Here is a 57,671-nt window from a genome sequence, read left to right on the forward strand (position 1 = left end):
GTCAGCGCCGTATTGCTTGATAACCGTTTGCGGGTCAATACCATTGTTCTTCGACTTAGACATTTTGCTCATGCCAGCAGAGAATACCGGCTCGCCGTCTTCTTTATGCCACGCTTTAGTGATGCGGCCTTTGTCGTCAGTCTCAGTTAATACGTCAGTTGGTGCGATCCAAATATCGCCGCCTTTCTCGTCTTTACGGTAGTAAGTATCCGCAAGTACCATGCCTTGACACAGTAGACGCTCAAATGGCTCATCAGAGTTCACTAAACCGAAATCACGTAGCAACTTGTGGAAGAAACGTGAGTACAACAAGTGCAAGATAGCGTGCTCAATACCACCAATATATTGGTTTACTGGTAGCCAGTAGTTTGCTGCACCTGGTTCAAGCATACCTTCATCATAGCGTGGGCTACAGTAACGTGCATAGTACCAAGATGATTCCATAAAGGTGTCGAATGTATCGGTTTCGTGGAATACCGCCTCACCATTTATTGTTGCTTTTGCCCATTCTGGATCTGCTTTAATCGGTGAAGTTACTCCATTCATGACTACGTCTTCAGGTAGACGAACAGGAAGCATGTCCTCAGGTGCCGCAAGCTCAGAACCATCTTCTTTGTTTAACATTGGGATTGGCGAACCCCAGTAACGCTGGCGGCTCACACCCCAATCGCGAAGACGGAAGTTTACTTTACGTTTACCTACGCCAAGTGATTCTAGTTTAGTTGCGATGGCGTTAAATGCGCCTTCAAAGTCTAGGCCATCGAACTCGCCAGAGTTGATAAGCGTGCCTTTTTCGGTAAACGCTGCTTCAGCCAGATTAGCTTCTACTTCTGCGCCGGCTAGGGGCTGAATAACTTGTTTGATCTCAAGGCCATAAGCGGTTGCAAACTCATAGTCACGTTGGTCGTGACCTGGTACTGCCATCACGGCACCTGAGCCGTAATCCATCAGTACAAAGTTAGCTACCCAAATTGGCACCTCTTGTCCTGTGAGTGGGTGGATAGCCGTAAAGCCTGTCGCGATGCCTTTTTTCTCCATCGTTGCCATATCCGCTTCGGCAACTTTGGTGTTCTTGCACTCTTCAACAAAGCGAGAGATTGCTTCACTGTTTTTTGCCGCTTCTTGAGCTATTGGGTGACCGGCCGCAACTGCCACATAAGTCACGCCCATAAAGGTATCAGGGCGGGTGGTGTATACGGTGAAGCTTTCGTCGTTGTCGGCACGTTTAAAGTCGATTTCAACGCCTTCTGAGCGACCAATCCAGTTACGCTGCATGGTTTTGACTTGCTCAGGCCAGTGCTCAAGCTTGTCTAAGTCATCCAATAACTCTTGTGCATAATCGGTGATCTTAATGAACCATTGTGGAATTTCTTTTTGCTCTACAATGGCACCTGAACGCCAACCACGGCCGTCAATTACCTGTTCATTTGCCAGTACCGTTTGGTCAACTGGATCCCAGTTTACCGTTGACATTTTTTTGTATACTAAGCCTTTTTCGTAAAGCTTAGTGAAGAACCACTGTTCCCACTTATAATATTCTGGGTGACAAGTTGCGATTTCACGATCCCAGTCGTAACCAAAACCAAGTAACTTAAGCTGGTTGCGCATGTAGTCGATATTTTCGTAGGTCCATTTAGCCGGTGCGGTATTATTTTTAATTGCCGCGTTTTCAGCTGGAAGACCAAACGCATCCCAACCCATAGGTTGCATAACGTTTTTGCCTTGTAGGCGTTGGAAACGAGAAACCACATCACCAATGGTGTAGTTACGTACGTGACCCATGTGGAGGCGACCACTTGGATATGGGAACATTGAGAGACAGTAATACTTCTCTTTACTTTCGTCTTCGACAACTTTGAAGGTATTGTTTTCTTCCCAGTACGACTGTACTTTGGCTTCGATATCTTGCGGGTTATATTGCTCTTGCATCTAGGTTTCCAAACATCTGGCAAAATTAATAGAAAATTGCTCGATAGCATACCCGAAATTGGCCAGCAATCACAGCACCTAAAGTGGAATTATTTTAGTCGATTGCCGCGGACTAAAGGTGGTGTCGAAGTGAAGATAAACGACGCGAAGACCTGCAGCGGTAAAAGGGTAAATTTTGTGCTGTTGCAAGTAAGAGTTATTATCACTTACTATTGCTAAATATCGAAAGAAGTTTGAGAATTCCCTTGATAAAATTGTGGTTACGCCGTGCTCACCTCGTAATGGCGCTGGTATCTGGTGCGTTTATTATCTGCTTAAGCTTAACAGGGGCGCTGCTTATATATGCTAAAGATATTCAATATCTTGCTCAGCCTAAGTTGTGGCGAGTTGAGCCGCAGTCTGAACCTCTTGGGGTAGAGCAAATAGTCAACTCGGTTGAATCAACGACCGCTGAAAAAGTTTCACTATTCATGCCTGAGCAGCAGCCGGATTTGGCGTGGCAACTGAAGTTGTCTAGCGGTGATTATGTTAGCGTTAACCCCTACAGTGGCGAGGTCCTTTATCGCTACGAGTATTACTCTACGCTTTACGGCTTTACGATGGCACTACACCGTTGGTTGTTGTTTGAAGATGCTGACAACAAAAAGCCGCTTAGAGACTGGGTATCTATTTGTGCACTGGTACTCATTATTGAGTTAGTGCTGGGTTTTTATCTTTGGGTAAAGCCTAAAAATCGCTTGAAACGGCTAGTGATAAAACCAAAAGCGAAGCTAAGGGTCCTGCTTTATCAGTTACACACTGTATTGGGTGTATATTTGCTCTTACCAATACTGCTCATTGCCTTCAGTGGCATGGCGTTTAACTGGCAGCCGCAAACTAAGGCTGTGGTTGAGTGGTTGAGCTTTGATGAGGTCGAAGCAAGGCCAAAACCACCTACTATTGCGGTTAACTTTCACGGCTTGCCCTATGATTTAAATAGCGCTACAACACGCGCGAAATCAACTTTCCCAAACAGTCAGCTGTTCCGTATTTATATGCCTGACAAAGCATCCGACAGTGTCGCTTTTAGAGTTCAAAATCCGGGCGAAAGTCATGCCTATAGCTGGGTTTGGGTAAATCCTTATAGCAGTGAGGTGGTAGCGCAATATGATGCGTCAAAAGCGGGAGTCGCTACGCAAATTTGGAACTTTAAGTACAAGTTTCACATTGGTGATTTTGCTGGCCCCATCGTGCAATTTGTCTGGTTAGTGCTTGCTTTAGCTCCGACCTTGTTTACGGTATCCGGCCTGTATTTTTGGTTACAACGTCATCGCAGGAGGAGGTAATTAACTTCACTCTAAGTTGCTGTTATGTAGATATAATTGCAAAAAACGGTGCAGAGTAGAATAACCCTTAAGTAAAGGGTAATGCAAACCATTCACATTTACCTTGTTTTCACTGGGGTTTGGCAATATTATATTGCCGCTTTTTACATCATTATTATTCCAAATCCAGCAAGGATAACTATGTTAAAAACTACTCTCAGTACGGTAGCGTTGGCTGTTAGCGCAGCAGCCATTGCAGACGATACCAATGTTAAAGATCTTCAAGCTGAAAATATGGAGCATATTGTGGTCTCGGGCAGTCGTGTGTTTGAAAGCATCGATGAAGTGCCTGCCTCCATTACGATTATTAATCAAAAACAAATTGAAGATCATTTAAAAGTAAATCCAGAATTACAAAGCTTGTTATCTCAAATTGTTCCTGGTCTTGCTCCGGATACGGGTAGTTCAAGTAATACAGGGCAATCGTTGCGTGGACGTGCGCCTCTGGTGATGATTGACGGTGTACCTCAGTCTACGCCACTGCGAAATGGTTCTTTGGGTGTAAAAACACTCGATCCAAGTGCCATCGCGCGCATAGAAGTGATCAAAGGGGCAACCTCAATTTATGGTAATGGTGCTTCAGGCGGGATCATTAACTACATCACCAAGCAGGCCAAAAGCGATGGCAAACCAGAAGGTGAAATTAGTCTATCTAGCCGCTTTAGTGCAGTAAAGCTTGCAGAGAGCGCTGGTGCTCGAATTGCGGGCGCAATTAATGGCCGTGTTGACCAATTTAGTTATTTAGTCACAGCAAGCTATGAAGAAAATGGCGTTCAGCGTGATGCTGAAGGTGATATTCTGGGTTTACAGTATGGTCTGTCGGATACTGTGACAGAAAACTACTTTACTAAGCTTGGCTATGACTTTGACGAAGACAAGCAACTGCAATTTAGCTATAACTTCTACAGTTCACAGCAAAAAACTGACCTAGGTGATGTGTTTGGCAACATCAATTTAGGTGAAAAATCTTACGCTATTCACGTGCCACCAGCTCAGCAGAAACAAGGTAAGCCACAAGGGCCTGAAGGCAACGAGAATATTACAGTCAAGTACATCGATTTTGAGATCTTTGCTAATACACAAATGACGCTTGATGCGTATATGCAAGACATTGAGAACGTGTTCTTCTTCTCGCCAAGTTTAGCAAACCCTGATGAAGGGTACACTGGCGGTCAATCTATCATCCGCTCTGAAAAAAAGGGCGCGCGTGCGACATTTAATACTTTGGTTGATTTTGACAGTGTCCAAGCTACCTTCATTTATGGTGTCGATGCGCTGAATGATGTGACTTCACAGCCACTTGTTGATGGTCGTATTTGGGTGCCAGAAATGGACATGGAAAGCATCGCAGGTTACCTACAGACCAAGTGGATTGTTGCCGATGACCTAGTGTTAAAAGCGGGAGTGAGACAAGAAAGTATTGATCTTGCGGTAGCTGATTACCAAACACTAAAACTTTGTCGTTCAGCGGATCAGTGCTCTGTACCACTTAACGTGAAAGGTGACACCATTGACTATGACGCCACAACGTACAATGTGGGTATTAAATATAACGCAAATGAAAAGTTCAGCCCATTCGCTAGTTACTCGCAGGGCTCTGATATCTCGGATATTGGCCGTCTGCTGCGCAGTGCAACAGTAGAAGACATTGGCCAAATTCAAACAGAAGCATCGATTGTTGATAACTACGAAATCGGTTTTAACTCTCAATTTGAGACGTTACGATTTGAATTTGCGGCATATAGAAGTACATCTGAATTTGGCACAACAAATAAATTCAATGAAGTAACCGGAGTTTATGAGCCTGTTCGAGCACCACAAAAAATATGGGGCTATGAGGCACTTGTCGATTACAAGATCAACGACACGCTAAAACTCATTGCGACATATAGCTATGTAGAGGGTAAAGATACTAAAGCGGATACGTACCTTGGCTCAAGACAAATTAGTCCACCAAAACTTACGGCAAACCTAAACTGGCAGCCAGTTGATGCGTTATCTATGACGTTAAGCTGGTTACATGTCGGCGACCGTAAACGTTTTGAACGGGACGATGAAGGTAATTATGTTGGAGATCAAGGTCCAATAGATAGCTATAACGTGGTTAACTTTAGTGGTCAATATCAATTCGGGCAAAGCTGGCAAGTGTTTGTTGGTATTGAGAACTTATTTAACTCTGACTACTACCCAGCTCGTGCACAAGCCTACACGTACGGCGGCTACAATGTTAAAGGCCTTGGTACGACGGCAACTGTTGGTGTGAAGTATCGTTTCTAAGCTAATAGCAATGACTTTTGGCTTCGTAACCAGAAGCCAAATGGGTTTGCTGAGCCCCAAGTTCAGCTAACCCTAATACAATGAATGGTATATCTGGTCTACACTTAACCTATTGGCGAAACAGGAGTGTAGCAATGGCGGATTATCAAAAATGGCTAGATCAATTTTCCGATTGGCTTAAAGACGTCAAAGAACATGAAATTGACGATTTATCTAAGCGGTTCTGGGAAGCGCAGAGCGCACTGAAAGACTACACCAAACAAACCTATGATGATTATAGTTACTATCTAAAACGTGACTTGGAACATCTTCTCGAAAACAAAACCTTCTATGATGAAGCGGCTTGGAGTGAACTCAAAGCCAACATCTTATTCGAAATATCCCAATTAGAAGATAGAACTCAACTTGAGTGGTCCGCACTTTTAAAGGATTTTGAACACCAAGGCATTTATAAAGAAGGTGAATGGATAGCTTTGGGACAATTAGTGTGTAAGAATTGTGGCTATAAATTAGATGTTTATTATGCCATCAAGATCCCAGCTTGCAGCGAGTGCGGGCATGGGGAATATACTAGAAAAGCATTAGCGCCCTAAAGTGTGGGCGCTCAGCTTGGAAGCACCAAGCTGAGTAGACTAACGTATGCGAATAATACAAAGAAGTTAGAATGACCAAATCTAAATTGTCGTCTGAAAAAGCACTGCCTGCGAGCCAGCTCGCGCCATCAGTTTCGTTGACTCACATAGAAAATTGTATTCAAAACCCTTACCCAGAAGCGCTACCGTTTATTGGCCAGCAGCGTGCTCAAACCGCGCTAGACTTTGCCTTGGGAATGGAGCTACCCGGTTATAATGTCTATGTCATGGGAGAAGCGGCGCTGGGTCGTTTTACCATGGTAAAAGACAAGCTCGAGGCGCACAGTAAAACTAAGCCAACGCCCAAAGAATGGCTGTACGTCAACAACTATGACGACCATCGTGAGCCTATCGCACTGTTTATGCAAGCGGGTGAAAGTAAGCAGCTTGAGGCAGATATTGACGCCTTTATCGATGAGATCTTAGATACTTTTCCTGCAGCTTTTGATAACCCGGGTTATCAACGCAAGAAAAAGTCGCTAGATAAAGAGTTCGAACAAAAATACGACGCTGCGATCACCGCTGTTGAGCAGCAAGCTATGAATATGAGCGTTGCACTGATAGAAGATACGGGAACGGTTGGTTTCGCTCCTGTGGTTGACGGTAAGCAACTTAGTGATACGGAGTTTTCAGCACTAGACGAGCATGTTCAGGCACACTTTTTAACGGCAATTGAAACATTAGAAGATGCCCTCATTGAGTCGCTTATTGAGCTGCCAAGATGGAAGCGCGAATCCTCTGAGCGCTTGCGTAATCTTAAAAAAACCACCATCGAAATGGCGACCAAACCGCTATTAAAAGCACTTGAGCATAAGTATGCCGCACACATTGGCGTACTGCGTTATCTTAAAGATCTCAAGGTTGAAATTGTCGATGCGGTATTAGATTGGCTAGACGACGATAGTAGCAGCGACGAAAACAAAGACGACTTTGATTCAAAGGGAATGCTCACTGACTTTTTTGCGCCCAATATTCTGGTTGAGTTTAAAGAAGACGATCCTGCGCCTGTGGTGTACGAGCCAAATCCGACCTTTGGTAATATCTTTGGTAAGGTGGAATATGCAACCTCCCAAGGTAATTTGATCACTAGCTATCGCTCTATTCAAGCCGGTGCATTGCACCGCGCCAATGGCGGCTATCTGATCATGGATGCAGAAAAAGTTATGGCTAACGCGCAAGTGTGGGATGGCCTTAAACTGTCGCTGAAAACCCACCAAATTAAAAATGACCTACCGTATCAAGACAATTCGGTGGGCAGCAGCTTTACCTTAAAGCCGCAGCTAATTCCGTTGGATGTCAAAATTATTCTATTGGGGTCGCGAGACCTGTATTACACCATAGGTGAGTACGATGAAGAGTTTGCAGAGCTATTTAGAGTGCTCGCTGATTTTGATTACTACTTACCAAGCTCGGACAAAATGCAGTATCAATTTATCACTAAGGTGATGGAATACTGCAATGATACCTTGAAGATTGAGCTTAGCTCAGCGGCGCTGGCGCGGATGCTTAAATTTAGCTATCGCCAAGCGGAGCACCACAGTAAGCTTTCGGCGCGCTTTGCTGATGTTTTGGAGCTGGTGGCAGAAGCCAGTTTTTATGCCAAGCAAGATGGCGTAAACCAAATTGCCGCTAATCACATCGATGAGGCGATAGCCGGAAAAGAATATCGAACAGGACAGTTAAGTGAAAACATGCTCAGCGATATTCAAGAAGGGCATACCTTGATTGCAACCGAAGGCACCGCAATTGGTAAGGTAAATGGCCTGACGGTACTGCATATTGGTGACACCGCATTTGGTACGCCTGCGCGTATTACCTCTACGGTATACGCGGGTGCTGACGGGGTGATTGACGTTGAACGTGAGGTAGACTTAGGTAAGTCAATTCACTCAAAAGGCGTGATGCTGCTTACGGGTTACCTAGGTAACAAGTATGCGCAAGACTTTAGCCTGACACTTAGCGCAAATATTGCCATTGAACAAAATTATGGTTTTATTGACGGTGATAGCGCATCACTTGCAGAGCTTTGTGCGCTGCTATCGGCTGTGACGCAACTGCCCGTGGATCAATCGTTAGCGCTCACCGGTTCAATTAACCAACACGGTGAAGTACAAGCCATTGGTGGTGTAAACGAAAAAATCGAAGGCTTCTTTAAACTCTGCAAAATGCGAGGTCTCACAGGTAAGCAAGGGGTGATCGTCCCTGAATCTAACAAGGTCAACTTAGTGTTAGATGATGAAGTGATTGCAGCTGTTGAAAAAGGCTTATTCCATGTCTATGCCGTTGCTACAGTAGATGAAGCGCTTAGCTTGTTAATGGATAGACCAGCAGGAGAGCTTAGCGATGAAGGCTATCCTGAAAACAGTATCAATGCAGTTGCAATGGCGAAACTTGAGCGTATTGCAAAAGTAGTAAACGGCGATGACGACAAAGGAGAAGAAAACCATGACGACAACTAATATTATCCTCGTTATTGTTGCACTGGTGATTGCGGTGGTGTTTTTTCGTGGTGGTCAGAAACAAAAGCAGCTTGCGCAGTTTAATCGAATTCAAGCAGCTGACTTTTTGAAAGAAAACGAAAAGCGCACAGAGGTACATAAAACTGACTCAGGTCTCCAGTACGAAATAATAACTCAAACTGACGGTGGCAAACAGCCAAATGCAACGAGCAAAGTTAAAGTGCATTATCATGGTACTTTACTTGACGGCTCCGTATTCGACAGCTCAGTACTGCGTGACCAACCTATCAGCTTTGGGCTTAATCAAGTGATCCCTGGTTGGACCGAAGGCGTGCAGTTGATGAGCGAAGGGGATAAATACCGCTTTTGGATTGGTCCAGACTTAGGCTATGGTGACCGTGCTGCAGGTAAAATCGAACCGGGTTCGTTATTAGTGTTTGAAGTTGAGCTGCTTGCGGTAGAGTGATCGGTGTTATAGTTGTGCAAGGCGCTACATCATGTAGGTTGAATAAGGGTAGCGCCATAGGTTGTTTATAGAACAACAACCTAGATAAATCTACAATAAATACAGCCAACTACTTCTTTTTATTTTCTGTATAGCGACTAAGTAGCATATTGGCGACTTGTTGCTTTACAGCCCGTTTGTCGTTAGGGTCAACGCTAAAACGTTCTGCTAATAGTACGATTTCATCATCGGTTAGATTGAAGGATAAGCGTTGCCGAGTTTTCTTCGATTTAACTTCTAAATCAAGGATCTTTCTGATCATATCGGATGGTGTTAGCTCTTCGTCTATTGCCTGTTTTTTAATGCTTTTTTGTACTTCAGTGGTTAAATCGAAGGCCATTTGTGTGGCCCTCAATGCGACTTCTTGACGTTTCCACTTGTCTTCTCTTGTGGTCACGAGTTCGCTCCAGGGAATAGGTCGACAATATCGCTCAGTGGTCGGCACATGGTTAGTGACACGTCAGTTTCTCCCCCATCCCAGATTTCGATATTGATAGCGAATTTTTCGTCAGGACTAAGTAACTCAATAACTTCACATACTTCGCCACTTTCATCTTGATAGCGTGGCAAGGTGCGACCGCGATAATCGCTATCGTAAAAATAGCAAACGTAGGGCGCTTCACTTTGTTGATAGCTTTTACCTAAAAATCGCTCGAAAGCCTCTGGAGTGGCCTGCGTGTCGATGTGGGTCAGTGCTTCTTCATCGAAAATACGCGCAAATTCATCAAGTGTAAAAATAGCATCGACGTCTTCTCTTTGGATTTTGATAGAGAAGTTAGCGTATTCCTCACCGTCACTTTGTTCAATTTGCAAAAAAGTAATGTTACCTGAATCACTTTCGAGAACAAATTCATATGCAGCGCTGCGTTCAAATTGGTAAGTTTGTACGCCAACCACTTTGAGGGTTTGTCCCTTGAGCCAGCTAGGATAAGCGAACGAATCAATGATGGTGAGCATATCCCCAACCTTCAGATCTTTTGCATGAGTAAGCTGTCGCTCAGGAGTTTTTTTTGATTTAAAAAAGCCAAACATAATGCACCTACATAATCAAAAAGGGAAAAAAGGAGGCGAGGCCTCCTTTTTCTAATCAGTAAATAATTAGTTGCTTTGTTTAGCTCTAATACGTTCAAGAATATCATTACTTTTTTGCGTAGATCCAATTCCCGCCTCTGCCATTTTGGCTTTTAGGTCTGCACCCGTTGCAGCCGCTTCAAGCTCTTTTGCCGCAGCCAGTTGATCTTGCCTATCTTGCTGGCGTTGCTTGATACGCTCAAGCGACTGGCGAGCATTTACCATAGATGACGCATTGGTATTTAGCGTGCTGTTTACTGCCATGGTTGCTTTTTGAACGCTGTCTGTGGTTTTTACCATTGTCAGCTGGCGTTGGTTTTCTTTAATCGTTTTTTCAGCTTCTTTGATCTGCTGTTTTAACAGGATCACATGTTTACTAAAGCCGTCTAGCACTTGCTGATGCTCTGCGCGCTCAACTTCAAATTCACCGATTTTCTCTGCGATTTCTACCGCTAAAGCTTCGTTACCTTTTTCGAGCGCTTGTCCTGCATAGTTTTCATGCTCGATAATGCTTTCGTCAAGTGCAGCTAATTTGCGTTTTGTCTGCATCTCTTTCGCCATTACTTCTGTTAAGCTCTTTTTGGCTTTAGCTAATGCGTTTTGTGCGTCAGCAATTTCTTGCTCAAAAATACGAATGCCATTTGCATCAACAATTGACTCACCAACTTCTCTAGCGCCACCACGAACAGCAGTAAATAATTTCTTTAAAATACTCATTTCACAACTCCAATATTACTCATTCAAATACACAGTCACGGCTTCCAATGCTTCGATTGCATTGTCCGCGAGGGTGACCAGTTCGTGCGTGATCTCATCAATTGAGGAGGAAACGGCTAGAGCACCAAATATCGCATACTGCTCATCAATTTTAGCAAACGCACTCAGCGGGATCGGCACATTCAGTTTTAATAGTGCTTCATTTAACTCGTTTAGCAACTCAGGCTTTACCTCATTCTCTTTAAATAGGTAACTAATGCATACAAGTTGTTCTTCAGTCTGAGTCACAAAAATTGGTAATTCGTCATTTCCGTCAACAATCACTTGCAATACATCTTGCTCGCCTTCATTGGCGATTAAGAATGATTCGAAGTTAGCACCTTCTGTTTCAAATGATGCTAATTTGATTGATAGTTCATTTAATTCCATCTTCATTTACCTTTTTTGTTTTGACATATTATGTCTGAGTTAAGAGTTGCACGTAAGACATAATATGTCAATGGCCGTGCGCTAATTTTTATACAACTCATCTTCTGTTTGCCATGCTTGGCGATAATAATCGTATAGTCTTCCCGTTCCTAACTGGTTGACTTCAATATCTTTTGCTCCATCAAAAAAGCGATTTGGGAAAGCGAAAGTAGCAAGTAAATACTCTTTATTTATCCAGTTACTTGGGACAGGTAAAGTCTCGATCGACCTGATCCTAGCACTTGCCGGTTGTCCAGCTCTCGTAGCGATTGTCCAACCCCATTGGCCAAATGAGGGAATATTCTGCTGATATTGCTCAACATGCGTAAACCCGGCATGCTTTACCGTTTTAGCTATGCTAATAAACGCTTTTTTGGCGTGATAGGGAGACGTTGATTGAATAGCGAGTGCGCCATCGGGTGCCAGTAATTGACGTACATGATTATAAAAGTAGTCGCTATATAGCTTATTCAAATCAGGGTGATTTGGGTCGGGTAAATCAATAATGATAGTGTCAAATTGTCTACCTTGGTCGAGCATTTTCTCTACTTCTAAAAATGCATCTGCAACGATAACGGTTGCTCTTGGGTCATTTAACGCATCGCCATTTAATTGAGTTAATTGACTAGTGATGTTCGGTCTAGCGGGGTAGGGCTGCCCTTGTAGTCCAAATAGTGAGAGCAGTTGCCCATCCAAATCGATTAAGGTTGCATTTTCAACAGGCCATTCAAGTACATCTCGAAGTGCCAAACCATCTCCGCCGCCAATGATTAATACCTTTTCGCGACGGTTGGATGCCAGCATTGCAGGATACACGAGCATAGTGTGATAGATCTGTTCATCAACAGATGAAAACTGTAATCGACCATTTAAGAATAAGTCGTTAATTGGCATCGGTTGTGCGCGGCTTAATCGCTCGGTGATGACTACATGTTGGTACTTCGTTGATTCTGAATAGATCACTTTGTCTTTGTAAAGCACATTGCTGAGGTCTTTCATCCAATTGGAGCCGTGGCTCAGAATAACGAAAAAAACTCCCAATAGGACAAAGTGACACGCGAATAATAACTTAGCGAAACGGACGTGAACATGATAACGCCATAGGAAGATAAGTCCTGCAATGATATTAAATAGTGCAGTCCACGCTGCTGCTTGCATTATTGGTAGCGCAAGCATTATCGTGACCCAAATGGCAGCACCAACACCTGCACCGATATAATCTGCACCGTAGATGGTGCCTGCGTTATTTTCAAGGAAACGACCGTACACTTGTTGGCGGATCCTAGCGATCAGCGGAATTTCCATGCCGATTAAAATACCTAGGACGAGGCCGAAAACATAAGGTAGAAATCGGGCAAATACTTGTAATTGCTCAAATGGCATACCATCTAAGACACTATCAGGAGGCAGGCTATAAAGGCTGGAAAGTGTATGGGGCAGTGTATAAGTAAGGGCAATAACACTGGCGATCACCAAAATACTGCTCATGCCGAGCAGTGCTATTAGGCTTTCAAGCCATGCAAAAGCGGTAAAAGGATCTTTAAACCAACGCGCTAAAAATGCGCCAATGCCCATCGCCACGATCATCGTGCCTATCATGGCATAAATCGCGCTCTCTACTGAGCCTAAAACGCGGCCCGCATAGTGGGAAAGCAAATATTCGTAGATTAGGCCGCAACCGGCCAAAATGGCCATAACGCCAATAAGTAGGGTATCGTGACCGAACAACGACCAGTTGCCGGTCACTCTTGCAGAAGTTTGTGGTGCTGATACGCTCAAGGGTTATGCACCTAACAAACTTGCCATAGTCGTACCAATGGCAAAAGAAAGCGCGGCTGAGATGGCAGCAACACCAATATTCTTTTGTCTGTTCACTTCATCGGAAATATCTTTACCCGCCAGAATAATTTTTATCATGGCTAGGTGTAAGACGATGAATAGCACAATACTACCCAGTGCAGCAATACTCCAATACAGTAGACTTGAGTTAATGTTGTCTGCCACATAAGGCGCTAAACCGGACGCTGCAGTCAGTGCAAGTGCTGAGCCGATTAAAAAGCCCGCGTAGCGGATCCCGACCGCAACATTGTTGTCTTTGATTGCTTGCTGTAAACAGTCGCCACTTTTGTTGGTGCGCTTAAATAGTTGTACTCGGTATTGGCTCACAAGCAGCATACAAATATTACCAATAATGAAGGCTGCAACCACAATAGGTAAACCATACCAGCCCTCTGTGAGTACCCAAAGCAAAGCTGAGCGGATCACAATGGCAACACTCACCACATGGCCAAAATCAATCAGTGCTGAGGTGACATTACCTTTAACGATTTCGTCATGAAGGTCCACCTTGCGTAGCGCGACTTTGTCTTGGAAAAAATGGCCGAGTTTGATAAGGACGATACCAACGATACCATAGCCCGCCATTTGTAGCGCTTCTTGAGCTAAAGAGCTGGCAAAAGCACCACTTGAAATGCCCGAAATCACAATGGCTAAGCCTGCTAAACCACCAGCAAAACTGAGGCCAAATGCAAAGTTGTCTCTTTCAGTGATTTCATCGTTTGCATGAAGGTTAGATACCCAACCTTTGATGTATTTTAAGCTAACAAACAACGCGACGATCACCGCCATATCTATTAGCAATGCTTGGAAAGTCCAAGCTGTTAATCCGTTAAATTGGTACATGTGTTAACTCCGCTATATATGCGCTATTTGCCCCGGCTTACGCCACGGGAGGTTCTACTTGAGCTATTGCGAACTGAGCCGTAGCTTGAGGTTCGAGAGTAGCTGCTTCGAGTTACTGCTGATGGGGTATTACTACTTCGGCTTAACCCTGACGCGCCAGATTTTTTCTTGGCATAGGGACTGGTAAATTGTTTACCCTGGCGTTGATACGATTGTTTAGTGCGCTTGGCGAGCTCAGTTTGGCGTTTGTAACCTCTGTAGCTAGTGTACCTATGGCGACCATAGTCACTGTAGTAACTGTATTTGCGGTGTTTACTCCAGCGACCATACTCCACATCACCCACTATATCTCCAAGCATGCGATACATGCCGTACCACATCCAAAAGCTAGTGCCGTTTGAGTTGGTCTGCCATTCGCCATAGTTGGCATTGCCAACAAGCTGGTTACCGATACCGGTCTGGCCATTTGCCGTTTGTTCCGCTTGCTGACTGATTGCGCCGACTCGCGCTAGCTTGCCATCTGACATATCGGCTAAAACATTGATTGGATCTGTGAGCGCATCATTGAATAAACTGATGGAAGCTGCTTCTTTTAACAACACTGCTTGGTTGATAATGTCATCGCTGTTCATGCTAGGATCGGGGGACTTAAGGGACTGATAACGAGTCAATAAACTCTGATATAAGGTACCGCTGCTTGTTGCGTCTTGGGAAATAATTTGCGCAATTTCGCTGAGCTGAGGTTTTTGCTGACTAAGTACTTTGCCATACTCAGTCAAAAGGTTGGCATTTCTCACCTGCTTTTTATCAAGGGCGGTTCCCAGCGTATTTATCGCTGTTGAAGCTTCTTGAAGTGTATGTGTAATGGTTTGCTGAATACGCTCTTCTTTCGATTCGCAGCCCAGCATTAGGCTCAAAACACACAGTAGGCTAACCAGTTTCCAAATTCTAAAGTTGGACATTCATTGTCACCTAATCTACCTTGACCATTCGTTTTAATGTGCTGTCTTATTGAGCTTAAGTCAACTATAAAGCGCTGTAGTACGCATTTTTCAGTGGCTTAAATTTGTCATAAGTCAGTATAGAGAGTTTGTTCATATAGAAGTTGCATTCGTATGAATGCAACGAGCACTAAAGCATAAAACTATTAAAGTATCCTAGCAATTCGCCTCTAAAATGTCATAGATAGCATCTTCTAGGTCTTCTAAATCTGATTCATCTATCAGCAGTCTGGCTTTTGACTCATCAAGGTCTAGTGCCTCTGCAAAGAAGCCTTTAAAGCCTCGCGCTTTACGGTCAATCTCAAAGATGATTTCTAGTTGCTCACCACGATTAAAGAAAACCACTTCTACTTCATCAAAGCGACCATGGAAGTCACCTGTGATTGTTTTAAACTCTAACTCTTGTACGAATGGGAGGCGTGAGAATGATACTTCATCAATACCTTCACAGTCTGATTCATAGAGTTTAAAGCCAAGCGCTTCCATTGCATCGATAGCCGCTTGTTGTAGCTCGGTAGGTACGATATGTAAATAGTCCCTATCTGACTTATCGAGCGCCATATCAATATCAAGGTTGGTAGCAATCCAAGTTTTGGATTGTCCTACAGTAAGCGGGGTTTCTTCAGCGAGGTCAAGCGCGAATGGAATGTGCTTTTCATCACCAGGTTCGATAGTAAATCGTTCGTTGATTTGAAATTTAGCAAGGGTGTGGTTTTTAGTGATGGTCGTTGTTTCACCTTCACTGTCTTCTCTTTCAACCGTGTAGTTGCACATTACGTTGAGATCTATTTTGTTGATCTCTTGAGCAACTTTGCCACCGATGATTTTAACCGTTCCAGAAATTTCTTCGCCAGGAGAGGCGTGATGGGTTTCTAAGATGGTATCTACTTTTGCTGCACCGATACCGACTGCGCCAAGGGCTTTTTTGAAAAAAGACATAGTCATCCTTATATATCTTGTGACCTTCCATCATGGAAAGCGCTGCCGTGTCGATTATAGGAATTATTATGCGTTCGTCAATTGCTTTTCCTCTGCAAATTCGTGCTGTCGTTCGAGTTCACCTAAATGTGATTTGTTCATTGTTGCTCAACTTTTACTTAGATTTCCAAGAGGCCAGTCGAGTGTCGCGGTCAAAATTTATTTCTGAGAACAAAAATTAAACAGTAAAGCGCGGCAGGTCCTAGTCATAATTCAAAAAATTGGTATATTATTTTATAACGATAGCCGCAGATTAGCTGTGTTCATAGGCATGTTTCAAATTGCAAAGTTCAAGTTTATAGAATTATGGAACAGGATGTTGCAGCGCCTCATGGTCAAGGATCGTCGTATGGCTCGTACCCGAACTTCGGTACAACCGAGCTATGAGGAATTGGCGTCGACATTAAGCGCAATGCCGGACTTAATGTTTGAACTGGATGAAGAGGGGAGACACTGGGATGCCAGAATACTCCGCCCTGAGCTATTGGTTGCTCCGGCAGAACAGCTGATTGGTCATACGGTGACTGAGGTGATGCCAGAGCATGCCGCTAAAGTAGTAATGCTGGCATTGCAAGAAGCAAAAGTTAACGGCTACTCACATGGAAGCCATATTCACTTGCCCACACCTGTTGGTGAGCGTTGGTTTGAAGTCTCTATCGCTCGTAAAGTTGCGACCTCAAGCGACAATCATGCAGAAATGCGTTTTATCGTGTTATCTCGGGATATCAATGAGCGTAAGCTTGAGTATCTTGAAGCCGAGAAACTGGCGTATCATGATCAGTTAACCGAGTTACCGAATCGCCATATTCTTCAGCATGGGCTGGTGGAGCAACTTCATGCAGGACAACAGCTTGGTTGTTATTGCGCAATCTTGTTTTTAGACCTTGATGATTTTAAAAAAGCAAATGACTTACATGGTCACCATGTAGGGGATCAATTACTCAAGACGGTTGCTCAACGTTTGTGCGCTAGCGTACGTCAGGGGGATGTGGTGATCCGTTGGGGAGGTGATGAGTTTGTTATTTTAATTACTCATTTATCCCCGAAGTACTCTAAAGCTAAATCTCATGTTGTTGGGATCTGCCAGCAAATCATCAATAAGGTAGATAAACCGTACCTCTTTGAAAGCGATAAACTAAATTGCCGGGTTAGCATCGGCGTTAGCCTGTTTGACAACCTCGATATCGAGACAGGGATCAGACAGGCGGACTCCGCTATGTATCAAGCCAAGCAGTCAGATAGTTTGCGCTATGCTTTTTACCACAAGCCAGTTAAGGGTGTTGGAACCTAGATAAATTCATCTGACAATAACGACAACCATGATACACTTCGCGACTTTTCAGCAGTTTGAGGTAGAGAATGAAAGTCGGGTTTGATTACGGAAGTTCTAATTGTGCGATAGGCGTTATGCAAAATGATGAAGTGGACTTACTACGTCTCGAGCAAGATAAATATTACCTGCCTTCGACTATGTATGCCATGCACAATGCGTTAATTCCTGCATTTGTTAACCGCCATCTCAATGAACCAGATCCAGCCTACACGCAGTCTCGACAGGGGCTGTTAACGGTAGCACAGCAAGCCAAACGTGATCTCGATTTAGAAGCGCATGAAGCGGGCGTTTTTTTTGGTCAAGCGGCAATTTCTGAGTATATAGAATTTCCTGAAGAAGGCTTTTTTGTTAAATCACCCAAGTCCTTCTTTGGGGCGGTTGGGCTTAAACCTCAACAAATCGCCTTCTTTGAAGATATTGCTGCGGCGATGATGATGGAGATTAAGCGCCGTGCCGAGTCGCAGCTGCAACAGTCCATTACCGACACTGTGATTGGTCGACCTGTTAATTTTCAATCTGTTGGTGGAGAGGAAAGCAACCAACAAGCGGTTAATATTCTTACCACCGCCGCAAAAAGAGCTGGGTTTAAGGAAGTGGATTTTCTCTTCGAACCGCTAGCTGCGGGAATTGAGTACGAAAGTCGTCTTCAGCAAGATAAACTTGTGCTGGTGGTTGATATCGGCGGTGGTACTAGCGATTGCTCGTTTGTCCGAATGGGGCCAAGCTATCGCAATAATACACAGCGCCAGCAAGACTTTTTAGCGCATACGGGTAAACGTATCGGCGGTAACGACTTAGATATTGCGCTTGCTTATCACCAATTAATGCCGTTATGCGGTCTAGGCTCTAACATGAGTTCAGGTTTGCCGATGCCTAGTCAACTGTATTGGCAGGCATGTAAAATTAATGATATTCAGTCTCAACTAGACTTCTACAGCGATAAACTAGCGCGAGAATTGCAAAGCATGTTGCGAGATGTCGCCGAGCCGCAAAAGCTGGCGCGTTTACTTCACATTCAACAGAACAAGCTCACCCATCAAGCGGTTCGTGAAGGTGAACTTGGCAAGATAGCACTCTCTGAGCAAGCAAAGTTTAACGCCGATCTTGGTTTTATTGAGCCACAGTTAACCTCTGAATTTACACAGCAAGATTTTGCCGAATCAGTCATGTCGAACTTAGAGCAGATGGGGGCACTTGCGAAAGAAGCCATACATCAAGCAGGCTCAAAACCAGACGTGATCTATCTTACTGGCGGTAGCGCGCAATCACCACTGCTCAAAGCAACGCTTGCACAGCAAATTGGTGATATTGAAATGGTGAACGGGGATAATTTTGGTAGTGTAACCGCAGGTTTGACTAAATGGGCGGATAAACTATTTAAGTAATTGAAGTCGTGATAAAAGAAGCGGTAATAACCCGCTTCTTTCCTCTTTATATTATCAATCTAAGCGACTAGCTAGGTACTGCTCATAATCAGGTAGATGTCTTGCGATTGGCTGGCTCATTTTATCGCACGCCATCAGTAAATCTGCTGTTGCTTCATTACAGGCAACGGGAATATTCCAAACAGCAGCGAGTCTCAACAGTGCTTTTACATCCGGATCATGAGGCTGTGACGCGAGCGGATCCCAAAAGAAAATCAAGACATGAACATCTTGCTCCGCGATTTTGGCACCAATTTGCTGGTCGCCACCCATTGGGCCACTAAATAGCTTTGTTACTTCTAAACCAGTATGCTTTTCTATTAGGTTACCCGTTGTGCCCGTAGCGTAAAGTTTGTGCTGTTTAAGACTAGCAAAGTGGGTCTGACACCAGTCAAGTAGGGCTGGTTTCATACCGTCGTGTGCAACCAAAGCAATATGCTTTTTAGCTGGCAGTGGCTGTGAGCGTTTTTGCATGTGTACTGCTCCTATTTTGTGTCACTACTTAGAGTAATAAATTGACCGCTAATGCGATAAAAATTAAGCCAGAAATACGATCAATCCACACCGGCGCTGCGGGATGTTGCCTAAAATAGCCTGCAATTTTATCACCACCATAGATGTACATGCAGTCAATGGGGAAAGCTAAAATAGGATAAAGTAAGCCAAACATGGCCAGTTGCATCGTTGTCGAGGTCGCCAAGCTACTATCGACAAACTGAGGAATAAATGCAATAAAGAACAGGGCGACTTTGGGGTTTAAGACTTCCGTCATCATTGCTTGGAACATTACGTTTTTAGGCTTTTTGGTGCTCACGTGTGGTTTTTCCTCGCAAGCTATCTGCCCCTTCCCAAGCGTCTCCTTGATAGTCATTACACCTAGATAAGCTAGGTAAGCTGCGCCGAGGTATTGCACTGTGGTATAGGCGGTCTCTGAAGCTTTTAGGAGTGCCGATAAGCCAACAACGGCAAAGAGTGTGTGGATCACCCCTCCGAGTGCAAAGCCCAATGCGCTCTGCATTCCAGCTGCGCGGCCATTAGTAAAGGTCTGCGCCATTAAAAATGCATTGGATGGACCCGGTGCTACGGCAATTACCGTGCTGGCGATTAAAAATGAGAATAAGTATTCAAGATTTAGCATCGTATTATTAAATTAGATCTTTACCAATCCATACCACTTTACCGAGAATTTCCAGCTGCTCCAATTCATTCGGCATCACAACTTGTTCTCGGTATTCTTTATTATCGCTAATCAAACGTACTGAGCCATCAAAGTTTTGTTGTAGGCGCTTGGCATAAAGCTCTTCGCCAAGGCGAACAACATAGATCAGGCCTTCGCTTAATTTTTTATCCGATAAGTCCACTAAAATTGTATTGTTATTGTGAATAGTGGGTTCCATAGAGTCGCCTTTGGCAAACACCACGACCAGCTGTGACTTATCTAAATTTTTAAATTCAATCCACTTTTTTCTAAATGCAAGGTAGCGTGCAACCTCGGCGCTTTGGTTAAATGCGCCATAACCTGTGCTGACAGAAACATGATAGCCAGGCACAACAACAAAGTCCTCATTAAAGTCTTCCAAGGTAATACTTTGCTGGATGATTGGTGACTCTGTTTTGCAATCAAGTGGGATCCCGGTAACGAGCCACATTAAGTCTACATTGGCCTGTTTGGCAATGCGTTCAATCACACTGAGTTTTGGGTCTTCCCCTTTTAATATTCTGCGCAGCGTCCCTTCAGATACATCAATTTTTAACGCAAAAGCTCTAATACTGTCCGGCTTGATCGCATATTCTACGCGCTCCGCTAGGCTCATGAGACTTTGTTCCATGCGTTGCCTCTTAAATAATGATACGTGTGCGTCATTATATGGGCTATTTTTTGCGAAGTAAAATCATTTTTGACGCAAAAAAGATCCATTTATTCGTTGTAATGCGTAATAAACAGATCTATTATCTTCATTAAATTACGCAGTGAATGCATTTAGTCAGTGAGTGCGTAAATAAGTGATTTTTATAAACGTCATATATTTGCGCAATTTTTTAAGGAATGAGTGTGATGTTAATGAGCCAACCTTTAATTTCAGAACGCGCGCCGCTTGGTGCTGCCATACTTAGATTTGCACGTAAAAGTCGCGGTTTTACTCAAGCTGAATCAGCCGCAAGCTACGGTATAGAGGAGCGAACATTAAGGCGCTGGGAGAATAACGAATACAATCCTAAATGGAATGATGTGATTGCATTGGTTGAAGATGTTTATTTAATGGACATTGTTAATGTCATCGTGGGGTTAAGGACATCAAGTGCTGCGTAAAAAATTAAAGCCAGCGTACGCTGGCTTTGTTCGATAAAATCGCTATGTCTAGCATAGCGACTTATATTTTCTTACTCTTCGTCTTCAACAAGTGTCATCAGTGAAGTGTTACCACCAGAAGCTGTGGTATCGATACTAATGGTTTTCTCTGTTACTAGACGATTGATAAGCGTATCGTAGTACTCTGCACTGATCACTGGCAGGATAGCGCCTTTGCGCTCTGCAAGTTGTTGTGAGAAGTAACCAAGGCGTGAAGAGCGTGCAGCCACAACAGCACCTGCAAGATGAGGGTGTGCCAAAATAGCTTGCAGTTGGTTTTGCTTCGCTACTTGGAATACGCCTTCAGCAACCCCTGTAGAGATAAACTTATCTCTAAATGCCAATGCTTCTTCATAGAATAGGTCAGAGGCTACCGTGATCACTGTGTTACCTGCAGCAAGCGCTGTGATAATTGAAATCGCCCAAAAGTTGAACGAAGTACTCTTATCGGCATATACCACAACACAACCACGCGCTTCTAAGTGCAGCGTGTTTGACTCACCAGTAGGTCCCGGTAGCGTGGTGTAAGTACGCATACGCTTTTCTAAGCGGTTTAGCTGAGCACGTGCATCAGAAAGCGTTAATGATAAATCATCTGCCAACTCATCAATAATGTCTACAGTTGCGATTTTAGCAAGTAGCTGACGCACTGCTGAAACTCGGTCATTCAAAGCTGTACGACGCCAGATCTTTTCATCACGCTTTGAGTTTTGCATCAGTTTTTCAACTTGCTCAACTGCACCTGGGAAGTGGTGAATTTCTAGCTCATCAGGTGTTAAATCTGTCATTTGGACGTTGTCTGGTGACGCTTTTTCTTTTACAAGGCGAACTAGATAGTTTGGACCACCTGCTTTTGGACCTGTACCAGATAAGCCACGACCACCAAATGGCTGTACACCAACGATAGCACCAATCATGTTACGGTTCACGTATACGTTACCCGCACGAGACATCTTAGCTAGGTATTCGCAGCGCTCTTCGATACGTGAATGAACACCCATTGTTAGACCGTAACCTGTACCATTGATTTGGTCGATAACATTATCAAGTTGATCTGCTTTAAAGCGTACAACGTGGACTACCGGACCGAATACTTCACGCTTCAACACGGATAGATCAGAAATCTCATATAAGCGAGGGGCAAAGAAGTAAGCGCCATTCTCGCTGTTATCTGGGATCTTAGCTTCGAATAGTAGCTTGCCGTTCGACTTCATGTAATCAACGTGCTTAGTCAGCGTGGTCAGCGCTTTTTCATCGATCACAGGACCAATATCAGTTGAAAGTTGTGAAGGGTCACCCACATGCAGCTCTTTTAGTGCACCTGTTAGCATTTCGATAATGCCATCAGCGACATCTTCTTGTACAAATAACACACGAAGTGCTGAACAGCGTTGACCCGCACTTTGAAAACCTGAAGAAATAACATCGTCAACCACTTGCTCTGGTAATGCTGTTGAGTCAACGATCATACAGTTTTGACCACCAGTTTCTGCAATCAGAGGAACCTGAATGTCATTACGCTCAGCAAGAATTTGCGAGATAAGCGTACCGGTCTCTGTTGAACCTGTGAACATAACCGCTTGGATGCGCTCATCAGGCACGATGTGTTTACCCACTTCGCTACCGCGTGCGATAACAGGCTGTACTACGTGCTCAGGTAAGCCAACAGTATGCATTAATTCGATACAACGCAGTGCAATCATACTGGTTTGTTCAGCAGGCTTTGCAATAACGGTGTTACCAGTCACGATAGCAGCAGCTACCTGACCTAAGAAGATCGCCAGAGGAAAGTTCCACGGGCTGATACATAAGATCACGCCACGAGCTTCAAAGCGTTCATCTTTAGACAGCTCTTCTGCACGAGCTGCATAGTAGCGACAGAAGTCAACGGCTTCGCGCACTTCATCGATGCTGTCTTGGGCTACTTTACCTGCTTCTTTAATACAAATAGCAACGAGTTCGTCATGGTGACGCTCAAGAATGTCAGCAATACGGCGTAGTAGGTTTGCACGCTCTTCGACAGTGGTCTGTGACCAACTCTCAAAAGCCGCGTCAGCATTTATTAGTACATTTTGCATGTGTACTTCATCGTGTAAAGGCACAGAGCCAATCACTTGTTTGTGGTTCGCTGGGTTACGAACTGCAAGGTGACCTTCTGGTACTTGGCTTTCATCGATTAGGTGTTCGTTAAACCAGTTGTCTAGGTTCTCTTTGAATGGTGTTAAATCATTGATATCCGTCAGATCTTTACCTTTTGAGTTTGGACGCTCATCGCCATAAAGCTCTATAGGTAGTTTAATCTGCGTATTGTAACGGTTACGTAGGCCTTGCAGTGTTTCTACAGGGTCAGGAAGTAGTGACTCAACAGGCTTAGTGGTATCTACAATCGCGTTTACGAATGATGAGTTTGCACCATTTTCAAGTAGACGGCGTACCAGATAAGCAAGTAGATCTTCGTGCTGACCAACAGGCGCATACACACGACACTGAATACCTTCTTTTTCAACGATTTGATCGTAAAGTGATTCGCCCATTCCGTGTAAACGTTGGAATTCAAACCCTTTATTATCGCCTTTAGCAACCTCTAGGATAGTTGCTGCGGTGTAAGCATTGTGCGTTGCAAACTGCGGGAATAATACATCGCGTGCTTCAAGGAGCTTAATAGCACAGGCCTTATAAGAAACGTCAGTCGTTGCTTTACGGGTGAATACAGGGAAGTGCTCCAGACCATCTTGTTGTGTGGTTTTAATTTCCGTATCCCAGTAAGCACCTTTAACTAAACGCACCATCAATTTACGGCCTACGCGACGAGCAAGTTCTGCTACCCATTCCACAACGAAAATAGCACGCTTTTGATATGCTTGTACTGCAAGACCAAAACCATTCCAGTCACCAAGTGCATCATCAGAGAATACCGCTTCAATGACATCTAAAGAGATATCTAAACGGTCTGCTTCTTCCGCATCAACAGTAAAACCGATATCGTATTCTTTAGCTACAATAGCAAGTTCTTTTAGTTTTGGTACTAGCTCGTCCATCACGCGGTCACGGTGTGTGAATTCATAGCGCGGATGAATAGCTGAAAGTTTAACTGAGATACCAGGACTCTTAATTGGGCCACGGCCTTTTGCCGCTTTACCAATTGCGTGGATGGCGTTCATATAGCTTTGGAAGTAACGCTCTGCATCCTTCATCGTACGTGCGCCTTCACCTAGCATGTCGTACGAATATACATAACCTTTTTGTTCTTTATCAGCGGCACGGTCGATAGCATCTTGAATGGTTTCACCCATTACAAACTGCTTACCCATGATCTTCATTGCATAGTTAACGGATTTACGGATAACAGGCTCACCAAGACGACCAATTGTGCGCTTTAGCACGCCAAATTGTTCTTCTTTATTCTTGTCTGAGTAATTAACCATTTTACCGGTAACGAGTAAGCCCCAGCTTGAAGCGTTAACAAATAACGAGTCGCTGCTACCTAAGTGTGAACTCCAGTCGCCTTGTGCGAGTTTGTCGCGGATCAGGCTTTCTTGCGTTGCTTTGTCTGGTACACGAAGTAGCGCTTCGGCTAAACACATCAGCACCACGCCTTCTTCGGTAGAAAGAGAGAATTCATTTAAAAGCGCGTCTACACCGTTTTGACCATCTTGATCTCTACGAATGTTCAATACCATTTGACGCGCACGTTCCCATGCTCGGCTTCGAGCTGTAACGCCTACCTCAGCTAAAGGTAAAATATGATCAATAACCGCGTTCTCATCAATGCGGTAAAAATCACGGATCTTTTGTCGAATAGGACAGTTAGTTGTCAAATCGCCGTTAAAAAGCATAAGCAACCCTCAAAAATTGGAGTCAAAAATACATGTAATTCGCGCCAGCCTATGGAATCACACATCTAATGTGTAGATTACAAAACTACATCTGAACTGATGCCAAACTAAGCAACCAAAGGTTGAAAGTGTAGTTTCTTTTGCATAGGAAGCCTCAATTACGACAAAATGATGCAGTCACATTGCTAACCATAACACACCCATTCGGGGGTTCAAATTTTAGCCAGAATGCATGTTCTAAGTGTTTGAACAAAGCTGCGTTAGATACAGAGATAAACCGCTTTGCCCTTTATCGTTAATTTCGCGGGCATTCTATCGAAAAGACAGCAGAATATGCTGTTTTATTTTCAAGGAATACGGTAAATTTGCGGGTAATCTCAAACCCTCACAAAATTTTATGCTGATATGACGACTTCCATTAAAACTCGGGTATTAGATCGCATCGATTTAGCAATCTTAGACGCGCTCCAGCGCAACGGTCGGATCTCTAATGTAAACTTGGCGAAAGAGGTAAACTTGAGCCCGAGTCCTTGCCTCGACCGAGTAAAAAAACTCGAGTCGGAAGGGTATATTGAAGGGTATACGGCAAGATTAAATGCCGCAAAACTTGGCCAGCATTTGGTTGCGCATGTTGAAATAACCTTGAAAAGCTCGACCGAAGCGGTATTTGAGGTGTTTAAACAGCATATTGTAAAAATCCCCAACGTCGTTTCTTGTGATATGGTAGCTGGTGGCTTTGATTATTTAGTTAAGATCCGAGTCCAGGATATGCGTCAATATCGTGAGGTATTAGGTCAAATCGTTGAAATACCTGGAGTTGGTACAAATCATACCTATATGGTGATAGAACACGTCAAAGAAGACATGGGTGTAGAAGTGTTGAACTATCAGTAACTGTTGGCCCAATTTAAGGAATAATACATGCAAAAAGTGGTACTTATCACCGGTGCGAGCCGTGGGATTGGTGCGGCAACGGCTCAGTTGCTGGGACAACAAGGGTTTACCGTTGTTATAAATTACAAGCAGAATGTGCAAGCCGCAGAAACGGTTGCCAATACCATCCTAAGTAATAATGGTAAAGCGCATTTGTTGCAAGCAGATGTCACAGACGAAAAGTCTGTAGAGGCAATGTTTGACAAGATAAAGGCAGATATTGGCATAGTTACGCATCTGGTCAACAACGCGGGGGTGCTGAACACGCAGACTCGAGTTGAACACATGACTGCAGCGCGTATCAACAATATGCTTACTAATAATGTTACGCCGTATTTTATTTGTGCTCGCGAAGCAATTAAACACATGCGTTTGAGTGCTAATCCAGCACAGTGTGCAATGGTAAATGTATCGTCAGCAGCTTCTTATTTAGGTGGGGCAAATGAATATGTTGACTACGCCGCTGCAAAAGGTGCAATAGACAGCTTCACTAAAGGCTTATCTCTGGAATTAGCCGCTGAGCAGATCCGTGTAAACTGCGTGAGACCTGGCTGTATTTATACCGATATCCACGGTGACGGTGGCGAACCAGACCGAGTTGACCGTCTAGCCGATTTTTTACCGCTGAAGCGAGGTGGAACCGCAATTGAGGTTGCTAATGCCATCGCTTGGCTTTTAAGTAACGAAGCAAGCTTTGTTACAGGGACTTTTATTGATTTAGCTGGAGGGAAATAGCAATTTATGAAAAATAAAATTGTTTATGTCTCAGGAACATTTGATCAATGCGGCGTCGACGGCGGCATTTAACAGTTACAAAGATTTGACGTCTTATTGCGCAACGAAAGTCTTAGCGAATCGCTTGATTATACTGATTTGCTAGTATTCATTGACATAATGCGCTTGAGCTAGGTTCCCAATACGATTGCGCAAGGTCGGTGCAAGCAGTTTGTAATAGTATGTGGTGGCATGGAAGTCGCCGCGCTCATCACTGACAAAATGAGGGATTTGCCCTGCGACTTTAAAGCCTAGACTCTGATATAGGATTTCTGCGTCCGAATCCGATTGTGTATCAAGGACGAGTAACGATATCTGCTGCCGTGTAGATTCTTGCTCTATGGCTTGCATCAACTTTGTTGCCACACCTTTTCGCCGGCTGTTTGGATGCACTAATAGTTTTTCAACTTCAGCTCGGTGCTGAGCATTATCTTTTGTTGCAGGAGAGAGTTGCACACAACCTGCCATTACGCCATTAAGTTCAGCGATAATAAGCGTCTTTTGCGACTTGATCACAGCATCGAGAACTTGCCACCAGTAATTCTGTATTGCTCTGCTAGAGGATGATTGCAAAAAACCGATAGAGGCGCCAAGGTTAATACAGGCTTGCGTCAGCGCGCTAAGTTGTTTTACCCAAAGCTGACAATCTAAGCGATTGTATTTCAAGCTAGGTGCCTGAATAATGCGAAGCTGCATTGCGGTATTAGACAAATTGTTCATGCAGTTCCTTATTTATCCGAGCCAGACTTTGCTCAAGCCTTGCCTTTTCATGCATTAATTTTTGCCATCGAGTTTGCTGTTTCTCTTTGGAGCGTCTCAGTGCTTCGTATAGTGATCGCTGCGGCACATGATAGGCTTTTGCGGCTTGTGATGGGGTGAGCATATCGTTCATTACAGCGTGTACGGCAGTGTCTAGTTTGCTAAGTGTCATTGTGCTTTCTCCTTAACATCTATTGGGTTTGTTGCTGTATCGTGCACAGGCCAGATACTCACATCCAAATGCCAAAGTAAGTACATCGTTTGATATAAAGTGTACATAATTACGCTCCTTTTTTGTCGTGTTAGTTGATAAGGAAAAACTGTGCCAAAAATTAAAATTATTTAATATCAATAGGATGTATTTTTTATTGGTATGTAAATACGTTCACATTGCACTGCTTTAGGGAGGTGAGTGCAGCATTTGCACCGAATTGAACAGAATTAGCGCGAGAGTGCTTAAAAGTTAATTTGGATCAAATTAAAGTGAATAAAGTAAATAAAATGTTTATTTTTAATATTTGGATAGTAGGCTTTGTGCGACTTTATTGAAGGAGCATTTTTTCATGTCTGAATTATCCAGAACCCAAGATATTACGGACCCCGAGGGGTTACAGTTTCAAATTCAAATCGACGACATTGCGGTTAATGCATGCGATGGCGAAACCGTGTTGTCTGTTTTGCTTGCGGCGAACTATAAGCAAATCATGGAAAGCGATCGAGAGGCCGTATCCGGTGCTTATTGTGGTATGGGCGTTTGTCATTGTTGTCAGGTAACAATAAACAAACAACATAAACAAAAGGCTTGCCAAACCTTAGTACAACCCAATATGCAGGTTGAAACTAAACAAAATCGTTTCAAGCAGGTTGGAGTATAGTGATGTCTACTTGTCAAAAAGAAAAAATCGTTATTGTTGGTGCAGGACCTGCAGGCGTCAGCTGTGCAGCTGAGCTGGCTAAATATGGCATTACTAGCACCTTAGTTGATGAAGCGCCAAAAATTGGTGGAGTTATCTATCGCGGTCCACTTAGACAGGCGAGTAAGCTTCCTCATTTAGATGAAAATCTTAAACGAGCGATGGCTGCACTAAAGGTACGCTACGAACATCATAAACAAGATATAACGCTACAACTACAAACCAAAGTGCTTGGGCCTGAGGGTGAAAGTGGTTTATTGTTGCAAACACAAAATCAGCTAACACAAATAGATTACACTAGGTTGGTTTTGGCAACTGGTTGTCATGAGCGCAGTGTGCCATTTGAAGGGTGGCAGTTGCCTGGTGTGATGTTAATGGGCGGGATGCAACTTCAGCTTAAAAGTGGGTTAGTTCGACCAGGGAAAAAAGTGGCTTTAGTCGGAACTGGACCATTATTGCCATTGGTTGCTTGCCAGTTGCATAAATCCGGGGCACAAGTGGTTGGCGTATATGAAGCGAGTCGCTTTAGTGAACTGGCGAAAGAGACCGTGGCGCTGCTCAATAAACCTAAGCTTACGCTTTCGGGATTGAGTATGTTGGCGTATCTCAAAAAGCATAATATTCCGTTCAAGTATGGCTATGGCATCGTGAAAGCAGAAGGCCAAGAAAAACTCTCCAGTGTTACCGTAGCGCCTTACGATGAGCACTGGCATGCGGACTTGTCAAAAGCACAGCATTTAGCCGTGGATAGTTTGGGAGTTGGCTATGGTTTTGTTGCCCGCACACAGCTTGCCATGCTACTTGGGGTTTCTCATCAGTACACCACCACGAATGGCTATGTGCCTTTATTAGATGACAATTTACGCAGTAGCTTAAATTCAATTTTTGTTTGTGGTGATACCAATGGTTTGTTAGGTGCGGAAGCGGCTATCATTGAAGGAAAAATAGCCGCAACCATGCTTGCCTATGAGCAAGCCTGTTTAAGCGAGTCGAACTTCCACACGCGAATGCGCAAGCTCAAAACTAAGCGTAAGCAAGCACAGAAATTTAGAGCTGGATTTGATCGCTTCTCGGCGCGTCGAGAGGGGCTGCTTGCATTAACACAAGCAGATACCGTGGTGTGTCGCTGCGAACAAGTAAAGCGCCAGCAACTCGATTTAGCGTTGCAACAAGGTGCGAAAGATTTGTCTAGCGTGAAAATGAGAACCCGTATTGGCATGGGAGACTGCCAAGGAAAAATGTGCTCTAGCTATGCACTAGACCGACTGCACGCTGCAGGGCACTTAGATACACTCGGTGTGATAAGGCCAAGATTCCCACTAGACCCAATTCCATTTACTTTACTGGAGAAAAACCATGAAGCAGTATGATGTCATTATCGCAGGTGGCGGTGTAATAGGCGCTGCTTGTGCTTACTTTTTAAGTCGTGATACCAACCTAAAAATCGCGTTAGTGGATTTAAAAAAGCCGGGTAACGCGTCTCGTGCATCTGCGGGTGGATTATGGGCAATTGGTGAGTCGGTTGGACTTGGCTGTGGTGTGATCTTCTTCAAAACCTTGTCTAAGCTCCAAAGTGAAGGAGATACCGAAGCTGCGGAAACATTGCGGCCGCATCAATTACCAGAATGCTTTTTTGAACTTGCGCTCAAGTCAAACGAGTTATATCCAGCACTGCATGAAGAAATGCTGACCAGACACGATGTCGACTTTAAGTTTGAACGTACCGGTCTCAAATTCATTATGTACAATCGTGATGATGAAATATATGCAGATAGCATAGTGTCTGGGATCCCTAATTTGTCTTCGCAGATCCGTTGGCTAGACCAACAGCAATTACGTGCAGAGGAGCCTTACATCACTCCTGATGCGATTGGTGCAATAGATTTTATTTGTGACCATCAGGTAAACCCATACCGATTAGTTGATGCGTATACCGAAGGCGCGCGCCAAAATGGTGTTGAGTTATTTCTGAATACCGAAGTGCTAGAGGTACTGCGTGAAGGCAATAAGGTGATAGGCGTGAGGATGCAAGATCAAAGTCTGCATTGCGACACTCTAATTAATGCCGCTGGCGCCTGGGCGGATGACATTTACCATCAGGCAACAGGTAAACACATGCCAGTTTACCCAGTTAAAGGTCAAATAGTGTTGTCTGAGCGCATGCCTAAAGTATTAAATGGTTGTATCAGTACCAGTGATTGCTACATTGCACAAAAGGATAACGGCGAGATTTTAATTGGCTCATCAACGGAGGAAAAAGGCTTCGACACCACCAATAGTCTAGATAAAATTACCGAGTTGTCACAAGGTGCTATGAAGTGTTTGCCGGTGCTAAAAGAGTCGAGTATTAAACGTTGCTGGGCGGGACTTAGACCTGGTACACCGGATGAGCTGCCAATTTTGGGCCCCGTTGATGGAGTGGAAGGTTACATTAATGCGTGTGGGCACTTTAGGACGGGGATTTTAATGTCGGCCATTACTGGCACGCTTATTACTGAACTCATGACAGGCAAACCTACCTCTGTTGATTTAGCTCCATTTCGCGTTGAAAGGTTCGAATAAGCATTTGATTCTGCTGTCTTAATGGGATATATCTAGTTGCTGATGAATATTCCATTAAGGCAAGATAGACGGTGCAATTACGCAAGCCTAAAAAACTAAACCGAGGTGATACCCTTGCGATTGTATCACCTAGCTGGGGTGGCCCAGGCACATTTCCCCATATTTTTGAGCAAGGGTTAGCAAACCTGCGTTCGCTTGGTTTTAATATTGTTGAAATGCCGTCGGCTCGAACTGCCGCAGACGTGCTTTTTTCACAGCCACAATTACGTGCAAAAGATATTAATGATGCCTTTGCCGACCCGAATATAGCCGGGATAATTTCTTCCATTGGTGGTTCAGATTCCGCGCGGATCCTGCCTTATTTGGATAAATCCGTTATCTTGAATAACCCTAAGTTTATGATGGGCTATTCTGACTTTTCCACGTTCACTACATTGCTGAACCAATGGGGATTAGTCACCTTTAACGGCCCATCGGTCATGGCCGGTTTCTCCCAGTACCACAACGCTAGTGCTGAATATCAAGCCTATTTAGCGCAGGCGCTGCTAGGTGAAGTCCATTATCCAATATTCAAAGCCTATTCTCATGGATATCCGGAGTGGGCAATACCAGAAAACGTCGGTAAGCTGCATCCCTCAATAGCAACAGATGGTCCTAAAGTACTGCAAGGTACAGGGCAAGTGGAAGGGCAGCTATTTGGCGGTTGTTTTGAAGTGATGGAGATGCTAAAAGGCACAGAATACTGGCCATCGCCGTCATTTTGGCAAGACAAATTGCTATTTTTAGAAACCTCTGAGGATAAACCCAGTCAAGACTATATTCGCTTTTGGTTACGTAACTATGGGGTGATGGGGGTGTTTGAAAAAGTATCCGGCTTAATGGTTGGCCGTGCGCGGGATTACAGCGAACGCGAGATGGCTGCGCTTGATGAAGTGATTTTATCGGTTGTACGTGATGAGTTTGGCTGTGACAGTTTACCCGTAATAACTCGGCTTGACTTTGGCCATACCGATCCGCAGTGGATTTTGCCGTTAGGAATACAGCATCGCTTGGATTTGGATAACTTCAGTCTAGATGCGATAGAGCCGGTATTTGATTTGTTGTAGTGGTGTGATGAGGGAGAAAAACCGTGCTGGTAGTTTTTTTTGGTGCTTGCAGGCAAATTTACTGCTTTTGAGAGAAAAACTAGAACTCGCAGTCAATACTAATCCCCCTTTAACACACCCGAAAAACATAACTGCTCGGCGGGTAAACCACCTCCCACAAAACTATCTGCACTGCTAATTAAGAGGCTATGCTGATAGTTTTTGCAACCCTTGCAAACAGCTTTATCGTAAAAATCGTAGAAGATCTCACAAGCAACTTATTCCCCCTCCATCACACCCGAAAAGCATAAGCCGATATGCAATGTGCCGACAGGATGTCGGCCAAGTCTTGTCTGGCATAGTGAGAAATCATTGATGAAGAAATCATTGATGACACCCACTACTATTAACATCAAAGCTGAGGAAGTGAAGTAAAAGAATATCTAAACACTCCAGTCATTTTGGTCAAAAACGTTTATCGATAGGTTAATTCTTATCGCCTAGGCATATCTCTACATTAAAACAGGGTTATCGCCGCACGACAAAGCACTGCTAATACAACAGTAAGAAAATTCTAGAATTGAGAATGTGAGTTATGCTAAGCCAGCAAGCGCTCGCAGTTTGTTAGGTTTGTCCGTCGTCGTTTTTGCAGTGTTTCGCAGTAAGCGGTTATCCTACGCTCTCGGCCAACCGCGCCGTGGAATATCCGAGAAAACTGCGTAGTAAGTTTTATCCAGTTCTCAGGCTCAATATTGAGTCGAGTGAGTATGGGTTGTGACTCAAAAATATAGCCTCGTTTGTCGGCGCGAATATATTGGCCTGTGAGTTCAACCAATTCGATATAAGACTTGAGCTCAAAAGGCAGGCCTTTAGGCATGTGTTTTCGTGGGCTGCCAGCAAAGCGTAATAGGCTTTTTGGTTGTTTGCCCAGCTTAGCGTGGTCGATGCGTTTTTTGATGCTGGTGTAGTCTGAGGTTTCAGGCGTTGCGGCAATTTTGGCTCGAATTGGGTTTAGGTCTACGTAAGCGAGGCAGGCAGCCAGTGCAGCTTCATCCAATAGTGCTTGGGATTTGAATCGTCCTTCCCAAAACCGACCTGTACAATTATCTTCTTTATTTGCTCGGCGGGCGATGTCTTCGTTAAGCACTCGCATAAACCAGCTAATATCTGCGAGCCTTTCTCTGTACTTATCAACCAGCTCATCGAGTATCAATTGCTCCGACTCATTGAGTGGCTCATCTTCAATAAACTTTTGGCTTATCCAATTGCCTTTAAATAACTTGTGCCATCGCATCACAGTCGCTTTATCCGACAGGCGCTTAGCCTTTTTATCATCAACATATAAAACAATGTGGGTGTGATTACTCATCACGGCATAAGCACAGACATCAATACAAAACACGGAGCCCAGCATCGGAGCTTTTCTTCAACCCAATCCCGGCGGTGCTCGTATGATTTTCCAGAAAATTTATCTTCACCGCATAAAAAGGCGCGCCTTACGCAACGGGAGATACAGTGATAATATTTGGTGTCGGTTAAACTGATTTGTCTTTTACGGGCAGTAGCCATAGTTTAGTTTCCTCAATCCTTTGAGTGTAGATTCAAAGCTTAGGCGGTATCTTAGGAAGGTGCAAATTAGCGGTGGGTGTCTGGTTTAAATTGTGATACGGGCAGTAGCCATAGTTTGGTTTCCTCAATCCTTTGAGTGCAGAATTAAAGCTTAGGCGGTATCTTAGGAAGGTGCAAATTAGTAGTGGGTGTCAGCTATTTATTCATTAGGAAGGTGCAAATTAGTAGTGGGTGTCAGCTATTTATTCATTTAGATTTCGAGAGAAGTATTTGAACATGGAAGAAATAAGAAAGATTAGAGAAGCGTGGCTACAAGCCTATTTGGATGGTAACACAGTTACACTTGAGCAAATTGAGTCTGAGAATTTTTCTATTGTATCTGGGCAAGGTGTTGAATCTAACCCGGCTAGGCTCAAAAATATCGCGGCTCGCAAATTAAACGGGAAATGGTTTGGACCCTTTACCAGTTTTCAGAACTCCCAAATGGAGTATCAACAGTTGGGTCCAGTTACAACTGTAACTGGTTTTTGCCAAATTATAGGTAAAGATAGGATAATTCGCTCGAGCTACATTTCCGAAGTGTGGCAAAAAATAAACGGCAAGTGGCGAATCATCCTAGCGCATGCTTCGGCGAAAAATGAGATTTAACAAATTGTACATGCCTATTTCAGCTAGAAAGAATCAAGTACAAAACAAGTGACACCCTCACTATTAATATCAAAGCTGAGGAAGTGAAGTAAAAAAGTATAAAAATACTTCAATTGGGCTTTGTGCGTTACTCACAAATTATGGCTAACTATTTTTGCCGTTAATTTTGGCCTAATTAACAAAAAATAACTGTAGTTCTATGAAATATTTTAGAAAAATGATTGAGCATTTTATTCCTGTCAATGATGATGAATGGGATTATGCTTGCGGAATATTTGACATTAAACACGTAAAAAAAGGAACAACGGTACATCATGCAGGTGAGGTGTTTAATGAAATATGGTTTATTAAAAGTGGTTTAGCCAGATCATATTTAAGTGATATAAATGGCAAAGATCATACTTGGCAGCTCTATTTTCGTGGAAAAAGTAAGCATGGTTTAAATCACTTTATGGACGATAGCGTAAGCTTTTATGAAAAAACAGGGTCAATGCTTAACTTTGAAATTCTTGAAGATTCGGTTTTTTATGTGGCGCCTCTGGAAGCACTTGATAAGCTTTTATCGCAAGATAAAAAGTGGGAGGTATTAGCACGGACATGGATACATAACACCTATTATTCTGCAACATACAAACGTGTCCTTTCTCTCATGTCTGAGACTGCTGCACAGAGGTATGCTCGTTTACTCGATGAATACCCTTATATATTTAAGCAAGTTAAGTCTTATCATGTGGCCTCTTATCTGGGTGTCGCTCCCCAAACATTGAGTAAATTAAAAAATGAATCTAGGTGAATGAACTTTAGTACTCCGTTGTTTACCATGCTTTTTTCAACGGAGATTAATAATGAATATCGCTCATAAATTTAGAAGCCATCAGGAACAAAACTCGTCGCTTTACATTGATAACTTCAGGAGTGTAAGTGGCGTCGCCAAACTAAGTGTTATACATGCATGGAGCACATCATGATAGAACTGACACAGATAGGCGCTCGACTCATCTTTATTGGAATGGCTTTGTTTCTTGCCGGTTTAATACAAGGTGCGTTGATACCAGTGGTTAAAAATTCCCGAATGGCGCTTTCCGCTCACTTAACTGCTGTTCAATGTGGAATGGCCCTAGCGATCTTTGGTGTTATCTGGTCGTTGGTCGAGCTGCCTTTATCTTTAGAACTCTTTGTGGCTTATGGCTCGGCCTTGGGATTTATCCTTATTTGGCTGGGAATAACTTTGGCATCTGTAACAGGTGCAAGTATAGCACTTCCAATCGCTGGAGCTGGATTTTCATCAACTGTCACTGCAGAATTAACCGTTAAGATTATGGTGCGTTCTGGGTCATTATTATCACTAATTGCCTGTACCTTCTTGGCTTTTGGGTTACTGCCAATACTGCGGTAGTCGAAATTAATGCATAAAGAGGTCATCTAACTTGCCTCGCTTTTTTGGCTATGTGTAAGCACTCGCTTAGCCTAAAAAGCGACTAGCGCGGCAATAGTTAAGTTTTGTATCTGGCACTTCCTGTACTTTTCTGTCTCTGAAGATAAAACTTAACGTCACTACCATCTTTCAAACACTCGCAGTTATGCGCTTTTTAGAGACGGCGCGGCGGCCTTTTATTTTTACAGCTTTTAATGTTTCACTCTTCTTTGTTTGGTATGTTATATTGTATCAAGTTGATGTAGGCATGACGAAGGAGAAAGCGTGAGCGCAAAAGTGCAGTCGTTTGGAGACAAGGCAGCAATTGGGTTATCTATGTTGTGTATAGTCCATTGTTTAATATTACCTTTTTTATTAATTGTACTTCCTCCCTTTGCGGGCCTATTAGCGCTATCTGATGAGGTATTTCATCAGTGGTTACTAATAGCCGTTATACCCATTAGTATATTCGCTCTCGGGTTTGGCTATGTGCGGCATAAGTCGTGTCTTGTCGTGAGTTTAGGGCTCGTGGGCTGCACACTCTTGGTGTTAGCAACTTTTTTGGGTGAACAAGGTGGAGAAACCTTGTTCACAGTGCTTGGCTCTATGCTCATCTCCTACGCTCATCTTCGAAACTATGCGCTGCGTCGCAATTTTCACTAAATAAAACCCTATTTGGAGTTACTATGAATAGCCTTATGCCTATGGAGCCGTTGTTTGACGTGGACTCTTTGCATCATCAGCAGTCAGAGCATGCCACCGTGTTAACCAAGATTTATGAGCCCAACACCAATATTGTGATTTGGCAACATGCATTATCATCTGCTTTGAAAGCAGAGTTTGGGCGCTACTTAGAAACAGCAAAAGAGCTAGAATTAGCCCTACAAATTGCGACTAGCAAGATCACTTGCGAAGTTAGTGAGCCATTAAAGCGTTTGAATTTTAGCGATACGATGGTGGCGCATATTATTGAAATTGTGGATATGTTTAGCTGCTTATTTGAGCTTCGCGTCGTTGGCTTACGGTTAAAAACGCTCGAGACTGCAATGTGCCCGAAATTTCATGTTGATAAAGTGCCAGTACGACTGGTGACTACACTCGCAGGCGCTGGCAGCGAGTGGCTTAGAAACCAGCATGTATCAAGGGATGGCAACAAACTGACTATTTCTCCTGAAGCAGACGCAATATCGCTTGCCTGTGGGGATGTGGCATTATTAAAAGGTGAGCGTTGGGACGGTAATGAAGGCCGTGGCTTAGTGCATCGCTCACCAGCAGTAGTTACAGGGGAAAAGCGATTACTACTGACTTTAGATTTTATCGCCTAGATTGGATTCATTATGACAACAAAATTAACAGCATTTGTATTTAGCACTATTTTTGGCCTTTCGCTATTGGGATGCCAGTCAGAGCCTTCAAATATCGGTATCTCTAAGGTGAGCAGCCAAGCAATCGCCGCACCGCTTAAAATTGCGACTTGGAACATGGAGCATTTAGCATATCCATCGAGCGTAGGGTGTAGGCCTCGTGACGAGCAGGAGATAAGCGCATTGCGCGATTATGCAAAAGGGCTTAATGCTGATGTTATTGCGCTGCAAGAGGTCGCATCGGTTAAAGCGCTGGAGCAGGTCTTTCCAAGCAGTGAATGGCAATTACTGATTTCAAGTCGAGCAGATAGCGCGACGTATGATTGTAGAGATAGTGGCAACCTGTCCACACAACAGAAAACCGCGTTTGCGATTAGAAATAACCTTGTCCCAAGCAAAGTGGATAACGTGAGCGAACTTAGCGTGAATGTTGAAGGGCTACGACATGGCCTAGTTGTGACCTTAGATACTCAGTTTGGTGAGCTTTCAGTGCTTAATGTTCACCTTAAAAGCGGTTGTTTTGTTGATAACTACTCGACTTCGGATAAAAAAGCTTGTCGATTGCTGGCAGAGCAATTACCAGTACTTAAGTCTTGGTTGGAGAAACGCGCAAATAGCAACACCATTGTGTTGGGCGACTTCAATCATCGTTTAAGTCATGGCGACAATCAATTTTGGCAGCAGTTAACCAAGCACCAAAATAATGCTTCTGCACCTTTGGTAAACGCAACTAAAACACTGACAGGTTGTCACCCACGTTACCCAGTTCCGATTGACCATATATTGCTAAGCAACAAGCTTGCAAACACGGTAAAATTTGACCCCAGCGTACATTTTTTTGCGGATATGTCTGAAGAGAGAATGCTCAGCGATCACTGCGCTATTTCGGTGTCAATTACTGTGCGCTAAGGCGGTTGTTAGTTGCACTAAAAGGGAGTGCGTATAGCCAAAAAGCCAATCGGTGATGTGCAAATATTATCTAGGTCTACTCGCCAAAAGCGGCTCCTTTAATGGTGACTTTAGTGTTGAAATTAGACCTTATTTGCTTTAGTCTGCTGCGCAAATTGAGCTGAGTTACATAGACTTAGCGCTGCGCATTCAAAGGATTTGAACAATGACTAAACGCTTTTGGTTTACCACGCTTTATGGTGTATTGCTGGCAATCATTTTATTGCTCGTGAGTGCGCCTTCCCTGGCTTATTTAAAATTTAAAGATGCGTCAGTAGCGGATCCTCACTTCTCTCAGCTACAAGTTAATCTCGATATTAATAAATCTGGTGCACTTCAAGTTACTCAGCAAGGCATATTGCAAGGGGGAAACTTCGATTGGCAGGGACTCGCGCAAACAATTGAGCTGGATGTGAGATATCCAGATGGTACACACTATCTGAGCGATATCAGCATTGACTCAGTAAAAATCGACGAGCAAGAAGTGCGTTATGCACTGAAGTATAACTACGATAGAAGTGCAGTAACGCTCGTAATAAGCAAAGAGCAGCTTCCAAAGCAAGGGCAAGCTCAGCAATTTGAAGTGCGATATCAATCAAAAAACCGGATGCGATTTTATCCGGCATTGGACGAATTGACGTATGCACTCTTTCCTAATGTTAATCTGAAAATTAAAAAGCTTACTGTCTCCATTTTCTACCCTCAAACTGCGACGCTCAAGGAACACCAATTGTTTGTCGATCATCTAAACAATGATGCGTTTTTGATACGCGATGGAATAGTTAATGGACGTAATCAGCTCCTATTCGAGAGTCAATCTGAGATCGCAGATAAAGCACAGGGAGAAATCGCACTCGCGTTTGAAAAAGGTGTATTTAAGGATAATGACCTTTACCGCAAAGTATGGTATCCGTTTAGAGTGTTATTTATTGCTTTGCCGTTTTTAATATTATTTGCATTGGCTGTGTGGCAAACGCGCAAGCGCCTCCATGCATTGCCAAAACTTGCCGATGCGCTTCCTTGTTCCACTCAACCACCAGATTTACCGATTTGCTTGGTAAGAGAGCTGGTTGCTGCAAATATCGAACGCATGCTAACAGCAAAAGACGCGTTAGCTGAGGTGTTAAAGCTTGCAGTGGCGAAACAGTTAACGATTAGCGAACGGGGTAAAAACAATGATGAATTTAGCAATGTTGACCCAAAAAAGCTGCACCAAATTCAGTTAAACCCCGAAGCGCCGAGTGAGTCAGAGGTGATTGGGTTAAGTGGTAAGCTGCAACGTTACTTTTATCAACAGCAAGACGTGCAAAACTCGAGTGGAAAACGCAAGCGAAAACGAGTGATAAAAAACCGTTTTGTTATTAACAAAGGAAACGAGGGGAGGACGTCTTTCACAGAAATAATATGCCATTATGTGAATAATGCCGAAGTGGGAAAAGCGCAGCATAATGTAAACTTTCTTGCTTTTATTGTGCCTATTTTACTTTGGTTAGGTGCTTCTTTTGTTGTGATTGGACTTGGTGCTGGCAATGGGTGGCAAGTGTTTGCGGGTAGTTTAATTGTAGTTTTATTGTGCACTTCTATATTATTAATTGCGGTGCTTATTGTAGAGATGTTCATAGAACATCGCAGCGAAGATAAAAAGAGCCGAGAAATGTGGCTTGTACGTGCGTTAATTTATATTCCTACCTACTTATTCTTATTATGGATGTGTGTTGATGGTGATGATGAGCTGGTGAATGGTACCAGTGTGGTTTTTCACTTCTTTTACCTAGGTTTTATTGCGGCTTTCTTTTCATTTATCGGGCCTTCCAAGCAATTTAAAGCTTGGGTATTGCAGTCTCAGCAATTTTATCAATACATTAAACTAAAGAGTCAGCACTGCTTTGCTGAAGGAGTCGAAAAGGCGGAGTACGAAGCATTGTTACCTTATGCGTATGCATTTGGTTTGTTGAATGAATGGATAAAAGGGTATGAGGCTTATCTAACTACAGAGCATGACGACACTACGCCTTTGATCCCTTGGATACGATATAAAAAAATTACCGAGCCGAGAGAATTAAAACAACATTTAAGTTGTCTTGAAGCAGTCATGCCTGCAATATCATGTTCGCTGTATGATAGACAGCCATACACTTAGGGCGATTGATTTTTCAACTTTGTTTTTGTTGAGCGTTGGCATTTTTGCAAGCACTATATGCGCGTTACATAAACAGTTAGTTGACAACCGCACTTGATGAATAACTTAAACGAAAGGAGTGTGCTATGCCATCTGCAAACTTACTTGCCTTGCTCGATGATGTCGCTGCGCTAACAAAATTAGCTGCAACTAAAACCGCGCCGGTGTTAGGAGACGATCTTGCCGTCAACGCAGAGCAGCTATCGGGCGGGATCAAGCCAGATCGGGAGCTTGCAGTGGTATGGAAGGTGTTTAAAGGCTCCTTGCTGAACAAGTTTATTTTAGTGCCCGTTGCTTTGGCTTGCAGTTACTTTGCGCCGTTTATGATCCCCATTATGCTAATTTTAGGGGCGCTGTACTTGCTGTTTGAGGGAGGTGAAAAAATTCTCCACGCTATTTTTCACCGTCAGGAGCAACAGCAAGAAACCGATGAGTTTGTCAAAGCGCTTGAGGATGAGCGTATTGACTTAGTCGAGTTTGAAAAAGACAAAATCAAGGGCGCTATCGTTACCGACTTTGTTCTATCGGCGGAAATTATCATCATTGCGCTGGGGGCGATTGCTGATCAGCCTTTCGAAAAGCAAGCAATAGTCCTTTCGTTAATAGGGCTTGCGCTGACCGTTGGAGTTTACGGAATTGTGGCTTTGATTGTTAAGCTTGATGATATTGGCTTAGCCATGCTCAAGGACGTAAGTAATACTACACTTGCGGCGATAAAACGTGGAGTGGGTAAGGGGCTGCTTTATTTTGCCAACGGTCTGATGAAGTTTTTGTCAGTCGCCGGTGTGTTGGCAATGCTTTTAGTTGGCGTTGATATTTTGGCTCACCAGTTTCACTTACTTGAAGAAATTGTTCACGCTATTGAAAAGTTGATCCCTGCAATGAGCTGGCTTTTGAGTATTATCGCCAAGCTTGGATTGGGTGCGGTGATTGGAGTCATTATTGCGGCGGTGCTAAGTCAGTTGCTGGCAGTGTTTAAAAAGGCACAAGGTTGAAGGGAGCGTTTGTTTTTTCCAAAAGCATTCGCAAAAAGCCTAGCCAATATTCAAGGCAAACCTAAGTATATTTACCTCTCCGTCGGTAGAGCTGAGAATGACATCACTATGGATCATGTCACGGTTTATTAAATGCACATGAACCGTGTGCTACTGCTAATGTGTTGGCGGCACAACATTAGTGAGGGCACGGTGTATTCACAAAACCCTGTGGTTTCCGTGCCACTTGCGTTGAGTGAATATCACCACTTTAGAAAAATCAGTTAATGTAAATGCTGCAATGCTTTGATTTCTGAGAGCAAATGTTTTTGTTCGCTTTCACTTAGCCCTTCAAGTTTAAGCATGGCTTGGTAGGTCTTTAATAGCGATGGCTTATCTCCTTTTTGCTGATAAGCCATCGCCAATTGCTGCAGTGCATTGAGGGATTCTGAGTTGTGTTGGCTCACAAAGCTAAACAGGTTGATGGCCGCAGTGAAGTTACGTTCGAATAGGGCGGCATACCCTTGCGAAGTCAGTGCGTCGTAGGGGTAAGCCTTTAGTCCATATAGTGACTTAGCGATGGCGACATGATTTTCCAGCTGAGTGACACCGGCAGCAGCTACCTTCAAGGATGGTTGGTAATGGTTAAATAGGTGCTGCAGACCATGATAATAGCTCGGGTAGACGACGCTCGTATGGCTCTCGCCGCTAAAGTGCTGCGCTTTGAAGTCAATTCCATTTGGCTTTCGCCAAGCATCATTAAGACGTTGAAATGGCTGCGTTATGATTGTGCTTTCGTCTGCCATGCTGATGTAGATACACTTGTTGATTAACGCTTTTGCCAGTAAGTCATTTAATAATCGCTCTTTATCCCACCAAAGGCTTGGACTTGCCAACATCACACCATTAAATAAATCGGGTTTTTCAAGTAGTGCATAGGTTGCAAACAGCCCTCCGAATGAGTGTCCTGCTAACGCGCGATAGCCTGATGTGCGATAATGTTTGTCTACGTAAGGGATGAGTTCTTTATCGATAAATTGCAGTAGCATTTCTGCACCGCCCGGATTTTGCTGCCGTGTTGGACCTGCAAAATGTCCCAGTACCGCAAGGCTGCCTTTGCGATAAGACGGGGTCAGATCTCGAGTGCGGTGTTCGTTGGTTTCGATGGCAACAATGATAAGTTCCGGTATTTTATGTTGTTGTGCCAAGAAACGAGCCGCTGAAGCGGTATGTTCAAGATTGCTCTGACCATCAGTTAGATATAACACTGGATAGCTTGTATTGCCTTGCTCATAGCTTGGTGGTAGGACGATATGAACCGTTCTTTTTTGCGAAAAATAAGCGGACGAAAGCTGCAGTGTCGAGTTCGCATCTGCTGAGTTATTCGCAACAGCGCTACCAACTGACAGCAATATAAAAATAGCCACGATAACAATGTGAGTAACTAACCTAGTTTGCATAACCGCTCGTTCCTTGCTTAAAAATCATCGCTAATTTAACACGAGTTAAAACGACAAGGAACGGGTTATATAGCAGCGCCGAGGAATTATTTGTAACTGATTAAACTGTAATTTAACTAAAAAAGACGGCTGAAATGCGTGGCCACCACATCATGATAGCGGCCGCACAGACGCCAATCGCGGTGATCACAAAACCTAGGCTCATCATCACCGCGATTACCCACACCGGTGCGCTGGCTTTGGTTTGGCGTTTTGCCCAAAAGTAGAGTTCTGCGAGTGCCATTGGTAGCAGGTAGCAGGCAAACGAAATAAATATATCGACAGGGCCGTCTAAGGTTGCGGTATTGCCATTGAAGCCTTGGTTGACCATGTACCAACCAAACAAATAAAGACGAAACGTCCACACCCCATTCACCAAGAAAAAACTATGCGCGGCATAACGTTGATGTGCGGCGATATTTTTTTGTATGGCGGCGCGCCAAGCAAAAAATATCGCAATGGGAATTAATATACCGTTGAGTGTGATCCCAATGGCACCAACATCGCTTAGCCTAAGATCGGTTACCCAAGTGAGATATAACCCGGTGAGTGCGCCCGAAATACCGAGAATAAAAAATACTCTTCCGTTGTAACGGTGGAAGCGTGGAAAGCGTTTTCGCACCGTAGGAATAAGCTGTAATAAGCCGCTGGTGGCCAAAATCACAGCGGGTAAAACGTGGCTAAAAAATACCTTGGCATCTTTTGTGTGCCCACTCGCTGGTGAAGCAGCCGCACTTTGCTCTGTGAGCCCCGCGATAAGCGGGATGGCATATAGGCCTAAGATATAAACAGCAAACATCCATTGCCCGAGCAATGCGACACATACCCAGCTCTTCACGGCACCACTCAGTACGCTAAAGGGATTAAAGGACACCCTTGTTGAATTGGTTAGATTGAGGGAAGACAAAATATTTATCCTTATAAATCAATAAACTTGATATATAAAATGACAAGGTTTTACTATCTCGTCGCTTTGATTTTGAAAATCAAAGCAAAGAAAGTAGGCCGAATTTTAAAAATGGTGGTGTTAAGTTTACTTACAAAGTTAATTTGAATGCTTTTGGTGTGGCTGTTAGAGTTTCTGTGTCTATCAATATTCCTTCAATCACCATGACTATTGAAAACTACTACCTACTTCTGCTTAGCCTATGTTGTACTTTGGTTATTGCTCAGCTCTTTGTAAAAGAGAAAAAAGCAGCACATTTACTCTTTGCTTTAGTGTGCGGCTCGATAGCATTGGCCACGACCAAAAAACTGACTCAGGACTCCTTAAATGGATATCAGTATTTAATTGGCATGGGTGCTTGTGTGACCTGTAATGGGTTTTGGTTGCTTGCTCGGGCATTATTTAGAGAAAAATATGCCATTTTAAAAAGACATATTGTATTTGCAATTGCCATTGCTGCCTTAGTCGTGTGGCGACAGGGCTATTTATTTATCGACAGCCAATTACACATGAATGCTAGCGGATTTGTGGAGTGGCTTAACATTGCGACGTATGAGCTTACCCTATTGTTGTCATCTAGTGTACTCATGCTGGCATTTTGGGAAGGATGCAGAGGGTTCTCGCAGTCTCAAGGGCAAGAAAAAGCACAACGGGTGCTATTCTTGTCTGCTTATTTTATTTGCGTCGCAGGCACCAAATTAGTCGAAAATCGCTTTGCCGATAATCGTGAGGTTCAAGAATGGGCAGTGACAAGCGCAGCCATCCTCATTATATTGACGGCGCAAGTGTTACTGTATTGGCGATTTTCGTCTCAACGAACAATAACATCCGTTAGGTGCGTTGAATCAAATGGAACAACACAAACTGAGGATGATATTGCACTCCAGCAGAAGGTGGAACACTTTCTTATCGATCAAAAAGGCTTTCTCAAAGAAGGGTTAAAAGTTGCTGACTTAGCTCAGCAATTTAATGAACCTGAATACAAGATAAGCCGAGTGATACGGCAAAACCTGAAAGCGCGAAATTTTAGCCAATTGGTCAATGAGTTGAGAGTTGAGCATGCCAAGGTGTTGTTACAAGATCCCGCTAAACAGCATTGGCCGGTACTTGTCGTTGGACTGGAAAGTGGTTTTGCGTCGGTTGGGCCATTTACTAGAGCATTTAAAATAGCCACGGGGACCACGCCAAATCAATTTAGAAAGCAAAATAGCGAAACGCAAGTGCTACGAAGCACAAGAGTAAGTGGCAGTTAATCTCGCTTAGTCAGTTTGTATCGTAGCTGCTGAATAGGTAGCTCTATCGTCTGTGGGTCAAGCTCCGGTGTAATATCACTGACCGGAAAGACGTTATCTATTTCCACCGTATTCGCGATAGCGTTAGTATCGGCATTGGATAAAAAAGTAAGTTGGGTATAATCACTTGGCTGTAAGTCATACCGAGCCAGCGTTGCCTTTAAATCTATGCTGTATTCGTATGTGGCTAGCAAGCTACCTGCGTTATCATTATATCTACAGATCTGCCACTGGTAGCTATTCTTGTTAAATTCCAGCGCCCAAATACCACCTTTATCTTGGATCATTTGTTGTGGTTGTTGGCATGGCTGGGGTAAGGGCAGTAAACGGCTATGAGACCAAACCCCCTCGTGGTTTTGGCACAATAAGTCGCCCTTACCAAGATCGATAATATGCGAGCTCAAACCATATTGGCAAAACTGGGAGGCGGGAATGAAAAAGGGTGCGATATGCTTGTTAAGCGCGCCAAACGCAATATAGCCCATTAATACCTCAGTATTAGTCATCCAGCCAAGGTAAACATATTCATCATCTTGCCAGTTTGTAGGTGCGATTTTCCCCTGTTTAACGGTGTTAGTCAGCGTGAAGCGGTCGCTTTTGCCATTAAATGTACACGTCAAACTGCCTTGGGTCGCGTCGATGTTGCATGATTGCTGAGCGTGCTCCTGTGATAGCCGCTGTATTTTAGAATTTGGCATTTGGCGAGTTAGCGCCGAGGTGAACTTAGCCGCAGCAGACAACTGTCCTGTTTGATCTTGTTTAAAACGACATTTAGGCTGTATCTTCGAGGAATTGAGCACGACATTACCGTCAAGCACTGCAAGCTCACAGCTATTGGCTATGGTACAGGCTATGAGCAACATAACGCCACAAAAGGCAATCCAAGTGTTTTGCAAATCACAATACTCCTCAGCTACATTCTATAAACATAGCTGATAACACCTTGATTAAGCAATCTTTGGCGACTAGTGCTTATCAGTCAGGCTATGGCTGAGTCTTGTTAGTTGTTTCATCCAGTTCCTCGACTTGCTCACTATTTTGCTCATTGTCATCGAGTTCATCGTCGTTATCGCGAGGCGCGTCTTCATCAACGACAAGAAGTTGCTCGTGCGCCGTTTTTTCCTCGATACGCGGATCCATGGTGGCAGCGAGCGGTGAACTGGTAATGTCAGAAGTCGCAGCAACATAGTCGCTAGGCTCTGGCTGTTCGGCCTTTTGTCTGGCGTTGATAAAGTGAAGGAGTAAAAACATGACAACGGTTAGCACGCTTAATGAAGCGTATAACGCTTGATGACCAAAGTGGGACATGATCTGTGCAATAGAGGCTGAGCCAACACAGGCACCTCCCCCAAACGCCACCAGCAGCGCAGAAGAAACACCAACACGGTCTTCATCATCAACGCGCGAGTTTGCGAGAGCTGAAGAAAGTGGATACATGGTAAATGCAAATAACCCAAAGCCAAAAGTTAGCCAAAGACTGTAGCTTGGACTCAGTGGCAGCAAAAATATACAAAGAGAAATCAATCCGATAAAAACAGCATTACTGCGCAGTAATATGCTTCTGCGGACTCGGTCGGAGATAATGCCCATTGGCCACTGAGCAAGCAAGCCTGCAAAAATCGTTACCGACATATACATGGCAATTTCTTCGGCATTAAACCCTGATTGGCTGGCAAAAGTCGGGGCAAGGCCATAAAAACTACCGTTAATTACACCGGCAAAACAGACCGCAGTGAGAGATTGGGGCACTTTTTTGAAGTAGGTAAACAAACTGACTTGAATGGGCTTAAGTGGCTTCGGGTGGATCCGCCTCGTCGTTGAAATGGGGATAATTCCAAAGGATAAGGCAACAACAATTAAAAACAGCGGGGCATAGCCAAGCTCTGGAAAGTTAGATAGCGCAAATTGTCCACTTACCATACCGAGGTAGGAGGTGAGCATGTAAAAAGAAAATACCCGCCCTCGCTGCTCAGGTGCCGCTTGTTCATTAAGCCAGCTTTCGAGCACCATAAAGTTACACATCATGCCAAGACCCACCACAAGTCGTAGTCCAAGCCAAAGATAGATATTGTCACTCACCCCATGTATTGCTACGCAGGCCGTCACTGCTGCTGTGCTTGCCGCAAACGCACGAATATGCCCAACGGATTTGATCAGGTGGTAGCCCAATTTGGCACCTAGCAACAAACCCAAGTAATAAAACGAGGTAAGCAAGCCAATCCAAAACGTACTGACGCCGTGCTGGCCTAAATAAAGCGCTAAGTAAGTAGTCAGCAGGCCTGTCCCACCGACTAAGAATAGGTTTGTTAAATAAAGCGAGGGAAAAGATTTCATATCGACCTTGGCATTCATTATGAATTTGCGTGTAACGTTCTAATAGTAGGGGAGAAATAGTTTATTTCCAAGCAAAAAGCTGTTGACTGTTTATCAACCTTGTTTGCTTGTGTCGTTGGCTAATTGCTACATAGCCTAAGTTATAGGGTTATTCAGTGTGGTTCTGGCAAAAATACAGTGATAACACGCGAATGATTGAATTGTTGCTTTAATTTGGTTGGGTGTTTTTTGTTCAGTTGATACAACTTAAATTCAGGACTAAATTATTACGAGCTAGTACCTGCCTTTATTTTTTGCATTTTATTGATTAATCAACCTGAGCTCAGAATAACGTTTGCCGTGCATACCAAACTCAGGCCAATGTAACTTTAATTTCCTTGATTCATCTGCGTTAATTTATCGCCAATGGGTTGAGAGAAGTTATAGCCATCGTACTTGTCCCAGTTAATCGACCATGTCATCACGCCACCAAAGTTCGGATAAGCCTTGCTAGGCTGGATAGTGCCACACCCTGTACCTTTGGTTAAACAATCTAAGGCATTGATGATATTGCCGATAGGCGCTTGGCCTGAATTTGCCGACTGTGGACCAGAAGGCAGGCCGATGGCTACTTGGTCATCCCTAAGTGGCGCAAAGCGGGTGCCATCAGCAAGGTCAAATCCCTCAATCAACATTTTTGCATGGGCAACCATCATGTTCACTGAGCCCTCAGGAGCACTTCCCGGTTCATATGGGTTAGGTAGGCCACCATTGTTGTATAGCTGTACGTGAAGTAAATCTAATGTATCGCGTAGCTCGTTTATAAGTGGAATATAAGCACCCCAAATACCGGAATAGGCAATCATGCCACCATGTACATAGGGATGCTCAGGGGCCATGGTAAGTACCATATTGCCACCAATATTTTGTTCAATTTGCTTTAATGCTCTAGGCAGCCGAGCTTGGATCTGAGAGCCATGCACAAGGTTCGAGCCACTCTCTAAATCAATATCGAGCCCGTCAAATCCCCATTGTTGAATAATATCGGTGAGGCTACTGACAAATGCTGCTTCATCGGAATCCGTATTGAGGGTAATTGTGCCTTCTGCACCACCTAGGCTTAACACAAAAACTTTACCTTGCGCTTGTAGTGCTTGCATGTCAGATTTGAATTTTACCGGGTCGATAGGCGGACAGTTAGAGCGAATGTCTTTTTCAAATGGTGTGAAGTGCACTGTGCCATTCGAGTTTCTATCATTTTCAGCAAAGGCAATATCGATGATGTCCCAAGCAGTAGACATCTGATCAAGTGGAATAGGGCAACCCGCTGGATTGACAAAGTTATGCCAATAGCCGATCAATTTGTGCTTTTTACCGATGGGTTTGTCGATGACTTGAACTGTCACGCCGCTACTGGATACCTGATCATTATTGTCGTTAGTGGCCGTGGCATAAAGTGTTTTTGTGCCGATTGAGGCCGGTGCATAACTATATTCGTAGGGTGGCGTTGTGTCTGTATTGAGTAACACGCCATCAGCATAAAACTGGACTTGTGTGATTTGTCCAACAAAAGAGGATGCCTGTGCAATCAATTGAGTGGAATTACCCAAGGTAATTTGGCTGCCGCTAGTGGGGGCGAGTAAATCAACGGCAATCGGTTTATCAGTTACATTCACTGTAATTGTTTGCTCGCTTTGATTACTTTCGTTATCGACGGCAATGGCTTTTAAGCTCACTGGATTGAGGGCTATTGGTGTCCAGCTGTGATTAAGCGTTCCTTGATTGGCTGTGGCGAGGAGTGTGCTGTCGGCATAGAGTGACAGCGTAGCAATGTTGCCGTCTGTATCTTGAGCACTGACAGAGATAGTGGTGGGCGCATTGACCAAAACAGTACCATTATTGGATGGGCTTTCGAACGTTACGGTTGGCGCGATTGCGCAGATCCCTAAATCGCTCCATGCATCTGTCCAATATTGGCCTGCACCTGGCTCGTATGCCCACAGCGCGTTTGAGCTACACCAACCAGCAATATCACAGCGATATTTATGATTATTATGAGCGACCAATTCACCGGCCTGATAATTTTGTCCTGCGCTGTATGCTCTTAGGCCTTGGCAGCCTCCTCCTACTTTTGTTAACACACCGATGGCAAGGTTTGCCTCACTCATCAAGCCTTGGTTGTCTATCGCTTTTACATTTAGTTGGTTTACGCCAACTTGTTCCGCTTGGAACTCAAACTGAAAAGGTGGGGTGGTTAGATCCGCGACAAGCTGGTTGTTCAGGCTAATTTCCACTCCCGCAATAGTACCGTCGCTATCTTCGGCTGTGATGCTGATCCCTACCATATCCCCTTGATAGAACTGCTGGCCGTTGGCTGGAGCTGCAATGGATACGTTCGGTGGTAAATTTTCCCCGCTCGATTTTACTGTGATCCGTGCTGATTGCGAACTTCCGGTTAGCCCTTGGGCATCAGTGGCAATTGCGCTGATATTATATTCGCCAAGTACTGCGTTCCAAGTGGTTTGAAATGGCGCGGTATTGTCCGTTGCGATGACTTGCCCATTCACTAAGAATTCGACATAAGCCAGATCACCATCGACATCATTGGCATTAGCTGAAAAAACAGCGTTGTCATTTTCGCCCAGCACAGCGCCATCATTTGGATTGGTGAGTACGACACTCGGGGCTTGACCTGAGCCCGTTGCGCAAGCTCCCAGTGACCGCCAGACATCATAAGGACCGGAGTGTCCTGCTGGATTGTCGTTTTGACTGTACCACTTAGCTTCATATGCTTGGTTTTGGGACTGTGTAACATCCCCTTGTCTGTAGACTTGTTGTTCAGACCAAGGGCTTAAATTACTACAGTCGTAGGCGTTTGTTTGGCTTGCGAGGATGAGAGCACCGCTCGTCCAAGCCAATCGTAAAATAGAGGTTGGTTTCATACTGATCCCTTACATGTTGTTGTGTGTTTTATGAACAAAACCAAATCAGCATATAGGTAAATAATTCGTTAATCAACACTCGAGTTATGAGTAAATCTCATCGCTGAAACTACGTGAGCATCGCAATTTTAATTCGCATATTTCAAATAATCGGCTAGGTTTAGAGGGAATTTAACGGACTTTATAGGATCCATATAATGGCGACCTCTTCAATTCCTTGCGGTTATCATTCACTCACGCCTTACCTCATTGTGGCTGGTGCAGCAAAAGCCATCGAGTTCTACCGAGCCGCTTTTGGTGCTAGCGTAAAGCTTCAGTTACCTATGCCAGATGGAGGGGTGGCTCATGCGGAGCTGCTGATTGGTAACTCTTATGTAATGCTTTCAGATATGTGCCCTGATGCACACTTTAAAGATCCCAAAGAGCTTGGCGGCACGCCGGTTAGCTTGATGCTGTATGTTGACGATGTGGACACTGTGTTTGCGGGGGCAATTGAATTGGGGGCGCAACAAGTCACGCCCGTTTGTGATCAGTTTTATGGTGATAGGGCGGGAACGCTACGAGATCCATTCGGTCATGTCTGGACGATTGGCACGCACAAAGAAGATCTCACAGAAGCTGAATTACTCGCGCGTATGGCTGATTTTATGGATAAGCAACAAGATGCCTAGTTGAGGTGATGGTATTTTAATTTATTGTTACTTGATTCTCGCTTTTTGTGGTTTGTAGTTATCGAGACAATTTGATAAAAGTCATATTTTACAATCTCTTATGTGATTTTGTTGTTGTGGGGTGATTTTAATTTTAGTTTTTTTGTTAATATTGTTGAATTTTTTGTTTTTTCATGGCAGCTTATGGGTAGTGATGAATTTTGACCACTATGCTACTAGCTCAAGGAAATGATGATGAAGTAAAAGCAAGCAAAATCGGCACTAAAGCACTTAGATAAAAGCCTAAGCTTACCTTTACAGAAACCTTGACTAGTACGGATTATGGGCATTGCCGTTGCTAATTTTACTGTATTTTAGGTTAGTGTGGCGATACGGAGAACGCTATTCGCCAACCTTGCAACCTTGAACAATACAGCTTGTAAATTAATTAAAATAACTCAAGGATAAGAAAATGAAATTAAAATTTAAAAAAACAGCTTTAAAACAACTAGATAAACAACAAAACTTGCCTCAAGAGCAAACACCAAACATTGCTGGTGGTGCAAACAGTCGCATTCCTTGTCGTCCACCTTTGACGGAAACTGGCAATCAATACTGGCAGTGTGACTGCTAAAGTTAGTGATAAATTAATATGAACAAGCTCACCGTGAAGTGAGCTTTTTTATTTTTTCAAGGTCACAAATTTTATTTTATCTTCATATAATTTAGTGCTTTACGTATTTTGTAACGTCTCAATAAATTAAGCGGTTTACGCTTTAATCCAGCCGCGATTACAGTCTCTGTCGCTGCGAGTATGCGCTCTGCGCTTTTACCATCGCGATAAGGGTGCACTTGCTGAATATACTGCTCAATTCGTTCACTTTGTGCGTGGGACAGATTAAGTGCTTGTTCGACCGCTTCAGACAATTTGCTGGCGTCGGTAATATTGATTAATGCATCTTGAGGTTGGTGGTTATTAAAAGTGATAACCGGCTTACCAATTAGCAGTGATTCATCTACAGCGCTAGATGTATCAGAAATCACTACATCAGCTTGTTGAATGAGTGGAATGAGATTGTCATTCCCGGCGATTTCAAAGTCGCTGATGGTTTCAAGTTCTATGTACATCTGTTGCCACTGCTGTTTCGTCTTAGGATGAAACTTAAGTTGGACTCTGTATTTTCCTGACTCTGCTAGCTGTTTGATTTGCGCATGTAATGCTTCTAGCGACGTGAGATTTGGTGAAAAAGTGGGAGCATACAGTATGACTGGCTTTTCATTCTCTTGCTTGGTGTAATCAAAGTACGGGTCGAGCTTTGGCCAACCAGTTTCAATCACCGAGAAATAGCCATGCTTTTGTGCTAGTTGCTTAAATGGCGCAGTTGTAATAGGGCCATGAGTACAATACAAATCGAAGAAACCGCGGATCCCAAAGTGACCTTTCTTTTTATATTCTAATCCGTGAAACACTTGTACTTTGGCACCTGGGAAAAAGTCAGGAACAACGTTTCCTGGTACAAACACAGCTCTGGGGTTAAACGCCTTGACGTCCTCTACGCTTAGTAACTCTACTTCGCCTGCTGCAAGTGAACTTGAATTTACATCTTTACCTTTTAAAAACCATTTCACCACGTCACCGTTAGCACGGATAGCGTTTTGGAGTGGTCTCAGAATAGCAAAGCTATATGGCTGCTCAATGTAGAAAAGATAATGTTTAGGCATTGAAAGTCACTTATAAAATCAGAATTTATGGTCAGCACTTGAGTGGCGCAACTAAGGCCAGAGCGATATTAAGCAAGATAATACCGCTTTTAGCGCGCCAATACCAAACATCCGTTAATCGGGGGTAATGTTGCTGATACGTAAATGCACTTCAGTGGCTTGAGCCATCATATTATCCATTAAGGTTTGTACTGACTCGATTTCTTGAATTAAGCCTTGAGATTGACCAATAAACTGTACGCCATGGTCTAAATCTCCGTGAATAGTGGCGGCTTCGAGCTTTTCGGTGGCGGCACCAAAGAGCGACAGCATCTTAATTTTATCGAATTGAGAAAGCAGTCCTAGTAGTAGCTTCCATAAAGGCATGTCGACCATTTTAGCGGCCTTGAATGATTTTATGGTGGCCATGAAAAAGTTCATCGGGCGGCGCGTTGCCTTTTCAGCCATAGGAGTTTTCATTACTCGAGCATAAAGACCATCGAAGTTTTTGGAATAAATCGTCTGTTCAACGTCTTTTTCTACTACGGTATCTTTGACATGTTGATGCAAAGGACTTTCTTTGGATGTTGCAAAGCGAGAACCCATCGCAACCCCCTCTGCGCCAAGTGCTAGCGCGGCGATAAGTCCTCTACCATCGGCAAATCCCCCTGCGGCAATCACAGGTATATCAACAATATCGACAATGCTCGGCACCAAACACAGTGAAGTCACTTCACCGCCATGGGCTGCAGCCTCATGTCCAGTAACCAATAGTGCATCGACACCAGATTTTTGTGCTGCTAAGGCATGCTTTTGCGTCACCACAGTCGCAATAACTTTCCCGCCGTAGGCTTTAGCCGCTTCTACCAGCCAGTCGCCTTTTCCTAAAGAAAAATTAATAACAGGCACTCGCTCTTCTAATGCGACTTTGGCATTTTCTTTGGCGCCAGGCATCATTAAGGTCACACCAATGCCAAAAGGTTTATCGGTGAGTTCACGAATTTTTCGTATTGCCTCACGTGTTTCGTTCTTACTGAGCGGACCTGTGGCTAAAATGCCTAAGCCACCAGCATTACTTACTGCTGCAACAAGCTCAGGTACAGAAATCCAGCTCATGCCGGGGAGTATAATGGGTTTTTCGATGCCAAATAATTCGGTGATAGCAGTTTTCATCATTGTTATTCTACTGGTCAGATGTGTGTATGAGCATAGCTGGAATTTTGCTTGAAGTGAACACTGGTTGTAAGATACCTGTTTAGAAAGAGGAGCTAAGATGAACGTAGTTATATTATTAGTGAGTTTAGTCATTGCATTGGTTGTCTTGATACCTTTATTGGAAAAGTATCAGCAGCGTTTAGGGCTAGATAAAATGCAAAAGTATGCCAAATATGTACTGCCATTATTAATGGTCACGCTGATCATTAAACTCATCTACGTTTTGATGGTTGGGTAACGAGCGCCTAGCTATTTTTTGCGGCGCTTACCACTTTGTAATTTCAGCCATCCTGGTTTTTGCGAGCGATTTAATTCACTTAAAATGAGCGTTGCCTTTTCTATTGTGATCCTAAAATCGGCGATATCTTTATACACTTGTACCGCGATCTTTTTCCTTTTTACCGCTGCGCCAGCATCTAAAAATGACTCGACCAGCTTGTTCAAAAACCGTGTTACCGGGGAGTGAGAAAAGGTACTATCTTTGCTTTCTAACCTTTGCTTCTGTTGCTCAAGCTTGCGCTTTATTTGCGTTAATTCAGCTTGACTGAATTCGCTTTGGGCATTGGGCAAAGTTGCAAACAATTCGAGCTTGTCAGCCAAGTATTGACACTCAATCGCACTGAGTTCCTCTTGCTGCAAGATTCTACTTAGGCCATTTCTAAACTCAGTTTGTGTCACGCTGCGGCGGCTCAAACGCTCGCAATGCTGATTAAATAATTGCCACTTTTGCCACATGTATACATAGCCGAGTCCCGCGCCTTTGATATTTTGCATCCCGACGATGATTTGATGTTCATTTGGCAGCGCTTGTTTAGCGATGATTTGATTTAACGGATCGGGCTTGATATCACTGTCATGCACTAACGTGCATTTGAGTTTAGCAAGCTGCTCTGCGAGGGCCGCTGTTTGTGAAAGCTTAGTGTTCAGATCTTCAACTTCCAAAATCGAATGGGCAATTGTCCACGCTTCAAAACGTTTTAGAATTAGCTGATGTGTTTCATCTTCACTGTTAAGTTGTGATTGTAGTGAGTCGATACTTGAAAACGCAGATTCAGGCAGCGTGTCTTTAGGGGTATTTAACGATGCAATCAGCGTCTCTTTCGATAGTAAAAGCCTAAAACGGCCAAGTAAGTCGCGCAGTGAGTCGTGGTCATTGTTGCTAAAAATACCGTGTAAGAGGTTTTCCAGTGCAGTGAGAAAGTACTTAAAAAAGCCATCAATATTGGTACCAATAACGACAACTACATCAAAATGCAGATCATTGGCCAGAATGTTCGCAAATACTTGTGAACGCGCAACACGATCGTTACGGTTGTTGATCAGTGCAACAATTTGCCCCTGCTTTCCCTGTTCAACGATGTTTAGACGTTTCCAGTTTTCAATCGTTGCCAAGCGTTCATTGGCAGACATGCTATTGATAAAACTTTGGCTAATTGTACCAATCTTTGCAGTTGCAAACTGTTGTAGCACCCCAACATCTGGAATAACTCTAGATGCCGTCTCTTTATAGACATAGTCCTTATTAATGCCAATGTATTGTGCCATCTTGCAGACCAAAGCGATATTATCTGGGTGCTCGGCATAGGGATATTTCGCGAGGATGTCAGGTGTGATCTGATATCCATCTCCCCAATGAATTTGAATAAGTGAGGTGTTTTTTTGCTCCGCGGCCAAGTTGAGCACAGAGGCCATATTCTGCTCGGCGGTGAACACTTGGGTGTTGTAGCCTAAAAAAGCAGACATCTCTTTTGCCACATCTAAACCTGTTGGGCCCAAAATATCTTCATGGTCTGGGTAGGCATTGGTAATGGTGGCAAAATTATCTTTCATCCAGCGAACTAGAATTTTTACATATCTAGGAGTCAGGCCCATACATTCCCACAGGAAAACGTCCGCTTTTACTTGTTTTGCAAAATGTAAAACATCAGCTTGCTCCCAAATACTCGCTTTATCGAAGGGCCTAAAAAGTGGGATCTCATACTGTTCGCCAGAAATCTTTGAATAGATAAGCATCGCCTCACAGCCGGTGGTTTTACTCACAACTCTCAGGGCTAAACTGCTAAATAACGCTGATTTTAGACGCTCGGTTCCTGACTTTCCTCGGGTTCCCCAGCCGCCAATGGAGACCGGAATGTGTTTGCGGTTTTGCTTTATTCTTTTACTGATATAAATATGGCGAGTCCAAAAGTAACTGATAAATGCAAGCACAAAGAAAACCAGCTGCGAAATACTATTTTGATAAATAGCATCAACATATTCTTTAAAACTGCTCCAAATGGTGAGCAGCGCTGAAGTAGCGCCTGAGCGCGTATAAAGTCGCTGAATGTCTGTCGCGACAGGGAATGGTGCTTTTGCGATGTCACCATAGGCACTAAAGTGCAACGAAAATCCAAGGGTGTTAAGTGTGTCTAAATACTTACCTTGCTCTAATTCGTTGCCTTTTCGTAGATGGTCAAGATCAGCAAACTGCCACGTTATAGTCCAGTAGGCTTTTAAGCGTCGCCATAAAGTTGGTGGCGGAATGACCGTTAAAATACCATCTGGCGTATAGGTTTTGGCATCTTCTTTACTATGGTCATTGGTAAGCACGCTTAGCAGAAAGTCGAGTAATGGCAAATGTGGTCTGCTGGTTTGCTCTGCGAGGTTAAAGAGTAACTCCCCAGGCACTGTTGTTTCGCTAATTTCTGCGGTAGTGCAGCTGGGGGCATGGATCAACACGCTGGGCTTTTTCGCTTTAGTGTGAGAATAGCTTTGACGCTTATCGGTACTTGGGTGTCTTATTTCGTGTAATACTCGCCATAACCTTCTTGCTTGACGGTAACCCTGTTGAATGCGCCAGCCTGTTTTCATTTTTGAGGCATTGAGGCTTTGACCACGCTGCGCAATATAAGAAAGTGAGCGGCCTAATTCATCTCGAGACCAATTTGCAAGTGCTTCACTTTGCTCTTTGGCTTCAAGAGATGCATTGAGTTGCGCTATGATGGCTTGATGATAGAAGCTACTTAACTGTTCTCTGGCTCTGGTGATATAACGGCAAACCGCGATGTTTGTTTCTCTCGACAAACAGTCATTTAAGGTATCAATAAAACGCCTAAAACAGAGATCAGTTTGATCTGACTCTAGCTGCATATTCAGCATAATACGCGCGCTTTGCTCAAGCGCTAAGCGCTTAAGTTGCATACTAAAATCACTTCTTAATACGCGTTGCCACAATAAAAATGCGAAGTCCTGTTGACAAAATCGGTCTGCGGATAGCTGTTTTATCAGAGTGAAGCGAACGGCATTTTCACTCTCTTGTTCAAACCGCTTGGTTATTAAATCTTGTGCAAATGCCGTAGGGTAAAACTCGACAAGCTCTAAAGTGACTTGTCGCACTCTTGGCAATGTGTGCTCACTCAGCGCACGAAGCATATTGAAATCTTTTTCAGTGAGCTTTGATTGGCTGACAATAATTTTTGGGAAAACACTTAAAATATAAAGTATTTCCGCGTCTACTTGCTGGCTATCGTTGTTGTTCGCTTCCTCTAGTAAAGCCCACATATAGGCGCGAATAAAGGTGGGGCGCTGATGTATTAAAATCTCTAAAATGTCGACGGTTGCCTGATAGGGCATGTTGTCAGACTCAAGCAGCTCAATAAGCTTGGCGATAAGCTCTGCGTTTAATTCTGGGTCGGCCTCATAACTATTTAACGTTGCGACCATATTAACTAGTGCACGGATCAAGCCATGACGAATGTGTTGATTCTGACTATGACCGAGTAAGCTCAAGCAAAATGGCTGCAAATCTAAGCGTTGCCAGGCATTTTCTAGCGTATCGTGGTGGGCACGTAGATAACGATTAGTTAGCGCGCCAAGTTTAGCTATTAAAAACTTAATCTGTTGCTCTAGCGAGGCAACTTGGTGCTGATATCGAGCAACCACAGCACCTTCGTCAAACCATCGTGAAAAAGCTTTTTTATCTTGC

The 57,671-nt window shown here is 43.8% G+C and carries 49 protein-coding genes and 1 pseudogene (2 of these 50 cut by a window edge); 25 read left to right on the plus strand and 25 right to left on the minus strand.

Annotated elements, in window-relative coordinates; translation table 11 throughout:
- Positions 1–1,929 carry the 5' portion of a leucine--tRNA ligase gene (gene leuS / locus CWC29_RS03260; RefSeq protein WP_128728432.1) on the minus strand. The gene continues 660 nt to the left of window position 1, outside the view, so only the first 1,929 of its 2,589 coding nucleotides appear in the window; the start codon lies at positions 1,927–1,929; the stop codon falls past the left edge of the window.
- A 248-nt stretch (positions 1,930–2,177) separates the two neighbouring features.
- Between leuS and CWC29_RS03265 the strand changes: the two genes are divergently transcribed.
- The 5 genes from CWC29_RS03265 to CWC29_RS03285 all read left to right on the plus strand — a co-directional run bounded on the left by CWC29_RS03265 (position 2,178) and on the right by CWC29_RS03285 (position 9,127).
- A complete protein-coding gene (locus tag CWC29_RS03265) occupies positions 2,178–3,254 on the plus strand; it encodes a PepSY-associated TM helix domain-containing protein (protein ID WP_167815447.1) in 1,077 nt (358 codons plus the stop codon).
- A gap of 180 nt (positions 3,255–3,434) precedes the next feature.
- A complete protein-coding gene (locus tag CWC29_RS03270) occupies positions 3,435–5,570 on the plus strand; it encodes a TonB-dependent receptor (RefSeq protein WP_138521573.1) in 2,136 nt (711 codons plus the stop codon).
- A 134-nt stretch (positions 5,571–5,704) separates the two neighbouring features.
- A complete protein-coding gene (locus CWC29_RS03275) occupies positions 5,705–6,163 on the plus strand; it encodes a zinc ribbon-containing protein (RefSeq protein ID WP_010372012.1) in 459 nt (152 codons plus the stop codon).
- A 71-nt stretch (positions 6,164–6,234) separates the two neighbouring features.
- On the plus strand, positions 6,235–8,661 hold the full coding sequence (locus CWC29_RS03280) for a Lon protease family protein (protein WP_128728429.1): 2,427 nt from the start codon (positions 6,235–6,237) through the stop codon (positions 8,659–8,661).
- Complete coding sequence (locus tag CWC29_RS03285) at positions 8,648–9,127, plus strand: FKBP-type peptidyl-prolyl cis-trans isomerase (protein ID WP_010606161.1); 480 nt, start codon at positions 8,648–8,650, stop codon at positions 9,125–9,127. The genes CWC29_RS03280 and CWC29_RS03285 overlap by 14 nt, the downstream gene beginning before the upstream one ends.
- Before the next feature lie 109 nt (positions 9,128–9,236).
- Here the strand turns inward: CWC29_RS03285 and CWC29_RS03290 are convergent, their stop codons facing one another.
- The 8 genes from CWC29_RS03290 to CWC29_RS03325 all read right to left on the minus strand — a co-directional run bounded on the left by CWC29_RS03290 (position 9,237) and on the right by CWC29_RS03325 (position 16,044).
- Complete coding sequence (locus CWC29_RS03290; protein ID WP_138521571.1) at positions 9,237–9,563, minus strand: hypothetical protein; 327 nt, start codon at positions 9,561–9,563, stop codon at positions 9,237–9,239.
- Positions 9,560–10,198 carry a DUF4178 domain-containing protein gene (locus tag CWC29_RS03295; RefSeq protein WP_138521569.1) on the minus strand — a complete coding sequence of 213 codons (639 nt, stop codon included), beginning with the start codon at positions 10,196–10,198 and terminating at the stop codon, positions 9,560–9,562. Before CWC29_RS03295 ends, CWC29_RS03290 begins: the two co-directional genes overlap by 4 nt.
- Positions 10,199–10,264: 66 nt before the next feature.
- Positions 10,265–10,954, minus strand: a complete 690-nt coding sequence (locus CWC29_RS03300) for a PspA/IM30 family protein (protein WP_010371996.1) — start codon at positions 10,952–10,954, stop codon at positions 10,265–10,267.
- A gap of 15 nt (positions 10,955–10,969) precedes the next feature.
- Positions 10,970–11,383, minus strand: coding sequence for a DUF2170 family protein (locus tag CWC29_RS03305; protein ID WP_010606165.1), 414 nt, complete (start codon positions 11,381–11,383; stop codon positions 10,970–10,972).
- 81 nt (positions 11,384–11,464) lie between these two features.
- Positions 11,465–13,117: a polyamine aminopropyltransferase gene (locus tag CWC29_RS03310; protein ID WP_235956626.1), complete on the minus strand. Its 1,653-nt coding sequence runs from the start codon at positions 13,115–13,117 to the stop codon at positions 11,465–11,467.
- An 87-nt stretch (positions 13,118–13,204) separates the two neighbouring features.
- The gene (locus CWC29_RS03315) at positions 13,205–14,104 is read right to left on the minus strand and encodes a DUF350 domain-containing protein (protein WP_128728425.1); all 900 of its coding nucleotides are present in this window, start codon (positions 14,102–14,104) and stop codon (positions 13,205–13,207) included.
- 23 nt (positions 14,105–14,127) lie between these two features.
- Positions 14,128–15,066 (minus strand): CHAD domain-containing protein, encoded by a 939-nt coding sequence (locus CWC29_RS03320; RefSeq protein WP_138521565.1) that lies wholly within the window; start codon positions 15,064–15,066, stop codon positions 14,128–14,130.
- Between the two features lie 195 nt (positions 15,067–15,261).
- Positions 15,262–16,044 carry a sporulation protein gene (locus CWC29_RS03325; protein WP_128728423.1) on the minus strand — a complete coding sequence of 261 codons (783 nt, stop codon included), beginning with the start codon at positions 16,042–16,044 and terminating at the stop codon, positions 15,262–15,264.
- A 388-nt stretch (positions 16,045–16,432) separates the two neighbouring features.
- Between CWC29_RS03325 and CWC29_RS03330 the strand changes: the two genes are divergently transcribed.
- The gene (locus CWC29_RS03330; protein WP_235956515.1) at positions 16,433–17,374 is read left to right on the plus strand and encodes a sensor domain-containing diguanylate cyclase; all 942 of its coding nucleotides are present in this window, start codon (positions 16,433–16,435) and stop codon (positions 17,372–17,374) included.
- A 68-nt stretch (positions 17,375–17,442) separates the two neighbouring features.
- Positions 17,443–18,801 (plus strand): molecular chaperone, encoded by a 1,359-nt coding sequence (gene yegD / locus CWC29_RS03335; protein ID WP_138521561.1) that lies wholly within the window; start codon positions 17,443–17,445, stop codon positions 18,799–18,801.
- Positions 18,802–18,855: 54 nt separating this feature from the next.
- On the opposite strand, the gene CWC29_RS03340 is transcribed toward yegD, so the two are convergent.
- The 3 genes from CWC29_RS03340 to CWC29_RS03350 are packed head-to-tail and all read right to left on the minus strand — an operon-like array spanning position 18,856 to position 20,669.
- Positions 18,856–19,314 (minus strand): methylglyoxal synthase, encoded by a 459-nt coding sequence (locus tag CWC29_RS03340; protein WP_128728419.1) that lies wholly within the window; start codon positions 19,312–19,314, stop codon positions 18,856–18,858.
- A 28-nt stretch (positions 19,315–19,342) separates the two neighbouring features.
- The gene (locus CWC29_RS03345; protein WP_088529978.1) at positions 19,343–19,978 is read right to left on the minus strand and encodes a LysE family translocator; all 636 of its coding nucleotides are present in this window, start codon (positions 19,976–19,978) and stop codon (positions 19,343–19,345) included.
- 7 nt (positions 19,979–19,985) lie between these two features.
- Positions 19,986–20,669 carry an XRE family transcriptional regulator gene (locus tag CWC29_RS03350; RefSeq protein ID WP_010371973.1) on the minus strand — a complete coding sequence of 228 codons (684 nt, stop codon included), beginning with the start codon at positions 20,667–20,669 and terminating at the stop codon, positions 19,986–19,988.
- Between the two features lie 227 nt (positions 20,670–20,896).
- Here CWC29_RS03350 and CWC29_RS03355 point away from each other — a divergent pair, with 227 nt between their 5' ends.
- Entirely contained in the window at positions 20,897–21,151 is a 255-nt protein-coding gene (locus CWC29_RS03355; protein ID WP_010371972.1) for a helix-turn-helix domain-containing protein, read from the plus strand.
- Between the two features lie 71 nt (positions 21,152–21,222).
- Here CWC29_RS03355 and putA read toward each other — a convergent pair whose 3' ends face one another.
- A complete protein-coding gene (gene putA / locus CWC29_RS03360) occupies positions 21,223–25,026 on the minus strand; it encodes a bifunctional proline dehydrogenase/L-glutamate gamma-semialdehyde dehydrogenase PutA (RefSeq protein WP_128728418.1) in 3,804 nt (1,267 codons plus the stop codon).
- A gap of 405 nt (positions 25,027–25,431) precedes the next feature.
- Here putA and CWC29_RS03365 point away from each other — a divergent pair, with 405 nt between their 5' ends.
- Both CWC29_RS03365 and CWC29_RS03370 read left to right on the plus strand, forming a co-directional pair.
- On the plus strand, positions 25,432–25,920 hold the full coding sequence (locus CWC29_RS03365) for a winged helix-turn-helix transcriptional regulator (protein ID WP_010371968.1): 489 nt from the start codon (positions 25,432–25,434) through the stop codon (positions 25,918–25,920).
- A 27-nt stretch (positions 25,921–25,947) separates the two neighbouring features.
- Entirely contained in the window at positions 25,948–26,694 is a 747-nt protein-coding gene (locus tag CWC29_RS03370; protein WP_128728417.1) for an SDR family oxidoreductase, read from the plus strand.
- A 141-nt stretch (positions 26,695–26,835) separates the two neighbouring features.
- Here CWC29_RS03370 and CWC29_RS03380 read toward each other — a convergent pair whose 3' ends face one another.
- On the minus strand, positions 26,836–27,453 hold the full coding sequence (locus CWC29_RS03380; RefSeq protein ID WP_128728416.1) for a GNAT family N-acetyltransferase: 618 nt from the start codon (positions 27,451–27,453) through the stop codon (positions 26,836–26,838).
- On the minus strand, positions 27,437–27,664 hold the full coding sequence (locus CWC29_RS03385; RefSeq protein WP_128728415.1) for a helix-turn-helix domain-containing protein: 228 nt from the start codon (positions 27,662–27,664) through the stop codon (positions 27,437–27,439). The genes CWC29_RS03380 and CWC29_RS03385 overlap by 17 nt, the downstream gene beginning before the upstream one ends.
- Positions 27,665–28,055: 391 nt before the next feature.
- Between CWC29_RS03385 and CWC29_RS03390 the strand changes: the two genes are divergently transcribed.
- The 4 genes from CWC29_RS03390 to CWC29_RS24065 all read left to right on the plus strand — a co-directional run bounded on the left by CWC29_RS03390 (position 28,056) and on the right by CWC29_RS24065 (position 32,074).
- Positions 28,056–28,367, plus strand: coding sequence for a 2Fe-2S iron-sulfur cluster-binding protein (locus CWC29_RS03390; protein ID WP_010371949.1), 312 nt, complete (start codon positions 28,056–28,058; stop codon positions 28,365–28,367).
- A gap of 2 nt (positions 28,368–28,369) precedes the next feature.
- On the plus strand, positions 28,370–29,776 hold the full coding sequence (locus CWC29_RS03395; protein WP_128728414.1) for an FAD/NAD(P)-dependent oxidoreductase: 1,407 nt from the start codon (positions 28,370–28,372) through the stop codon (positions 29,774–29,776).
- Positions 29,763–30,968: an NAD(P)/FAD-dependent oxidoreductase gene (locus CWC29_RS03400; RefSeq protein ID WP_138521559.1), complete on the plus strand. Its 1,206-nt coding sequence runs from the start codon at positions 29,763–29,765 to the stop codon at positions 30,966–30,968. Before CWC29_RS03395 ends, CWC29_RS03400 begins: the two co-directional genes overlap by 14 nt.
- A 71-nt stretch (positions 30,969–31,039) precedes the next feature.
- On the plus strand, positions 31,040–32,074 hold the full coding sequence (locus CWC29_RS24065) for a S66 family peptidase (protein ID WP_138521557.1): 1,035 nt from the start codon (positions 31,040–31,042) through the stop codon (positions 32,072–32,074).
- A gap of 577 nt (positions 32,075–32,651) precedes the next feature.
- On the opposite strand, the pseudogene CWC29_RS03410 reads toward CWC29_RS24065, so the two are convergent.
- Positions 32,652–33,622, minus strand: a pseudogene (locus tag CWC29_RS03410) (transposase).
- 276 nt (positions 33,623–33,898) lie between these two features.
- On the opposite strand from CWC29_RS03410, the gene CWC29_RS03415 reads away from it, so the two are divergent.
- The 8 genes from CWC29_RS03415 (at position 33,899) to CWC29_RS03450 (ending at position 41,170) form a co-directional block, all read left to right on the plus strand.
- A complete protein-coding gene (locus CWC29_RS03415; RefSeq protein WP_128725485.1) occupies positions 33,899–34,270 on the plus strand; it encodes a nuclear transport factor 2 family protein in 372 nt (123 codons plus the stop codon).
- Positions 34,271–34,469: 199 nt separating this feature from the next.
- Positions 34,470–35,063: a Crp/Fnr family transcriptional regulator gene (locus CWC29_RS03420; RefSeq protein ID WP_138522379.1), complete on the plus strand. Its 594-nt coding sequence runs from the start codon at positions 34,470–34,472 to the stop codon at positions 35,061–35,063.
- 171 nt (positions 35,064–35,234) lie between these two features.
- On the plus strand, positions 35,235–35,666 hold the full coding sequence (locus CWC29_RS03425) for a hydrogenase (protein WP_138522382.1): 432 nt from the start codon (positions 35,235–35,237) through the stop codon (positions 35,664–35,666).
- Between the two features lie 303 nt (positions 35,667–35,969).
- Positions 35,970–36,347: a MerC domain-containing protein gene (locus tag CWC29_RS03430; RefSeq protein ID WP_128725488.1), complete on the plus strand. Its 378-nt coding sequence runs from the start codon at positions 35,970–35,972 to the stop codon at positions 36,345–36,347.
- A 23-nt stretch (positions 36,348–36,370) separates the two neighbouring features.
- Complete coding sequence (locus CWC29_RS03435; protein WP_138522384.1) at positions 36,371–37,009, plus strand: DUF1826 domain-containing protein; 639 nt, start codon at positions 36,371–36,373, stop codon at positions 37,007–37,009.
- A 12-nt stretch (positions 37,010–37,021) separates the two neighbouring features.
- Positions 37,022–37,957 carry an endonuclease/exonuclease/phosphatase family protein gene (locus tag CWC29_RS03440; protein WP_138522386.1) on the plus strand — a complete coding sequence of 312 codons (936 nt, stop codon included), beginning with the start codon at positions 37,022–37,024 and terminating at the stop codon, positions 37,955–37,957.
- A 205-nt stretch (positions 37,958–38,162) separates the two neighbouring features.
- A complete protein-coding gene (locus tag CWC29_RS03445) occupies positions 38,163–40,136 on the plus strand; it encodes a DUF2207 domain-containing protein (RefSeq protein ID WP_138522388.1) in 1,974 nt (657 codons plus the stop codon).
- A gap of 125 nt (positions 40,137–40,261) precedes the next feature.
- Complete coding sequence (locus tag CWC29_RS03450; protein WP_138522390.1) at positions 40,262–41,170, plus strand: DUF808 domain-containing protein; 909 nt, start codon at positions 40,262–40,264, stop codon at positions 41,168–41,170.
- A gap of 263 nt (positions 41,171–41,433) precedes the next feature.
- Here the strand turns inward: CWC29_RS03450 and CWC29_RS03460 are convergent, their stop codons facing one another.
- Together CWC29_RS03460 and CWC29_RS03465 are read right to left on the minus strand one after the other, a co-directional pair.
- Positions 41,434–42,609 carry an alpha/beta hydrolase-fold protein gene (locus CWC29_RS03460; protein WP_138522392.1) on the minus strand — a complete coding sequence of 392 codons (1,176 nt, stop codon included), beginning with the start codon at positions 42,607–42,609 and terminating at the stop codon, positions 41,434–41,436.
- Positions 42,610–42,721: 112 nt separating this feature from the next.
- Entirely contained in the window at positions 42,722–43,555 is an 834-nt protein-coding gene (locus tag CWC29_RS03465) for a DUF2306 domain-containing protein (RefSeq protein ID WP_128725494.1), read from the minus strand.
- A gap of 176 nt (positions 43,556–43,731) precedes the next feature.
- Between CWC29_RS03465 and CWC29_RS03470 the strand changes: the two genes are divergently transcribed.
- Positions 43,732–44,847: a helix-turn-helix domain-containing protein gene (locus tag CWC29_RS03470; RefSeq protein WP_328820748.1), complete on the plus strand. Its 1,116-nt coding sequence runs from the start codon at positions 43,732–43,734 to the stop codon at positions 44,845–44,847.
- Here CWC29_RS03470 and CWC29_RS03475 read toward each other — a convergent pair.
- From CWC29_RS03475 to CWC29_RS03485, 3 genes are all read right to left on the minus strand, one after another.
- Complete coding sequence (locus tag CWC29_RS03475; RefSeq protein WP_235956516.1) at positions 44,844–45,782, minus strand: hypothetical protein; 939 nt, start codon at positions 45,780–45,782, stop codon at positions 44,844–44,846. The two genes, CWC29_RS03470 and CWC29_RS03475, sit on opposite strands and share 4 nt — an antisense overlap.
- Before the next feature lie 88 nt (positions 45,783–45,870).
- Complete coding sequence (locus CWC29_RS03480; protein ID WP_138522396.1) at positions 45,871–47,220, minus strand: MFS transporter; 1,350 nt, start codon at positions 47,218–47,220, stop codon at positions 45,871–45,873.
- A gap of 368 nt (positions 47,221–47,588) precedes the next feature.
- A complete protein-coding gene (locus CWC29_RS03485; RefSeq protein ID WP_138522398.1) occupies positions 47,589–50,141 on the minus strand; it encodes an Ig-like domain-containing protein in 2,553 nt (850 codons plus the stop codon).
- A 197-nt stretch (positions 50,142–50,338) separates the two neighbouring features.
- Here CWC29_RS03485 and CWC29_RS03490 point away from each other — a divergent pair, with 197 nt between their 5' ends.
- The gene (locus tag CWC29_RS03490; RefSeq protein WP_128725498.1) at positions 50,339–50,812 is read left to right on the plus strand and encodes a VOC family protein; all 474 of its coding nucleotides are present in this window, start codon (positions 50,339–50,341) and stop codon (positions 50,810–50,812) included.
- A 487-nt stretch (positions 50,813–51,299) separates the two neighbouring features.
- Here CWC29_RS03490 and CWC29_RS24200 read toward each other — a convergent pair whose 3' ends face one another.
- From CWC29_RS24200 to CWC29_RS03505, 3 genes are all read right to left on the minus strand, one after another.
- Entirely contained in the window at positions 51,300–51,404 is a 105-nt protein-coding gene (locus tag CWC29_RS24200) for a hypothetical protein (RefSeq protein WP_408004166.1), read from the minus strand.
- Between the two features lie 92 nt (positions 51,405–51,496).
- Entirely contained in the window at positions 51,497–52,513 is a 1,017-nt protein-coding gene (locus CWC29_RS03500) for a CDP-glycerol glycerophosphotransferase family protein (protein WP_138522400.1), read from the minus strand.
- A 114-nt stretch (positions 52,514–52,627) separates the two neighbouring features.
- Complete coding sequence (locus tag CWC29_RS03505; RefSeq protein WP_268960296.1) at positions 52,628–53,800, minus strand: NAD(P)H-dependent flavin oxidoreductase; 1,173 nt, start codon at positions 53,798–53,800, stop codon at positions 52,628–52,630.
- Between CWC29_RS03505 and CWC29_RS03510 the strand changes: the two genes are divergently transcribed.
- Positions 53,766–53,945 (plus strand): hypothetical protein, encoded by a 180-nt coding sequence (locus CWC29_RS03510; RefSeq protein ID WP_128725501.1) that lies wholly within the window; start codon positions 53,766–53,768, stop codon positions 53,943–53,945. The genes CWC29_RS03505 and CWC29_RS03510 overlap by 35 nt on opposite strands.
- Before the next feature lie 11 nt (positions 53,946–53,956).
- Here CWC29_RS03510 and CWC29_RS03515 read toward each other — a convergent pair whose 3' ends face one another.
- Positions 53,957–57,671: the 3' portion of a poly-gamma-glutamate synthase PgsB gene (locus tag CWC29_RS03515; protein ID WP_138522403.1), read on the minus strand. The gene runs 350 nt beyond the window's last position; only the last 3,715 of its 4,065 coding nucleotides appear in the window; its start codon lies beyond the right edge, outside the window; its stop codon occupies positions 53,957–53,959.

Source organism: Pseudoalteromonas galatheae (assembly GCF_005886105.2).
In the GTDB taxonomy this organism is placed as follows: domain Bacteria; phylum Pseudomonadota; class Gammaproteobacteria; order Enterobacterales; family Alteromonadaceae; genus Pseudoalteromonas; species Pseudoalteromonas galatheae.

Bases quoted from the DNA above. Each gene is read 5' to 3' on its own strand.
- CWC29_RS03295 (WP_138521569.1), bottom strand. From the start codon at position 10,198: ATGTTTGGCTTTTTTAAATCAAAAAAAACTCCTGAGCGACAGCTTACT.
- CWC29_RS03485 (WP_138522398.1), bottom strand. From the start codon at position 50,141: ATGAAACCAACCTCTATTTTACGATTGGCTTGGACGAGCGGTGCTCTC.
- CWC29_RS03440 (WP_138522386.1), top strand. From the start codon at position 37,022: ATGACAACAAAATTAACAGCATTTGTATTTAGCACTATTTTTGGCCTT.
- CWC29_RS03370 (WP_128728417.1), top strand. From the start codon at position 25,948: ATGCAAAAAGTGGTACTTATCACCGGTGCGAGCCGTGGGATTGGTGCG.
- CWC29_RS03400 (WP_138521559.1), top strand. From the start codon at position 29,763: ATGAAGCAGTATGATGTCATTATCGCAGGTGGCGGTGTAATAGGCGCT.
- CWC29_RS03340 (WP_128728419.1), bottom strand. From the start codon at position 19,314: ATGCAAAAACGCTCACAGCCACTGCCAGCTAAAAAGCATATTGCTTTG.
- CWC29_RS03380 (WP_128728416.1), bottom strand. From the start codon at position 27,453: ATGAACAATTTGTCTAATACCGCAATGCAGCTTCGCATTATTCAGGCA.
- CWC29_RS03500 (WP_138522400.1), bottom strand. From the start codon at position 52,513: ATGCCTAAACATTATCTTTTCTACATTGAGCAGCCATATAGCTTTGCT.
- CWC29_RS03505 (WP_268960296.1), bottom strand. From the start codon at position 53,800: ATGACTAAACTCACTAATAATATAACTACGTTCATCTTAGCTCCTCTT.
- CWC29_RS03490 (WP_128725498.1), top strand. From the start codon at position 50,339: ATGGCGACCTCTTCAATTCCTTGCGGTTATCATTCACTCACGCCTTAC.
- CWC29_RS03270 (WP_138521573.1), top strand. From the start codon at position 3,435: ATGTTAAAAACTACTCTCAGTACGGTAGCGTTGGCTGTTAGCGCAGCA.
- CWC29_RS03320 (WP_138521565.1), bottom strand. From the start codon at position 15,066: ATGTCCAACTTTAGAATTTGGAAACTGGTTAGCCTACTGTGTGTTTTG.
- CWC29_RS03480 (WP_138522396.1), bottom strand. From the start codon at position 47,220: ATGAAATCTTTTCCCTCGCTTTATTTAACAAACCTATTCTTAGTCGGT.
- CWC29_RS03510 (WP_128725501.1), top strand. From the start codon at position 53,766: ATGAACGTAGTTATATTATTAGTGAGTTTAGTCATTGCATTGGTTGTC.
- CWC29_RS03345 (WP_088529978.1), bottom strand. From the start codon at position 19,978: ATGCTAAATCTTGAATACTTATTCTCATTTTTAATCGCCAGCACGGTA.
- CWC29_RS03395 (WP_128728414.1), top strand. From the start codon at position 28,370: ATGTCTACTTGTCAAAAAGAAAAAATCGTTATTGTTGGTGCAGGACCT.
- CWC29_RS03445 (WP_138522388.1), top strand. From the start codon at position 38,163: ATGACTAAACGCTTTTGGTTTACCACGCTTTATGGTGTATTGCTGGCA.
- CWC29_RS03275 (WP_010372012.1), top strand. From the start codon at position 5,705: ATGGCGGATTATCAAAAATGGCTAGATCAATTTTCCGATTGGCTTAAA.
- CWC29_RS03330 (WP_235956515.1), top strand. From the start codon at position 16,433: ATGGCTCGTACCCGAACTTCGGTACAACCGAGCTATGAGGAATTGGCG.
- CWC29_RS03450 (WP_138522390.1), top strand. From the start codon at position 40,262: ATGCCATCTGCAAACTTACTTGCCTTGCTCGATGATGTCGCTGCGCTA.
- CWC29_RS03385 (WP_128728415.1), bottom strand. From the start codon at position 27,664: ATGACACTTAGCAAACTAGACACTGCCGTACACGCTGTAATGAACGAT.
- CWC29_RS03415 (WP_128725485.1), top strand. From the start codon at position 33,899: ATGGAAGAAATAAGAAAGATTAGAGAAGCGTGGCTACAAGCCTATTTG.
- CWC29_RS03460 (WP_138522392.1), bottom strand. From the start codon at position 42,609: ATGCAAACTAGGTTAGTTACTCACATTGTTATCGTGGCTATTTTTATA.
- CWC29_RS03390 (WP_010371949.1), top strand. From the start codon at position 28,056: ATGTCTGAATTATCCAGAACCCAAGATATTACGGACCCCGAGGGGTTA.
- CWC29_RS03280 (WP_128728429.1), top strand. From the start codon at position 6,235: ATGACCAAATCTAAATTGTCGTCTGAAAAAGCACTGCCTGCGAGCCAG.
- CWC29_RS03425 (WP_138522382.1), top strand. From the start codon at position 35,235: ATGATAGAACTGACACAGATAGGCGCTCGACTCATCTTTATTGGAATG.
- CWC29_RS03325 (WP_128728423.1), bottom strand. From the start codon at position 16,044: ATGTCTTTTTTCAAAAAAGCCCTTGGCGCAGTCGGTATCGGTGCAGCA.
- CWC29_RS03305 (WP_010606165.1), bottom strand. From the start codon at position 11,383: ATGGAATTAAATGAACTATCAATCAAATTAGCATCATTTGAAACAGAA.
- CWC29_RS03365 (WP_010371968.1), top strand. From the start codon at position 25,432: ATGACGACTTCCATTAAAACTCGGGTATTAGATCGCATCGATTTAGCA.
- CWC29_RS03310 (WP_235956626.1), bottom strand. From the start codon at position 13,117: ATGGCCATTTTGGCCGGTTGCGGCCTAATCTACGAATATTTGCTTTCC.
- CWC29_RS03355 (WP_010371972.1), top strand. From the start codon at position 20,897: ATGTTAATGAGCCAACCTTTAATTTCAGAACGCGCGCCGCTTGGTGCT.
- CWC29_RS03435 (WP_138522384.1), top strand. From the start codon at position 36,371: ATGAATAGCCTTATGCCTATGGAGCCGTTGTTTGACGTGGACTCTTTG.
- CWC29_RS03300 (WP_010371996.1), bottom strand. From the start codon at position 10,954: ATGAGTATTTTAAAGAAATTATTTACTGCTGTTCGTGGTGGCGCTAGA.
- CWC29_RS03315 (WP_128728425.1), bottom strand. From the start codon at position 14,104: ATGTACCAATTTAACGGATTAACAGCTTGGACTTTCCAAGCATTGCTA.
- putA (WP_128728418.1), bottom strand. From the start codon at position 25,026: ATGCTTTTTAACGGCGATTTGACAACTAACTGTCCTATTCGACAAAAG.
- CWC29_RS03420 (WP_138522379.1), top strand. From the start codon at position 34,470: ATGAAATATTTTAGAAAAATGATTGAGCATTTTATTCCTGTCAATGAT.
- yegD (WP_138521561.1), top strand. From the start codon at position 17,443: ATGAAAGTCGGGTTTGATTACGGAAGTTCTAATTGTGCGATAGGCGTT.
- CWC29_RS03285 (WP_010606161.1), top strand. From the start codon at position 8,648: ATGACGACAACTAATATTATCCTCGTTATTGTTGCACTGGTGATTGCG.
- CWC29_RS03350 (WP_010371973.1), bottom strand. From the start codon at position 20,669: ATGGAACAAAGTCTCATGAGCCTAGCGGAGCGCGTAGAATATGCGATC.